At 40.9% G+C, this 57671-nt stretch carries 41 protein-coding genes, 1 rRNA gene and 8 pseudogenes (1 of these 50 running past the window's edge); 13 read left to right on the top strand and 37 right to left on the bottom strand.

Annotated elements, in window-relative coordinates; all coding sequences use genetic code 11:
* The 3 genes from CCS41_RS00245 to CCS41_RS00240 form a co-directional block, all read right to left on the bottom strand.
* Nucleotides 1-566 (bottom strand): 16S ribosomal RNA (locus CCS41_RS00245) (it extends 980 nt beyond the left edge of the window).
* A gap of 373 nt (nucleotides 567-939) precedes the next feature.
* A complete protein-coding gene (locus CCS41_RS16980) occupies nucleotides 940-1068 on the bottom strand; it encodes a hypothetical protein (protein ID WP_275887662.1) in 129 nt (42 codons plus the stop codon).
* A 21-nt stretch (nucleotides 1069-1089) separates the two neighbouring features.
* Nucleotides 1090-1914 carry an IS701 family transposase gene (locus CCS41_RS00240; protein ID WP_205411441.1) on the bottom strand — a complete coding sequence of 275 codons (825 nt, stop codon included), beginning with the start codon at nucleotides 1912-1914 and terminating at the stop codon, nucleotides 1090-1092.
* Between the two features lie 79 nt (nucleotides 1915-1993).
* Here CCS41_RS00240 and CCS41_RS15855 point away from each other — a divergent pair, with 79 nt between their 5' ends.
* The gene (locus tag CCS41_RS15855) at nucleotides 1994-2233 is read left to right on the top strand and encodes a hypothetical protein (RefSeq protein WP_119797000.1); all 240 of its coding nucleotides are present in this window, start codon (nucleotides 1994-1996) and stop codon (nucleotides 2231-2233) included.
* 14 nt (nucleotides 2234-2247) lie between these two features.
* Here the strand turns inward: CCS41_RS15855 and CCS41_RS17480 are convergent, their stop codons facing one another.
* Nucleotides 2248-2439 carry a transposase gene (locus tag CCS41_RS17480; protein ID WP_240313922.1) on the bottom strand — a complete coding sequence of 64 codons (192 nt, stop codon included), beginning with the start codon at nucleotides 2437-2439 and terminating at the stop codon, nucleotides 2248-2250.
* A 265-nt stretch (nucleotides 2440-2704) separates the two neighbouring features.
* On the bottom strand, nucleotides 2705-3073 hold the full coding sequence (locus CCS41_RS00225) for an IS630 transposase-related protein (protein ID WP_072549715.1): 369 nt from the start codon (nucleotides 3071-3073) through the stop codon (nucleotides 2705-2707).
* 51 nt (nucleotides 3074-3124) lie between these two features.
* Here CCS41_RS00225 and CCS41_RS17475 point away from each other — a divergent pair.
* The 4 genes and pseudogenes from CCS41_RS17475 to CCS41_RS17465 form a co-directional block, all read left to right on the top strand.
* Nucleotides 3125-3319, top strand: a pseudogene (locus tag CCS41_RS17475) (IS701 family transposase); the annotation flags it as partial.
* Between the two features lie 319 nt (nucleotides 3320-3638).
* Nucleotides 3639-4123: pseudogene (locus CCS41_RS17470) on the top strand (transposase); the annotation flags it as partial.
* Nucleotides 4124-4356: 233 nt separating this feature from the next.
* Nucleotides 4357-5319, top strand: a complete 963-nt coding sequence (locus CCS41_RS00210; RefSeq protein WP_072550650.1) for an IS110 family RNA-guided transposase — start codon at nucleotides 4357-4359, stop codon at nucleotides 5317-5319.
* Nucleotides 5320-5333: 14 nt separating this feature from the next.
* A pseudogene (locus CCS41_RS17465) lies at nucleotides 5334-5528 on the top strand (transposase); the annotation flags it as partial.
* A gap of 20 nt (nucleotides 5529-5548) precedes the next feature.
* On the opposite strand, the pseudogene CCS41_RS00205 reads toward CCS41_RS17465, so the two are convergent.
* The 4 genes and pseudogenes from CCS41_RS00205 to gloB all read right to left on the bottom strand — a co-directional run bounded on the left by CCS41_RS00205 (nucleotide 5549) and on the right by gloB (nucleotide 9627).
* Nucleotides 5549-6373, bottom strand: a pseudogene (locus CCS41_RS00205) (IS5 family transposase).
* Nucleotides 6374-6639: 266 nt separating this feature from the next.
* On the bottom strand, nucleotides 6640-7422 hold the full coding sequence (locus CCS41_RS00200; protein ID WP_072550780.1) for an endonuclease/exonuclease/phosphatase family protein: 783 nt from the start codon (nucleotides 7420-7422) through the stop codon (nucleotides 6640-6642).
* Nucleotides 7423-7537: 115 nt separating this feature from the next.
* Complete coding sequence (mltD, locus tag CCS41_RS00195) at nucleotides 7538-8791, bottom strand: murein transglycosylase D (protein ID WP_072550779.1); 1254 nt, start codon at nucleotides 8789-8791, stop codon at nucleotides 7538-7540.
* Between the two features lie 80 nt (nucleotides 8792-8871).
* The gene (gene gloB, locus CCS41_RS00190) at nucleotides 8872-9627 is read right to left on the bottom strand and encodes a hydroxyacylglutathione hydrolase (RefSeq protein ID WP_072550778.1); all 756 of its coding nucleotides are present in this window, start codon (nucleotides 9625-9627) and stop codon (nucleotides 8872-8874) included.
* Nucleotides 9628-9665: 38 nt separating this feature from the next.
* Here gloB and CCS41_RS00185 point away from each other — a divergent pair, with 38 nt between their 5' ends.
* Nucleotides 9666-10385, top strand: coding sequence for a class I SAM-dependent methyltransferase (locus CCS41_RS00185; protein WP_072550777.1), 720 nt, complete (start codon nucleotides 9666-9668; stop codon nucleotides 10383-10385).
* Between the two features lie 8 nt (nucleotides 10386-10393).
* Here the strand turns inward: CCS41_RS00185 and rnhA are convergent, their stop codons facing one another.
* Complete coding sequence (gene rnhA / locus CCS41_RS00180) at nucleotides 10394-10858, bottom strand: ribonuclease HI (protein ID WP_072550776.1); 465 nt, start codon at nucleotides 10856-10858, stop codon at nucleotides 10394-10396.
* 288 nt (nucleotides 10859-11146) lie between these two features.
* On the opposite strand from rnhA, the gene CCS41_RS00175 reads away from it, so the two are divergent.
* Both CCS41_RS00175 and dnaQ read left to right on the top strand, forming a co-directional pair.
* Nucleotides 11147-12073 (top strand): BAR domain-containing protein, encoded by a 927-nt coding sequence (locus tag CCS41_RS00175; RefSeq protein ID WP_072550775.1) that lies wholly within the window; start codon nucleotides 11147-11149, stop codon nucleotides 12071-12073.
* 213 nt (nucleotides 12074-12286) lie between these two features.
* Nucleotides 12287-13048 (top strand): DNA polymerase III subunit epsilon, encoded by a 762-nt coding sequence (dnaQ, locus tag CCS41_RS00170; RefSeq protein WP_072550774.1) that lies wholly within the window; start codon nucleotides 12287-12289, stop codon nucleotides 13046-13048.
* A gap of 94 nt (nucleotides 13049-13142) precedes the next feature.
* Here dnaQ and nuoN read toward each other — a convergent pair whose 3' ends face one another.
* The 22 genes and pseudogenes from nuoN to CCS41_RS00060 all read right to left on the bottom strand — a co-directional run.
* Entirely contained in the window at nucleotides 13143-14597 is a 1455-nt protein-coding gene (gene nuoN, locus CCS41_RS00165; RefSeq protein ID WP_072550773.1) for an NADH-quinone oxidoreductase subunit NuoN, read from the bottom strand.
* A 6-nt stretch (nucleotides 14598-14603) separates the two neighbouring features.
* Nucleotides 14604-16165 (bottom strand): annotated as a pseudogene (nuoM, locus tag CCS41_RS00160) (NADH-quinone oxidoreductase subunit M).
* A 62-nt stretch (nucleotides 16166-16227) separates the two neighbouring features.
* Nucleotides 16228-18084: an NADH-quinone oxidoreductase subunit L gene (gene nuoL, locus CCS41_RS00155; RefSeq protein ID WP_072550771.1), complete on the bottom strand. Its 1857-nt coding sequence runs from the start codon at nucleotides 18082-18084 to the stop codon at nucleotides 16228-16230.
* Nucleotides 18081-18383, bottom strand: coding sequence for an NADH-quinone oxidoreductase subunit NuoK (gene nuoK / locus CCS41_RS00150; RefSeq protein WP_072550770.1), 303 nt, complete (start codon nucleotides 18381-18383; stop codon nucleotides 18081-18083). Before nuoK ends, nuoL begins: the two co-directional genes overlap by 4 nt.
* Nucleotides 18380-18877 (bottom strand): NADH-quinone oxidoreductase subunit J, encoded by a 498-nt coding sequence (gene nuoJ, locus CCS41_RS00145; protein ID WP_072550769.1) that lies wholly within the window; start codon nucleotides 18875-18877, stop codon nucleotides 18380-18382. The genes nuoK and nuoJ overlap by 4 nt, the downstream gene beginning before the upstream one ends.
* Nucleotides 18878-18890: 13 nt before the next feature.
* The gene (gene nuoI, locus CCS41_RS00140; protein WP_072550768.1) at nucleotides 18891-19433 is read right to left on the bottom strand and encodes an NADH-quinone oxidoreductase subunit NuoI; all 543 of its coding nucleotides are present in this window, start codon (nucleotides 19431-19433) and stop codon (nucleotides 18891-18893) included.
* 14 nt (nucleotides 19434-19447) lie between these two features.
* Nucleotides 19448-20425, bottom strand: a complete 978-nt coding sequence (gene nuoH, locus CCS41_RS00135) for an NADH-quinone oxidoreductase subunit NuoH (RefSeq protein ID WP_072550781.1) — start codon at nucleotides 20423-20425, stop codon at nucleotides 19448-19450.
* Nucleotides 20425-23158: pseudogene (gene nuoG, locus CCS41_RS00130) on the bottom strand (NADH-quinone oxidoreductase subunit NuoG). The gene nuoH and the pseudogene nuoG overlap by 1 nt, the downstream one beginning before the upstream one ends.
* 174 nt (nucleotides 23159-23332) lie before the next feature.
* The gene (nuoF, locus tag CCS41_RS00125; protein ID WP_072550766.1) at nucleotides 23333-24718 is read right to left on the bottom strand and encodes an NADH-quinone oxidoreductase subunit NuoF; all 1386 of its coding nucleotides are present in this window, start codon (nucleotides 24716-24718) and stop codon (nucleotides 23333-23335) included.
* Nucleotides 24715-25254 (bottom strand): NADH-quinone oxidoreductase subunit NuoE, encoded by a 540-nt coding sequence (gene nuoE, locus CCS41_RS00120; protein WP_072550765.1) that lies wholly within the window; start codon nucleotides 25252-25254, stop codon nucleotides 24715-24717. Before nuoE ends, nuoF begins: the two co-directional genes overlap by 4 nt.
* A gap of 2 nt (nucleotides 25255-25256) precedes the next feature.
* Nucleotides 25257-27055: pseudogene (nuoC, locus tag CCS41_RS00115) on the bottom strand (NADH-quinone oxidoreductase subunit C/D).
* A gap of 12 nt (nucleotides 27056-27067) precedes the next feature.
* Entirely contained in the window at nucleotides 27068-27745 is a 678-nt protein-coding gene (locus tag CCS41_RS00110; protein WP_072550763.1) for a NuoB/complex I 20 kDa subunit family protein, read from the bottom strand.
* A 12-nt stretch (nucleotides 27746-27757) separates the two neighbouring features.
* Entirely contained in the window at nucleotides 27758-28204 is a 447-nt protein-coding gene (locus CCS41_RS00105) for an NADH-quinone oxidoreductase subunit A (protein ID WP_072550762.1), read from the bottom strand.
* A 631-nt stretch (nucleotides 28205-28835) separates the two neighbouring features.
* Nucleotides 28836-30401: a hypothetical protein gene (locus CCS41_RS00100; protein WP_119963733.1), complete on the bottom strand. Its 1566-nt coding sequence runs from the start codon at nucleotides 30399-30401 to the stop codon at nucleotides 28836-28838.
* Between the two features lie 383 nt (nucleotides 30402-30784).
* Nucleotides 30785-32599, bottom strand: coding sequence for a hypothetical protein (locus CCS41_RS00095; protein ID WP_072550760.1), 1815 nt, complete (start codon nucleotides 32597-32599; stop codon nucleotides 30785-30787).
* A 36-nt stretch (nucleotides 32600-32635) separates the two neighbouring features.
* Nucleotides 32636-35641, bottom strand: a complete 3006-nt coding sequence (locus tag CCS41_RS00090; protein ID WP_072550759.1) for a TcdA/TcdB pore-forming domain-containing protein — start codon at nucleotides 35639-35641, stop codon at nucleotides 32636-32638.
* 9 nt (nucleotides 35642-35650) lie between these two features.
* A complete protein-coding gene (locus CCS41_RS00085; RefSeq protein WP_072550758.1) occupies nucleotides 35651-38338 on the bottom strand; it encodes a TcdA/TcdB catalytic glycosyltransferase domain-containing protein in 2688 nt (895 codons plus the stop codon).
* Between the two features lie 255 nt (nucleotides 38339-38593).
* Nucleotides 38594-38998 (bottom strand): hypothetical protein, encoded by a 405-nt coding sequence (locus CCS41_RS00080; protein WP_072550757.1) that lies wholly within the window; start codon nucleotides 38996-38998, stop codon nucleotides 38594-38596.
* A 68-nt stretch (nucleotides 38999-39066) separates the two neighbouring features.
* Nucleotides 39067-39327, bottom strand: a complete 261-nt coding sequence (locus tag CCS41_RS00075; protein ID WP_072550756.1) for a hypothetical protein — start codon at nucleotides 39325-39327, stop codon at nucleotides 39067-39069.
* Between the two features lie 63 nt (nucleotides 39328-39390).
* Nucleotides 39391-40413 (bottom strand): IS630 family transposase, encoded by a 1023-nt coding sequence (locus CCS41_RS00070; RefSeq protein WP_119796998.1) that lies wholly within the window; start codon nucleotides 40411-40413, stop codon nucleotides 39391-39393.
* Nucleotides 40414-40462: 49 nt separating this feature from the next.
* Nucleotides 40463-40789: a hypothetical protein gene (locus tag CCS41_RS00065; RefSeq protein WP_072549785.1), complete on the bottom strand. Its 327-nt coding sequence runs from the start codon at nucleotides 40787-40789 to the stop codon at nucleotides 40463-40465.
* A 142-nt stretch (nucleotides 40790-40931) separates the two neighbouring features.
* Nucleotides 40932-41243, bottom strand: a pseudogene (locus CCS41_RS00060) (IS1 family transposase); the annotation flags it as partial.
* Between CCS41_RS00060 and CCS41_RS00055 the strand changes: the two are divergent.
* Nucleotides 41214-41897, top strand: a complete 684-nt coding sequence (locus CCS41_RS00055; protein WP_072549787.1) for an IS630 family transposase — start codon at nucleotides 41214-41216, stop codon at nucleotides 41895-41897. The pseudogene CCS41_RS00060 and the gene CCS41_RS00055 sit on opposite strands and share 30 nt — an antisense overlap.
* Here CCS41_RS00055 and CCS41_RS17460 read toward each other — a convergent pair.
* The 4 genes from CCS41_RS17460 to CCS41_RS00030 form a co-directional block, all read right to left on the bottom strand.
* Nucleotides 41866-42150 carry a TcdA/TcdB catalytic glycosyltransferase domain-containing protein gene (locus CCS41_RS17460; RefSeq protein WP_083429570.1) on the bottom strand — a complete coding sequence of 95 codons (285 nt, stop codon included), beginning with the start codon at nucleotides 42148-42150 and terminating at the stop codon, nucleotides 41866-41868. The two genes, CCS41_RS00055 and CCS41_RS17460, sit on opposite strands and share 32 nt — an antisense overlap.
* Nucleotides 42151-42892: 742 nt before the next feature.
* Nucleotides 42893-47038, bottom strand: a complete 4146-nt coding sequence (locus CCS41_RS00040; protein WP_119796997.1) for a hypothetical protein — start codon at nucleotides 47036-47038, stop codon at nucleotides 42893-42895.
* 92 nt (nucleotides 47039-47130) lie between these two features.
* Nucleotides 47131-51183: a TcdA/TcdB catalytic glycosyltransferase domain-containing protein gene (locus CCS41_RS00035; RefSeq protein WP_119796996.1), complete on the bottom strand. Its 4053-nt coding sequence runs from the start codon at nucleotides 51181-51183 to the stop codon at nucleotides 47131-47133.
* A 16-nt stretch (nucleotides 51184-51199) separates the two neighbouring features.
* Nucleotides 51200-51382, bottom strand: coding sequence for a hypothetical protein (locus CCS41_RS00030; RefSeq protein ID WP_072549791.1), 183 nt, complete (start codon nucleotides 51380-51382; stop codon nucleotides 51200-51202).
* 45 nt (nucleotides 51383-51427) lie between these two features.
* Between CCS41_RS00030 and CCS41_RS17455 the strand changes: the two genes are divergently transcribed.
* A complete protein-coding gene (locus CCS41_RS17455) occupies nucleotides 51428-51553 on the top strand; it encodes an IS1 family transposase (protein WP_083429572.1) in 126 nt (41 codons plus the stop codon).
* Between the two features lie 151 nt (nucleotides 51554-51704).
* Here the strand turns inward: CCS41_RS17455 and kup are convergent, their stop codons facing one another.
* The gene (gene kup, locus CCS41_RS00020; RefSeq protein WP_072549792.1) at nucleotides 51705-53573 is read right to left on the bottom strand and encodes a low affinity potassium transporter Kup; all 1869 of its coding nucleotides are present in this window, start codon (nucleotides 53571-53573) and stop codon (nucleotides 51705-51707) included.
* Between the two features lie 519 nt (nucleotides 53574-54092).
* Here kup and ravA point away from each other — a divergent pair.
* The 3 genes from ravA to mioC all read left to right on the top strand — a co-directional run bounded on the left by ravA (nucleotide 54093) and on the right by mioC (nucleotide 57643).
* Nucleotides 54093-55613 carry an ATPase RavA gene (gene ravA / locus CCS41_RS00015; RefSeq protein ID WP_072549793.1) on the top strand — a complete coding sequence of 507 codons (1521 nt, stop codon included), beginning with the start codon at nucleotides 54093-54095 and terminating at the stop codon, nucleotides 55611-55613.
* Entirely contained in the window at nucleotides 55607-57073 is a 1467-nt protein-coding gene (gene viaA, locus CCS41_RS00010) for an ATPase RavA stimulator ViaA (RefSeq protein WP_072549794.1), read from the top strand. The genes ravA and viaA overlap by 7 nt, the downstream gene beginning before the upstream one ends.
* Nucleotides 57074-57193: 120 nt before the next feature.
* Nucleotides 57194-57643, top strand: a complete 450-nt coding sequence (gene mioC, locus CCS41_RS00005) for an FMN-binding protein MioC (RefSeq protein WP_072549795.1) — start codon at nucleotides 57194-57196, stop codon at nucleotides 57641-57643.
* Nucleotides 57644-57671 lie beyond the last annotated feature (28 nt).

Below are 57671 nucleotides of genomic sequence, written 5' to 3'. Positions count from 1 at the left end.
GTAATTCCGATTAACGCTCGCACCCTCCGTATTACCGCGGCTGCTGGCACGGAGTTAGCCGGTGCTTCTTCTGCGAGTAACGTCCATTAGCAACACTCTTTGCATTGCTTCATTCCTCCTCGCTGAAAGTGCTTTACAACCCGAAGGCCTTCTTCACACACGCGGCATGGCTGCATCAGGCTTGCGCCCATTGTGCAATATTCCCCACTGCTGCCTCCCGTAGGAGTCTGGACCGTCTCTCAGTTCCAGTGTGGCTGGTTATCCTCTCAGACCAGCTAGGGATCGTCGCCTAGGGGAGCCATTACCTCTCCTACTAGCTAATCCCATCTGGGTTCATCTGATGGCGCGAGGCCCGGAGGTCCCCCGCTTTGGTCGCGTAACATCATGCGGTATTAGCTACCGTTTCCAGTAGTTATCCCCCTCCATCAGGCAGATCCCCAGACTTTACTCACCCGTCCGCCGCTCGCCGGCAAAGATAGCAAGCTACCTTCCCGATGCCGCTCGACTTGCATGTGTTAGGCCTGCCGCCAGCGTTCAATCTGAGCCATGATCAAACTCTTCAATTTTATTTACTGCTCTGCGCTTCAATATGAAATCAGCCTCAACCACTTTGCAGTAAAAAACAAAACGATCACGGATTCATACATTCTTCAGCACTTTATTCTTGCTTTTGCCCAGTCTTTTTCAAAACCAAGCGATAGCATATTGCCAGTGCCCACACAGATTGTCTGATTAATTGTTAAAGAGCTACTGCGAAGGTTCGTTAAATCACCTTACGTCAGTGGAGGCGCATTATAGGGAGTTTATCTCAACCTGCAACCCTTAATTTGAAAAAGAATTTTAATTGCTTGTTTACCCGCCAAAAATATCACATAAAGTGTTAGAGCCTAATTCGAAATCTACGAGAGTTTCGCACTTCAACACGAGTTACGCACGGATCTAACCTGGGGAAGCCAAGAGTAATCTGATGTGTTCGGTAATGGCGTTTTTAATGACAGCCCAATTTTGTTGGTAAAGAGTTATTTTTTCGGACAGACGGCGTTTATGTTGTTCAAACCAGGCAGCCATGGCCAGAAAAATATGATTTCTTTACGCCCGGCCTGTGCGGGCCTGACAGCGTTCTATGCCACAAGTTTGTGTGATTTCCCGATGATAAACTTCAACAGACCGACGGGCTTCGGTGACAGCACTAATTTGTCCCCGGGTGGGGGTCTCTTGGTTCGTAGCAACATAATCAATGCAACCGTGTTTGGCCACAAACTTGAAGACTGTCACCCAACCATCGCCCCGCAGGTGTACTGAAAGTCCTTCTTCTGGAATATCAAGTGAGGCTAATGTTACGTTACGATTAACTATCCGGTGCTTTCTCAACGTGGTGACCCCAATCCAGCCAGGAGAACGAATGGCGTTGAGATTATCTAAACTTGAATACCACGCATCCATCACCACCGCTTCAGGGCTTATGCCCCTCGCTTTTGCCAGTTTGAGCATGTCGCAAAAATGCGAACTTTTTGTTTTTCCGGCGGTCTCTTTGTCGTCAATTCGGTAGTCAATAGGCACTGACTCTCCCGTTTCAAGACCCTGCCACAGCAGATTAACCAAACCAATACCGGCTATAACACCCTGTTCATTACCAGAATATTGATAATGAAACAGCTCTATCTTCTTACTCCGTTTTTTTGCTAGCACAGTATCAGCCGCAATCACTAAACAAGGCGCTCCCCGCTCAATCGAGGGTGCGACAAGTTGACACAACTCTTTGGGACGAAAACAGCGGCTCTTTAACCTGCGAATTACGCTATCATGGGATACCCTCGACGGGCTCACTTCTGACAACGCCAGACCAGAATATCTCACACGACTCGCTTGTAAAAATGCTTTATAAAGGTCTTTCGTACAGGGATAACCTGACATCTCATTACCATTCTTATCTTTTTTTCTACTCTTCTTTTACCCTCATTTATTACAGTGCGAAACTCGTGTTCAATAAAAAATGGTAAAAGATAAAATTTTAAAAAAAGCTGATGAGGTAATGGTTGAATACCGAATCATCAATGACTGTATGAAAGCGCTTGACAGAGTATTTTTGCAGGCAAGTAGCGTAAGGTTCTCTGGTTTGGCACTACCAGAGGTAAGTGCATCATTTTTATCCCATGAAAGTATCAGATATTGGTTAAAAAATAGCCTATTCCGTCCCAAAGGGCTATGGCCACTTGCGGAGTTATGGCTGTAGCCGTATAAATTGATTCAAAATAAAGGGTCAGAAAAGAGAGTGTCGATATCGCATTGTCGTTTCCTACGAAGGGCTTTAGCCTGAGCCCATTTGTGCTCAGTCGGGTTGAGGTCAGGAGAATACGTCGGGAGATATTCCAGAATAAAACCAGATTTTTGTATAGTAGACTGGATATCCTGGCGTTTGTGAAAGCTCACATTATCCATCACGATAACAGCCCCTTGAGGGATTTTTGGCAGTCAGTCTTGGGTTACCCACGCATGAAAAATATCGCTATTGATATTGTATTCAAAGGCACAAACGGTGGTTAATTTTCCGTTAAGCTGAGCGCCAATGACATTGGTACGTGCTTTAGCGTGCCAATCATGTTGACCGTAACACCGCTTACCTTTAGCTCAATAGCCGTAGAGGCGGGGCATGTCATGAGCAAAACCGCTTTCATCAACGTAAATAATAGGGGTCTCGCTGGCTTCATAGGCCTGGATCTTGATCTGAAAATCTTCTCGGGATTGGGCGTTGGCTTTTGGATGATAAAATGTTTTTTTTATAGCTAAACCCTGCCCGTTTCAACGCATGGCAGATACCTCTAGCGCTCACTCCCATACGTTGGGCTCGCTCGTATTGAGACGCATCAGGGTAGGTTTCCACATCAAGAATCAACGCCGCTCGAGCTATTTTACTGGCGGGTTTATCACGTGTCAGACAAGGTTCTATTCGTTTAGCCCAGCGCATCAGACTTGCGGTCCCAATACAAAAACGTGTGGCCGTTTGGGCATATGTAAGCTTTTCTTGCTCTTTAATAGCCAATACATGTTGGCGAAATTTTAATGGATAAGTCATCTTGAAATTATACATCAATTTATACAGCCTACGCTATATCCATTGATAAGTGGTATTGAACGCTGTCAGGCTCGCACGGATCGGACGCAAAGAAATTATATTTTTTTCTCTATTGCTGCTTGGTTTGACCAGCATAAGTGTCGCCTATCGGAAAACATCACCCTTTACCAACAAAATTGGGATGTTATTAAAGGATCTATTGCTAGCCATATAAAATTGCTGTTGGTTTATCCTAGCGCTGGGTAATTTTCTACGAAACTCGTGGTCTATTGTATTCTTTGATACTCAGTCAAAAATGCGCTCAACATATACGTTCACTGCCTTTTGTTACATACAAAAAAAGTAACTACGCTTTCTCACCCATTTTTCCTTCACCTGAGCTTCACTCACGACGATTTCGAATAGGCTCTCAAAACTAAATTAGATTAGATTAGATTAACCTGAGTTCGGGATAAGGAATTGACGTTTATTTTCTCTAATTTTTTGCTCAAGAATAGATAAGTGCCTCGTACTTCAAGATAATGATGTTTGCGGACATTATTCATCACGAAATAGCGAGACATTCATGAACGATATTACCGAACTTTATTGCTTAATGGATGATTTTTGCAAAAAATTTGAGCCACTACTCAATGCAAAGCTCCTAACGGACGGGTCCAAGCGGCGTATCCGTGCCAGTTCTCTTTCTTTGGCAGAGCTGATGACGCTATAGCGGTACAGTGTAGTTTTGATTCCACGCCGCTTGCCGTCTGTGATAACCTGCGTATTAAGCGTCATCGTGTTTTTCAAGGCTTGGCAGAACGGGGGAAAAGTTCAACCGGCTGGTTTTTTGGCTTTAAATGACATGTGCTCATTAAGCATCGGGGAGAACTACTCAGTATTCGTCTAACCCGTGGGAATGGTGACGATAGAAAACCCCTTCCTGACTTGGTCACAGGGCTTTTTGGCCAGCTTTATGCAGATAAAGGAGATATTTCTAACACATTGTTACAACAGCTGAAAGAAAAGGGAGGCGCCTTGAACACTCGAGTTCGTCGCAACATGAAGCCTTATATCTTGATTATTAGCTTTGAAAGGATAATGATCCCCAACTGATCATTGGGATGTCAGCGGTGAGTTTGAATGAAGCCTTAAGCTTTAAAGCTTGTAAGACAGATAAAACCCCGGTGACATATTCATCATCGCCTTCAAGACCGAACGGTATCTTGTGCTTTGAGCACGTATTTATAAGGATGATCTTGGCGAATTCTCTGATTTTTACTGTCATGTCTGGAGTGTATCTGATGGACAAAACCCCCGTCGGTATTGATATAGCAAAATTAAAGTTCGATGTGGCTGTCTGGATTGAAAGAAAAAAATATAAAACAAAAGTGTTTAACAATACCCCATCCGGTTTTAGCGACTTGCTGAAGTGGCTACTTCCTTACGGTGACTGCCACATTTGCCTGGAAGCAACCAGCCATTACAGTGTGCCACTGGCCACTTTTTTAGTGGATAACGGGATTGAGGTCAGTGTGGAAACCCCCGCCCGCATTCATGCCTTTGCTCAAAGTGAGCTGAGTCGTAACAAAACGGACCAAGGGGATGCGAAGATGATTGCGCGTTATTGCGCGCTTTATTCGCCAGCACGCTGGTTTCCCGCCCCGTTAAATGAACGTCAGCTTATGGCACTGATACGTCGTCTTAATCATTTAGTCGAAATGAAACAGATGGAATGTAACCGAAAAGAGGGGGCAGATGAAATAGTCCAGCCTTTTTTGACAGACAGTATCTGTGCATTAGAAAAACAAATTGTCGAGATAAAACAGAAAATTAAAGAGCATATTAATAACTCCCCCGGGCTGAAAAAGAATAAGCATCTCTTGGAGAGTATTCCTGGTATAGGCGAAATATTGAGTGCCACTTTATTGGCGTTTGTCGGTGATGTATCAAAATTTACTAGCAGCAAGCAAGTGGTCGCCTACGCAGGGCTTAATCCGAAACTGTGCGAATCAGGTGCATTTAAAGGGCGTAGCCGCCTCTCAAAAGTCGGGTGTACAGAACTCAGAAAAGCGCTATATATGCCAGCCCTTAGCTCCATCACTTACAACCCAATAATAAAATCTCAATGGAAACGATGGGTAAAACGAAATAAAGGGGGAAAAGTCGGTGTCTGTGCTGCAATGCGTAAATTACTCCAACTGGCCTATGGCGTGCTGAAATCAGGTCTCCCTTTTGATACAAAAATAGCGCTTGCAAAGACGTAATCAAGACGGTATCTGTCGAGCACACGGTGTTTGATAACGCCCTTTTGCGTAAACGGTCATTGGTTGAAACCGTTTTTGAACAACTACAAAATATGTGACAAATAGGGCAGATTCGTCACCGCCCACCACAGCATTTTATCGTCAATTTACTCGGCGGCATCGACGCTTACTGCCTTACACCATCCAAACCAAAATTAGCTCTACATTAGACCTCTTCGGAAACTCTGATTTATCTAATTTCCATGTTATAAATTGCTGCAATCAGATTAAATCGTAATCCAAAACGTTTTCGCCTGTTTCGATAACGATCTGATACGATTTTAAATCGTTTAATCATACCAATGACATTTTCGTTTAATACACGCTGGCTTGATAACTCACGATTGTTGCGTTTATCTTCTTTTGTTAAGGGATTTTTCTTTGTCTTTTTCTTAGGCAACGCCGAGTTTGAATGGATCTTGCCAAGCCCTTGGTAACCTGTATCTGTCACTGTTTTGATTTCAGGATGTATTCGCACGCCAGACTCTTTGAACAACCTAAAATCATGACGCCTCCCATGAGTAAAGCTTGTACAGATGACTGCTTTGCTTTTTTTATCGACGATCACTTGGGTTTTTAAGGTGGGTCGTTTCTTTTTTCCTGAGTAAAACTGCTTTTGTTTTTTTGGGGACGTTCAATCGGCGTTTCTGTGGCATCAATAAGAACGAGCTCATACTCCCTATCACTTTTTAATAAAGCTTTGCGTCCAGGGAGTGCAAAATCAGGATGCTTTATTAGCGTATTTTCTATCCATTTAATCGTTTCATAGCAGGTGCTCTCACTCACCCCATCGCTTCGGCTAACATGAAAATAAGTGCGATATTCCCGTAGATACTCAAGGGCCATTAATAAGCGATCTTCTAAACCCAGCTTGGGTTTCCGACCTCCTTTCCCTTGCTTACATTTATCTGCTTCATTCAATATCTTTATCATCTTTTCAAATGTACTGCGTTTAACTCCGAGTTAAGCGCCGAAATTTTTCCTCTTCCAATACCTTTATTTGTTCATATTTCATGGGGGCTCCTTGTTCAGGAGATTTTTAACAACATTCCTACATGAATGCTATAGCAGGCGCCGTATCAGTTGATTATGAAAATTAGAAATAACATATTGATATTAATTAATATTTATTAACAAAAGTGATCACGTTACATGGCGCCTGCTATAGTTTCCGAAGAGGTCTATTGTGCAAATATCGTCACATTATAAAATAATCGGCTTATCCCGAACTCAGGTTAGATTAGATTTCATTTGTAAAACCGTATTTGATAACACTATATTTTATAGCAAAAAATCGACCCGCAGGGGATTGTGATCAGAAGCTCGAGTCGCTAACACCAATGCCTCAGCCACATATAGATCACGAAAAAAAACAAAGTCTAGTGGACGCCCAAATACTCGACTGCGGTTATCAATAAGAAACTCGACTTCCTGTAACTCCATCTTGTGTGCAAATAGACGTAGTGCATTTACCCGTTGACGGCTCCATGCGTTAAAATCTCCTGCTAATATTAATGGTCCTGGATGCAGCGCGATTTGTTCACCTATTGGCCCAAGCTGTTTACTGTAAACATCCACACCCAAGCTGAAATTTACTGCATGAATATTCACTACCATCAGTAGACGTTTGTCATGAATGGGATAAACAGTGATTAGTGCAGATTTAGATAAACGTAACAGCGGCTCTCGTTCGCGTAGCGGATAACAATAGACAGGATGAGCTGCAGCTAAAGTCATTACACCAGAGGGATGATGCGGAAACTTAAAAGCAGGAACCTGATCTGCAGCCAGATAGTTAGATGTAGCGAAGCGTACCATTTCAGGTGTAGTCCGTGCTTCTTGAAGCAATATAAGTTGAGAATCCTTGCCAAATTTTTTAAGTATAGAGAGCCAATTGGTACGCTGCTGCTTAAAAATGTTCCACACCATAACACGTAAAAATTTTGATGTCCGTAAAGGCTCACCCAATGGCAACTCCCGTCCCAGCGGACGAGCCGAACCCGGAAAAATTTGTTCAACGGGTCGACCTGCCACATACCTCATTGCATAAGTTCGTTTCGGCACGCTACTTGTCTGTTCCGTTACCAATAATCGTGATCATATACCACAATCAAGACATACACTCATATCAGAGGATTGTACGACGGTAGCATAGAGTAACGGACGGTGACTCATGATCTCAGCTATCCGGGTTTGCTTTGTCGTTTACAAACAACGTCAATTCTAAACCTGGCCGTAAACTGTTTGACTGACTGACTACCGAATTCCATCGCATTACATCTTTGGCGTTGATGCCATGACGTTTGGCAATACTAGCAACTGAATCACCTCTACGAACCTGATAGGTAACGCTATTGCCACCAGTACTGTTTGCAAGCTGTAGTCTTTTTCTTACCTTCAAAGAACTGGTACTGTTTTTCGCCAACTGAGTGGACTGAACTCCTGTAAATCTAGCCTCTGCCAGTGAATTTCTAAATTGTACAGCATGGGACTTAGGCAACATAATGTAATAGGGAGAGGCTGTCACATTGCGTTTATATCCCGCGTTATAGGATTTCAGACGAGCCAGCGATAAACCTGACATCTCAGCCGCTCGAGTGAGCTTCATCTGTTGTCCAACATCAACACGGGCTAACCCATTTTTTTCACTCGTTTCCGGCAAATTGAAACCGTACTCTTTATGGTTTTTGATGATGTCACTTAGAGCAAGCATTTTGGGCACATAAACAGAGGTTTGACGAGGAAGTGATAACGCCCAAAAATTAAGCCGTTTACCCTGTGCCTTATTGGCTTTTATTGCTTGTCGAACCCGACCTTCACCACTGTTATAAGCAGCCACAGTGAGCAACCAATCACCATTAAAGGTATCGTTCAAATTCTGCATCAAATCAAGCGCAGCGTTGGTCGAAGCCAATACATCACGGCGACCATCGTACCCCTGATTTTGTTTCAAACCATAATACAACCCAGTACTAGGTACTATTTGCCATAGCCCTGCAGCATTGGCAGATGAGGTAGCCCTTGGATCAAAAGCACTCTCCACTATGGGTATCAGCACCAATTCCATTGGAATATTACGTTTCTTAATCTGCGATACAATCAGGTGCAGATAAGGCTCTGCTCGTACCATTACATCGTGGAGATCGCTCTTACTTTTTAAATATTTTTGTCTTTGCTCAAGGATCAAAGCATTGTCCTGAACTTTTATCTTCAGCTCGTTACTAATAAAGCCCCACAGATTCTTTTGCGAAAAGCTATTGTTAGCCGATCGTACCGAGCTCTCTCGGCTGGTATCTGTATATTTTCCTGCTTCATTTTCTATATTTGCTGAAGACAAACTCTGTGCATGCTGTACGGGAACCTGTTTGCCAAGCTTGGACGTTTGGCACCCTACAAGCAAGACCGAGGCGAGAAATATCGCTTTAGTCTTCATCGACGTCTTAATACCTCTATCTAGTTGGTTAAAAGGTGAGCGATAGTACTTTACTCTGACAAATAACACAACAAAAAGCTTCAAAAACGATCTTTCATGACTCGTAAGGCAGAAAAAATTGAAGAAAAGGAAGTGGAATACGGTGTAATCCCCACTTTTTTTTGTAACTCAATGTCACTACAGCGTAAAAAAACATTTATTTCACGTTCTAGCTGTAAAGTTGTCGGCAAACTGGGTTGATTTTTCGCCCGTAATTGCTCAATGTGTTGTTGATATGTTTCAATTTTTCGATCTTGAGGTAAAATTGAACGAGCAAAAGCCAGGTTTGAGAGCGTATACTCATGTGCTGAGCAGATTAGAGTATCGTCAGGCAATTGCATGATTTTTTGAATCGACGCATACATTTGATCGCAAGTGCCTTCAAATAAGCGGCCGCAACCCGCAGAAAACAGCGTATCCCCACAAAAAAGATAAGGAGCGTTATAATATGCGATATGACCTAGAGTGTGCCCTGGAACGGCGATAATCGAGAAATTCTGACTGCCAATAGTCAGGTCATCCCCTTCCTTAACCAGAACAGTCGCACCTTTATCGGCGGTTTCTTGTGGTCCGTATACTGGTAAGCCCGGAAAACGTCTAAGCAACTCGACGACACCATCAAGATGATCATAATGATGATGTGTCAGTAAAATCGCATCAGCTGTTAGCTGTTGCTCAGTTAATGCCGTGAAAACAGGCGCCGCTTCTCCCGGGTCGATAATCACACAATGTGCTTGCGTATCTGCTAATAACCAAATGTAATTGTCTTGTAATGCCGGAACACTAATAAGATCCATACGATACTCACTAACCTTTTGATAGAAGATAATAAAACATGAAGCCTGCGCAATTATGCCTGAAGATTCATGCACCCGAATCCTGGAGCGAACTCCCGTGGGGAGAATATTACCGTTCTGCTATTGAACAGAAAATGCAGCCTTGGTGGCCAAAATTTTTTGGTTTTCATTTGCTAAAAATCGGCAATCTCAGTACTGAGATCACCAGTGACCAATGCACTATCACCCATCAAGTCAGTATCGCTGAACAAGGTCGGGCTGTACAAATACTTGCCAGTCCCTATCAATTACCTTTTGCTGAAAAGTCAGTGGATGCTATTCTGCTGGCACATACTTTAAACTATTGCATTGATCCTCATAGTATTTTACGCGAGCTTGATCGTGTACTAGTCGACGATGGCTGGTTGGTAATCAGTCATTTTAACCCGTTAAGTTTATTAGGAATGGGTAAATTACTGCCGATATTACGTCAGCGTCAACCTTATACCAGCAGAATGTTTACGCAAATGCGCGTGCTTGATTGGCTTGGTTTGCTTAACTATCAGGTGATGCATCAATCCCGTTTCCACGTGTTGCCATGGCATAAACAGGGCGGAGGTTTTGTCAATACTCATCTCCCCGCATTAGGTTGTGTTAGCCTGATTATTGCCCGTAAACGCAGGTTGCCACTCACATTTAATCCGATGAAATTCGCCACAGCTAAACCTTGGTTTAATCGGGCACTAGGCGCCACGAAAAGTTATCGTAATCCACCTTAATTTAGCGGCTATTCAGGTCGATAACCAATATCGTCTTCAGTTGGGGTATTGGCTACGATCCGGGCTAGCTCATCACAGCGTTCATTTTCTAGATGACCGGCATGACCTTTTACCCATATCCAAGTCACTTGATGATGTTGAATCGCACTATCTAGCCGTTGCCATAAATCGACATTTTTTACCGCGGTACGGTTAGTCGTTCTCCAACCACGTTTTTTCCAATTATGGATCCATTGGCTGATGCCTTGACGGACATATTGACTGTCGGTACTGAGCCTCACTTCACAGGATGATGTCAACGCTTCAAGAGCGATAATGGCTGCCATCAACTCCATACGGTTGTTCGTGGTCAAATGATAACCGCCACTGAAAGTTTTTTCATACTGTTTATAACGCAAAATTGCGCCATAACCACCACGACCTGGATTACCAAGACATGAACCATCGGTAAAAATTTCTACCTGTTTACGCATTTCTGATAGACCTTGACTCTCTATTTAAACCTTAAGTCTGACATAAGTACCTACCATGAGCACCTGCAATTACCCGAAAAATTGTTTTGGATACTGAAACCATGAGTCTGAATAATTAAGTTTTGTATAAATAAGTAAAGAAATTTAATTATTTAAAAAGTTAAGACTTGTTTTATTTAATGAGCGTTTTTTAATATTGTAAAAATAAAACAAAAGATAATATTTTCGCCGGTAAAAATAATCTATTTAACCCAATTAATTATTCTTAATAATCACAAGGTAATATTTATGAATACAGGCGTTCAGAATTTCGGCCAGGTATTGAACATTTGGAAGACCCGGATAGGGAAAGAGCTATCTCCTCAAGAAAAAAAAATAGCACAGGCACAAGCTACTAATACTTCATTCAGCCCTACACAAAACATTACTCGTGTAAATCCGAAGGCTCTAAAGAAATTTCAAGAAAAACTTGACGCTAGACTAGAATCCTTCACTTCGGAACCCACAAAGACAGATAAGTATGGAAGGCCCGTTCTGCCTAGGCACGAAATGGTAATCAAATCCTCAATTTCTACTGCAGCAGCCGCCAAAGGAAGAGGCCTTATTGCAAACGGAGTTGTCACACGTATTAAAGAATATCTTAATACTCTAACCGAACAAGGACGTACTCCTCATGCAAAATCAGTCGCCGAGGCAAAACAACTGGCTGAATTAGCCAATAAACATGCCAAATCAGCCGATGAACATGGTGTTCGTGCTCAAAATAGCTCCGCAAATATAGAAATAGAAAAGAAAAGATTGGTAAATGAAGAAGCGGCAGATAAAACAATGGTAGATAAATACTTAACTACTAAAGACAACATTCAAAAATATAAAAATATAATCACCAAGTCAGCTTCAAACAAAAAAGACGCAGAGAAACGCTTGAAGACAGATAGCTGCTTAAAAGCGCTTGAAGGTAATATGCAAGAACATAGAAGTAAAATCATCGAGTCAGCTTCAAACACAGGAAACGTAGAAAAAATATTGGGCAAGATAGGTGAACATTTAGAGGATCTTAAAAATAATATTCAAAAAGCAGAAAAAGAGAGAGAGAGTGCCACCATATTCTCTGAAAAAGTTGAAAGAATCGGGGAAGAAGTTGAAAAAATCAGGAAAGAAACTGTGTCTAAAAGAACGTTCAGGTCCTCTCCCCGATACAGCAGGGGCGAGTAACCAGAAGTGAAGGTTCATTCTCCTAGTAATAGAATCAGTATCACAAAAATGGATCATACTGGTACAAAACTGGCGCATGGCATTAAATCACTTTATGATTGACACCCTGAACGCTTGACTCAATCTACGACAAACGGGCAGTTACACAGAATCGGGTATAAGCTCGATTCTTACTGTCTATTTAGAACCTTAAGTCTGACATGAGTACCTACTATGAGCACTGCCATTACGCGACAAATTGTTTTGGATACTGAAACCACGGGTTTGAATAAACTGGGAGTTCACTACAAAGGGCATCGAATTATTGAAATTGGTGCCGTTGAAATGATCAACCGGCGTTTGACAGGTAACAACTTCCATGTTTATCTAAAACCAAATCGACAGGTAGATCCTGAAGCCTATGCCATTCATGGCATCAGTGATGAGTTTCTGGCGGATAAACCTACCTTTGCTGATACAGCCAAAGAGTTCCTCGATTTTATTCGTGGTGCCGATCTCGTCATCCATAATGCAACCTTTGATATCGGCTTTATGGATTACGAATTCAGTATGTTAAAGCAGAGTATTCCAAAGGTCGAAACCTTCTGTACCATCACCGACAGTCTAGTAATGGCACGTCGTTTATTTCCCGGTAAACGTAATAATTTGGATGCCTTATGCGATCGTTATCATATCGATAACACCAAACGTACATTGCACGGGGCGTTACTCGATGCCGAAATTTTAGCAGACGTTTATCTGGCGATGACCGGTGGGCAAACATCGCTCTCTTTTTCGCTGGAAAGTGATCAGCAACCGCAGTCGCAAAATACAACAGAAGATATCAAACCGGTTATTCGCCCAACCTCGGCACTAAAAATTATTCATGCAAGTGCTGATGAATTGGCTGAACATGAAACACAACTCGATGCAGTAGCGAAAAAAGGTAAATGTTTGTGGCGTGATCCTTCATTTGATAAAGATGCTGTCAAATAAGTGAGGAGGATCTGTTTCAGTAAATAATATTTACTTGCCTAAATACAGCCGATGATATTCGCGACGAGCTTATTTTCGCTACCGATCTGCTAATTTAAAACACCGGCTGAGCAAATTGCATCAATGAAATCAAAGGTTGCGGATAGACACCCAGTAAAAGCACCGCAATGGCACAGATCAGCACTACAATTCCCGCAGCAGTGAATGCCCAGTTGTGTACAGTATCACGTTGTAATTCCTGCGGCGGACTGAGAAATAGACTGACGGTGACACGCAAATAGTAATACAAACCAATAGCACTACCCAACACGACCGCGCCAGTCAGCCACCATAAATGAGCACTGACACCCAAGATAATAATAAAAAACTTACCGATAAAACCGAGCGTTAGCGGGATGCCTGCCAGTGATAACATCATCACCGTCATCACCGCCGCCAGAATCGGCTTATGCCAAAATAAACCACGGTAACAAAATAACGACTCTGCATCCGCCCCTTTATACGGGCTGGACATCAGACTAATTACACCAAACGCTCCCAGATTGCTGAATAAGTACCCTGTCATATAGATGCCGATAATACCCGATGAGGGTTGGGGCTGCACCACCATCAATGTAATCAGTAAATATCCCAAATGTGCGATCGATGAATAACCCAGCAACCGTTTGATATTGCTCTGCGTCATCGCCATCAGATTACCGAACAAAATAGAACCAATTGCCATTATCGTTAACAATACATCCATCGCCTCATCATCAGCAGCAGGGGCATAAAGAAGCAAACGCATGACTACCACAAAGATGGCGATTTTACTGGCCGTCGCCAAAAAGGCCAAGACCGGGGCTGGTGTGCCCTGATAAACATCCGGCGTCCACAATTGAAACGGTACCAGTGAAAGTTTAAAACATAAGCCAATCAACATCATGCTCAACCCCGCCATGACCAGCGGTCGATGTATGAGACTATCGTTTAGGCTACTGCCCAATTCACTAAAAGATAAACTACCCGATTCAGCGTATAACAGCGCCATACCAAATAATAAAAATGACGATGCTGCTGCCGAGAGCAACATATATTTGATACTCGCTTCCAATGAACGATTTTGGCGATAGGCATAACCGATCAACCCAAATAAAGGCAGTGAAATCAGCTCGATACCGAGGAATAGTGTAGCTAGATGATTAGCACTCACCAACAAAATACCGCCCAACGTAGCGATCAATAACAGCAGGTAAAATTCTTCGCGATTATCAGGATAACCCGCTAACCACGGGTAAGCAAAAGTGGCACTTGCCAGACCTGCTAGCAATACCAAACCTGTGTAGAACATTGAATAGCCATCAATACGCAATAACAAGGTCACATCCAGTGGTACGATCTGCCAAACAAAATAGAGAGAAAATAACGCCACATTCAGCCCGATAACCGTCAGGGTAGCGTTAACAAAGTGATCACGGCGCCACGCAATGGACAGCATCACCACCACCACCGTTAATCCGACGATCAACAGCGGTAGCATGGCAATCAATTGTTGTAAAGTTATTGTCATCGCGAATTACGACCCTGTAGTTGAAATTAATGACGTTGAGATTAAGGGCGCTGAAAACCATCGCTGTACATCATTCATAGTGGCATAAGAGGTATCAAGAATGGGTTGTGGATAAAATCCAAGCAGCACTAATAGCACCGCCAACAGAAGGATAATTGACCATTCTCTTATCGTCATATCCGGCAATGCTTGTTTTGATTTTACTGCTCCATAATAAGTACGTTGCATCATCACCAAAGAATAAACCGCAGCAAACACGAGGCCAAAAGCCGCCACTACAGTGATCAGCGGCACTACCTGGAAGCTGCCGAACAAAATCATAAATTCACCGATAAAATTACCGGTTCCTGGCATACCGAGGGTCGCCATCGCAAAAAACAGCGATAACGCCGGCAAATATTTTATACGCGCCCATAGGCCACCCATCTGGCGCATATCGCGCGTATGTAAACGCTCATACAATTGACCACAGATGATGAACATACCCGCAGCAGATAAACCGTGCGCAATCATTTGGATGACCGCCCCTTGATAAGCGAGTTGGCTGCCGCTATAAATCGCAATCAATACAAAACCCATATGTGACACACTGGTATAAGCGATCAAGCGCTTAATATCGGTTTGGCAAAACGCCATCCAGGCACCGTAAAAAATCCCTATCACACCAAGCCACATGGCAATAGGCGCAAAATCATGAGAAGCCTGTGGAAACAGTGGCAAACTGAAACGCAATAAACCATAGGCCGCCGTTTTTAACAGAATCCCAGCTAAATCGACAGAACCCGCAGTCGGAGCCTGACTGTGCGCATCCGGTAACCAGCCATGTAATGGCACCACCGGCATTTTTACCGCAAAAGCGATAAAAAAACCGAGCATTAACAGGTATTCTACGCTTTGCGACATCGGTGTTTGCAACAATAATGTGTAGTTGAACGTCCAGACCCCATCGTCTGATAATGCACTAACACCAAAGCGATGATCGCAATCAACATGATCAAGCCACTGGCCTGGGTATAAATAAAAAATTTAGTCGCCGCAGTGATCCGTGTTTGACCGTTTGATGCCTTATGTCCCCATAACGCGATCAGAAAGTACATTGGCACCAACATCATTTCCCAAAAGAAAAAAAACAGGAACATGTCAATAGCAAGAAATACCCCGATCACAGCACCGAGGATCCATAACAGATTCAGATGGAAAAAACCCAGGTTGCTCTGAATTTCACGCCACGAGCAGAGAATGGCTAACAGACCAAGCAAGCCGGTTAGCATCACCATCAACAACGACAGACCGTCAAGAGCCAAATGAAACTCAATGCAAAAACTTGGGATCCAGGGTAAGGTAAATTCTGATTGCCATTGAGGCAAACCTGTCGGCTGAATCAATGTATCACCGCTTGACAAGACTTCCGACAAAAAGCGCTGTAAAAACAAATGTACTGTCAATGCCAACGTCAGCCCCATGGCGACCAACGCTATCACACGCGGCGCTTTAGTCCCAAAGCGCTCACACTGCCAGCATAGTAGGCCACCGATAAAGGGAATAAGAATTAGCCAAGGTAACAACATGGCGTTTTGTGTCCCTCAATAAGACCTTTGTCAAAATCTGATACAGTTTTGCCAGAGGTCTGTTAAATAAATAGCAGTATCAGTAATACAGCCACTGCCCCTAAACCCATCGATGCCAGGTACCAACGCATTTTGCCATTTTCACTGACAGACAGAGCACGATTAGCCAAACGAGCAAACGATGCAGAAAGATTCATCAATGAATCAAGTGGATCACGTTGCAAAATTTTTGCAATCCACAGGTAAGGCCGTACAAACAACTTATCGTATAGCCAATCAAAACCCCAGGCATGGAACCAGCAAAGGGTCAGAAATTTTCCTGATGTACTTCGCGCGATGCTGCTCACTCTTTGCCGTTTGCCCAGATACAACAGTGATGCCAGGAGAATACCGCTAATGACCAGCACCCCAGAGAAAACTTCCAACGCCATTTTGCCGCTTTCAGCAACATGGTTTTCAGGTAACACACCCGCGAGCGGCGGTGTAATGAATGCGCCGATAAAAGTGGATAACACGAGCAAAACCAGTAGAGGCAAACTGTGGCTTATCCCTTGTACAGGCTGTACATGTTTTGATGCATCATGAGCGGCCTCACCATGAAAAACGATAAAAATCATCCTAAAGGTATAAAGTGCCGTGAGAAATGCGCCGATCAGACCTGCAATCAACAAATTGATATGACCACTGGCTAACGCACCCCAGAGAATTTCATCTTTGCTGTAAAACCCCGCAGTGACGATAGGTAATGCCGCTAAGGCCGCTCCTCCCACTAAAAAACAGATATACACCAGCGGAATAGTTTTACGTAATCCACCCATTTTGAAAATATTTTGCTGATGATGACAGGCGATGATAACCGAACCGGAAGCCAAGAACAGTAACGCTTTAAAAAATGCATGGATCATCAGATGAAAAATCGCCGCATGCCACGCTTGTACTCCCAATGCGAGGAACATATAACCAATTTGACTCATCGTGGAATAAGCCAGTACACGTTTAATATCGGTTTGCACCAACGCCGCAAAACCAGCCAGTAGCAAAGTAATAGCCCCGATGATCCCTACAAGGTGTAACACTTCCGGTGCCATCAAAAACAAACCGTGGGTACGAGCAATCAGATAAACCCCCGCAGTCACCATGGTCGCAGCATGAATAAGCGCGGAAACAGGCGTAGGACCAGCCATCGCATCTGCCAGCCAGGTTTGTAACGGCAATTGTGCCGATTTACCCACTGCGCCACCCAGTAGCATCAGCGTCACCCAAGTTATGGCGTTCGAACCTGTTGCCAGTTTTTGCGGCGCTAGCACCATTAATTCATGAATATTCAGCGTCCCTAATTCCTGGTATAGGATAAACAAAGCAAAAGCTAAAAACACATCACCGATACGAGTAACGATAAAAGCTTTCATTGCTGCGGCCCCGTTGGCCGGATTGCTGTAATAGAAACCGATTAGCAAATAGCTACACAGCCCGACCCCCTCCCAGCCTAGATACAGCAATAGCAGGTTATCGGCCAATACCAACACCACCATACTGGCAATAAATAAATTGGTGTAGGCGAAAAAACGTGAGTAGCCTTCCTCAGCACGCATATACCAAGAAGCATACAGATGAATAAAGAAACCAACACCGGTCACCACAGATAACAGGGTCAGAGATAAACCATCCAGCCTCAGAGTCAACGGGATGCTAAAACTATCTACTACCATCCAATGCCATAACGTTTGGCTAACTACCTGAACCCCGGTTACCTGTTGGCTGAGAAAATCGATCGCAACATAAAGCGTGACCAATGCGGTTAAGCCCATCGACCCCACGCCGATAACGGCTGATGTATTTTCCGGGTAACGTCCAGCAGAGAACGCCAGCAACAAGAAACCCAGCAACGGCAGAAGAATAGTTAGAAATAATAGGTTCATCCACGCATCTCACTGAGGGTATCGATATTCAAGGTATGACGACGACGGTAAAGCTGTAGCAATAATGCCAAGCCAATACTGGCCTCAGCCGCTGCCAAACTGATTGCAAGAATATACATGACCTGACCATCTGGCTGATGCCAACAGCTACCCGCCACCACAAAAGCCAGTGCCGCTGCATTGATCATCACTTCCAGACTAATCAACATAAACAACAAATTGCGACGTATTAGCAAACCGGTTAGTCCGAGTACAAAGAGTACTGCCGCTAAAATTAAACCATGTTGTAGCGGAATCATTGAGAGGCCTCTTCACGACCAAGATGAAAAGCCACCACCAGACCCGCCAGCAGCAGCATTGAAGCTAACTCCACCGCTAATACGTAAGGAGCAAATAAACTGATACCTACCTGTTTGGCATCGACCACAACACCACCTATCTCACAACCAGAGACACTACGAAAAGAGATAATCAGTATGATCAGTAAGGTGAGCGACAGTAAACCAGGGCCGATCCACAAACTGGGTTTCAACCAGGCACCTTCTTGCTGCTGTACGGTGTCGCCCAGATTCAGCATCATCACCACAAACACAAAGAGCACCATAATGGCACCGGCGTACACAATGATTTCCAACGCACCGGCAAAGTAAGCACCGAGTGAAAAAAATACCGCGGCAATTGCCAACAGAGAGACAATCAAATACAGCAAAGCATGTACTGGATTGCTATGAGAAATCACCCTTAGTGTTGCCAACACTGCGACCACTGCTGCACTATAAAAGACAAATTCCATCGAAAACGCTTCCTTAAGGCATCAGACTTTTAACATCGATCGGCTTAGCTTCATTTTCGGCTTCGCCTTTTTGTTTACCTTCAATCGACATGCCCGCCATGCGGTAGAAATTGTATTGTGGGTATTTACCTGGTCCCGAAATCAATAAATCTTCTTTTTCGTAGACTAAATCCTGTCGCTTAAACTCACTCATTTCAAAATCCGGTGTCAACTGAATGGCCGTAGTCGGACAAGCCTCTTCACACAAACCGCAAAAAATGCAACGAGAGAAATTAATACGGAAAAATTCAGGATACCAACGACCGTCCTGCTTTTCAGCTTTTTGCAGCGAGATACAGGCCACCGGACACACCACCGCACATAAATTACAGGCAACACAGCGCTCTTCTCCATCAGGATCACGCGTTAACACAATACGCCCTCGGTAACGCGGCGGTAAATAAACCGGTTCTTCAGGGTACATTTGCGTCTCACGCTTATGAAAAACATGCAGAGCCATCATCCACAGGCTACGCACTTGAGTGCCGAAACCCACCACTAACTCTTTTAATGTCATAGCTATTACCCCTTTTATTGAGGGCTATATAAAATGACTGCGGCGGTCGCCAGCAGATTCAGCAGAGTCAACGGCAAGCACACTTTCCAGCCGAACGACATCACCTGGTCATAACGTGGACGTGGTAGCGCAGCACGGATCAGAATAAACATCACCATAAAAAAAGCCGTTTTCAGTGCAAACCAGATAAACGGAGGCAAAAACGGCCCTTGCCAACCACCGAAGAACAAGGTCACGATCAACGCAGAGACAGTCACAATAGCAATATATTCACCAACAAAAAATAAACCAAATTTCATACCTGAGTATTCAATATGATAACCATCCGCTAACTCTTGTTCCGCTTCTGGCTGATCAAACGGATGGCGATGACAAACCGCTACTCCGGCGATGGCAAAAGTGATAAAACCAAAAAATTGTGGGATGATGTTCCAAACATGTTGCTGGTGATTGACAATATCCTGCATATTGAAGGAACCAGTTTGTGCAACCACGCCCATCAATGACAAACCAATAAACACTTCATAACTCAGGGTTTGTGCGCAAGCGCGCATCGCACCCAATAAGGAATATTTGTTATTACTCGCCCAGCCGGCAAAAAGGACGGCATAAACCGCTAGGCCTGCCATCATCAGGAAAAATAAAATACCGATATTGAGATCCGCCACCACCCAACTCGGGCTAATCGGTACGATAGCGAAAGCCAACAATAGCGAAGTAAAAGCGATCATCGGTGCCAGCGTAAAAATGATACGATCGGAGAAATGTGGCACCCAATCTTCTTTAAAAAACATTTTAATCATATCAGCAACGAGCTGTAACGATCCTCCCCAACCAACACGGTTAGGCCCATAACGGTTTTGAAACAAACCTAATAAGCGACGTTCACCAAAGCTCATAAAAGCGCCACAGATCACCACCACCAACAAGATGACCAGCGCTTTTAAGATCGAGATTAAAATGGTACTCAAATCAGGAGTAAACCAGTTCATCATATGATCGCCTCTCGTAGATCCTCAACGCGCTCACCGAGCAAAACAGGTGGAATACCCGTTAAACCTAACGGCAAACCAACCTGCCCCTGAGCCAAATTCTCACTGTAACGTAGCGGCAACCGTAATTGTTGACCGGCGCAACTAAACTCGATGAGAGTACCTACAGCCAGTCCAAGTTGCGCGGCATCCCCAGGGTGAATCATTAAATAGGGCGTAGGCATCCGCTGTTGAATAACATCGGCACGTTGTGACATCTCTTCACTGCCAAATAAATGATAATAAGGAGCGACCAGCCAGCTACTGGATGCAGGGTGAAAAGCAACCGGTACTTGATCAAAATAAGCCAAATTTCCTGCGCTAGCTTCAATTAAACGCACACCGGGATCACCAAAACGCAAAGTACCCCCACTTCCGCCTGAAATTTATTCCACGCTTGAGGAGAATTCCAACCCGGCGCCCAAGCGAAGGGAATTTGCTGGCAATCGGCCAACGGACCGCTATTCCCTTCCATAGAAAAGGCAAAAGACGTGTCGATATCCTGTGGCTGACGCGGCTCATGCACACTGATATCAGCACGCATCGCAGTACGACCACTGTAACGATGCGGAGAACGCGCTAATTTTTGACCATGGATACGGAAAGTGGCATCTGGTGCCGCATCAACAATACCTTGCAACTGTGGCAAAGCGGTGACACAAGCCTGAATGACATCATCAAGTTGTGTCCAATCAACCGGACGGTGGTGATAAACCGCCGTTAGGGCGTGCAGCCAACGCCAGCTTGCTTGCATTAGTGTTTTGTTATCCGGTGTATCATAGTAAGCCGGATCATAAACCTGGAAAAAACGTTGCGCACGGCCTTCTTGATTGACCACAGTACCATCACTTTCGGCAAAACTCGCCGCAGGCAGGATCAGATTGGCTTGGTCCATAATGGCAGTGTGTTGGTGATCTAACACCAACACATTTTTTACCGATGTTAATGCCGTATCCACCTTATCGGCAATAGCATGACGATACAGATCATTTTCTAGCACAATAACACTGTCTGCGATACCCTGGGTTAACTGCTCTAAAGCCTGATCCAACGAACCACTATCCATCATCGCTAAGCCAAAGCTATTCGCCTCAGTGGCAACAAAACTGATGCCAACGTCAACACCTCGACCTTGCAATGCCTTAGCAACATTAGCAGCTGCAGCAATGATCGCCTCACTACCTGCGCTACTACCGCTAATAATCAGTGGCTTTTTTGCACCCGCCAACGCTTGCACAATAATATCAACTTTGACTTGCAAGCCATCGGCTAAATCACTGACCGCAGGGGCGGAGGCATCTAATCCATGCGCGATGGCAAAACCTAAGCGTGCTTGTTCGTCCACAGGTGCATGATAATTCCAAGCAGCAATATCATCCAGGCGAGTATTATCAACATTAGTGATAAATAAAGGATGTTTAGCGTGCTGCCCGATATTCAACACTGCGGCGATCTGCCAATCGGCGACTTTTTGCGCCGCAGCCATCGCCCGCGCTTTGCCTTTCACCGCCTGACGAACTGCCAAAGCAATACGTGCCGCTGTTTGCGTCAGATCTTCTCCCAACACCAGTACCGCATCATAACTTTCCATTTCGCGTAATGCTGGTGTATGGATCCCTGCTTCACGCAACACTTTCAGCATCAATTGCAAACGGTTCTGCTCACCAGCAGCAATACCAGTATAGAAATTTTCCACACCGACCAATTCACGTAACGCAAAATTGCTTTCCAAACTCGCCCGTGCCGAACCTATGCCGATGGTTTTTTTCGTTTGGTGCAACATATCAGCCGCAGCCTGTATCGCACGATCGGCATCCAGAGTGATCCAAGCATGAGCACGCCGTTGTTGCGGCCGACGCGGCCGATTTTTTAAATTGACATAACCGTAGCCAAAACGGCCACGATCACACATAAAATAGTGGTTGACGCTGCCATTGTAGCGGTTTTCAATGCGACGCAATTCGCCATAACGTTCGCCCAGGCTGGTATTACAACCAACACTGCATTGCTGGCAGATGCTCGGTGCAAATTGCATATCCCATTTACGGTTATAACGTTCGGAATGGGTTTTATCGGTGAAAACACCTGTTGGGCAGACTTCCACTAAATTGCCGGAAAATTCGCTCTCCAGGGTGCCACTTTCTGGACGACCGAAATAAACATTATCATGCGCGCCATAAACGCCAAAATCAGTGCCATCCGCATAATCTTTGTAATAACGCACACAGCGATAGCAAGCAATACAGCGATTCATTTCGTGGGAGATAAAAGGACCAAGCTGCTGATTTTCATGTGTCCGTTTGGTAAAACGATACCGTCTGACATTATGCCCAGTCATTACCGTCATATCTTGCAAATGACAATTTCCCCCTCTTCGCATACCGGACAATCGTGCGGGTGATTAGTCATCAACCATTCCACCACACTGGCACGGAACTCCTTGGCTTCGTTGTCATCGATAGAAATAAAGCTGCCATCGCTAGCTGGTGTCATACAAGACATGACCAAACGGCCGCGGGTATCATCCGCATTTTGATATTGTTTCACCGCACATTGACGGCAAGCACCTACGCTCCCTAACGCCGGATGCCAGCAAAAGTAAGGAATATCCAGCCCAAGGGAAAGACAAGCCTGCAACAGGTTGTCAGCCCCGTTGACATCATATTCTTTGCCATCTACATGTATCGTCGCCATAAGCATGCTTCCAAGTCGGCTATTAGACTTCTTACAAAACCCACTGTGGTATGCATTCCGGTTACCTGGTGCTCGCAATCCTCATGTACTCGTGTGTACACTGTGGTTGCTGTGTTCCAGCCGCCTTGACTCCACACCACTCGCTATAGTTTTGCAAGAAATCTATTTTTTTATCTACCAGCGGACATTCAACAAATTGTTAGCTTGAATACCCTCGATAGCCGCTGTATTACCAAAATCAGTATCACCTCTGTTGATAACATCAGGACGGCTATAATCTTTTTTCGCTATGCCAGCGGCAAATTCGGCGCGAAAATATTTAATCGCACTTTGTAGCGGTTCAACCGCACCCGGTGCGTGAGCACAGAAAGTTTTTCCCGGTCCCAATAAACGACACAACTGTTCTAGCGTTTCAATATCGCCTGGTTGCCCCTCCCCACGTTCCAAGGCTTGCAGAATCTTCACACTCCACGGCAAACCATCACGGCAAGGGGTACACCAACCACAGGATTCACGGGCAAAAAATTCTTCCAGATTACGAGTCAGAGAAACCATACTAATTTGATGGTCAACCGCCATTGCCAACGCAGTGCCCAAACGGCTACCGGCTTTGCCAATATGTTCAAAATCCATCGGTAAATCAAGGTGTTCTGCCGTTAAAAAATCGGTGCCTGCTCCCCCTGGTTGCCACGCTTTGAATTTCAATCCATCACGCATTCCGCCCGCGTAATCTTCCAGAATTTCCCTCGCTGAAATACCAAAAGGAAGCTCCCATACCCCAGGGTTTTTTACCCGACCAGAGAATCCCATCAGCTTAGTACCTGCATCATTGCTTTTACCCGCGGTGATCCCTTGGTACCAGTCAACACCATGCTCAAGGATGGCCGGCACGTTGCACAGCGTTTCCACATTATTGACGCAAGTCGGTTTGCCCCACACACCCGATGATGCCGGAAACGGTGGTTTAGAACGTGGGTTAGCACGACGGCCTTCTAACGAGTTAATCAGTGCCGTTTCTTCACCGCAGATATAACGCCCCGCACCAGTATGAACAAACAGCTCAAAATCAAAACCACTACCCAGAATATTTTTACCCAACAGTCCCGCGTCCCTGGCTTCACTAATCGCCTGACGCAAACACACTGCCGCATCAATGTATTCGCCACGCAAGAAGATGTAACCACGGTAAGCTTTGAGTGCAAACGCGCTGATTAACATGCCTTCTATCAATAGATGAGGCAGTTGTTCCATCAACAGGCGGTCTTTGTAAGTACCCGGTTCCATTTCATCGGCGTTACACAACAGATAGCGGATGTTGATACTCTCATCTTTTGGCATCAAGCTCCACTTTAAACCGGTGGAAAATCCCGCGCCACCACGCCCTTTCAGACCCGCGTTTTTCACTAAATCGACCACATCTGACGGTGCCATGCCGGTTAACGCAATCTTTGCGCCCTGATAACCGTTTTTATTACGGTATTCATCTAACCATAGCGGTCGTTTATCATCACGCAAACGCCATGTCAGCGGGTGAGTTGCCGCAGTTACATGACGATTCATGGATATCGCTCCAATAACTGTTCGATGTCTTCAGGCTTCAGATAACTATGTGTATCTTCATCAATCATCATCGTCGGCCCTTTATCGCAATTACCTAAACAGCAAGTGGGCAACAGAGTAAAACGACCATCAGTCGTGGTTTGACCCGGTTTAATGCTAAGCTTTTTTTCAATCGCCGCCTGAAGCCCTTGATAACCGGTGATATAGCAAACCACACTGTCACAATAACGGATCACATGACGACCAACAGGTTGGCGAAAAATCTGGCTATAAAAAGTGGCGACACCTTCAACATCGCTGGCTGGAATAGCCAGCACGTCAGCGATAGCATAGATGGCACCATCCGGCACCCAACCCCGCTTCTTTTGCACAATTTTCAGTGCCTCGATTGAGGCCGCGCGCGCGTCTTCGTAATGATGTTTTTCTTGCTCAATAGCGGCATATTCTTCGGCACTCAGTACAAAAGCAGGTTTGGTAGCAAGGGAAACCACATCAAGCGGATTTTTATGATGCTGCCTCTCTTTTTGATCATTCATAATTAGCGATCCACATCAGACATAACAAAATCGATACTGCCCAAATAGACAATCAGATCAGAAACCAAACTGCCACGGATCACCGATGGGATCTGCTGCAAATGAGCGAAACTCGGAGTACGTATCCGCGTACGATAGCTCATGGTGCTGCCATCACTGATCAGATAGTAACTATTAATTCCCTTGGTCGCTTCAATCATTTGAAAAGATTCATTGTGAGGCATCACCGGCCCCAAGAAACTTGCAAAAAGTGAGTGATAAGCGTTTCAATATGTTGCAAAGTACGTTCTTTTGGCGGTGGCGTCGTCAACGGATGATCTGCTTTAAATGGACCTTCCGGCATATTTTTATAGCATTGTTGCAAAATACGCAGACTCTGGCGGATTTCTTCAACTTTGAGCATCACCCGAGTGTAGCAATCACTATTACCATCGCCCACGGGAACATCAAAATCAAAGTTCTCGTAGCCAGAATAGGGACGCCATTTACGCACATCAAACTCAATGCCGGTAGCACGCAGGCCGGCACCGGTCACTCCCCATGCCAAGGCTTCTTCAGCATTGTAGGCAGCCACACCGATAGAACGCCCCTTTAGAATACTGTTTTTCAGCGCGACCTTAACATAGGAATCAAGGCGTTTTGGCATCCAGTTAAGAAAGTCACGTAGCAAATGCTCCCAGCCTTGTGGCAAATCATGCGCCACACCACCAATACGAAACCAGGCCGGATGCATACGAAAACCGGTGATCGCCTCAACCAGATCGTAGATTTTTTGTCGATCAGTAAAAGCAAGAAATACCGGACTCATCGCCCCCACATCTTGAATAAAGGTGCTGATATACAACAGATGACTGTTAATGCGAAACAGTTCCGATAACATCACACGAATGGTATTCACCCGATCTGGCACCACAATACCGGCCAGTTTTTCTACCGCCAGAACATAAGGCATTTCGTTAACACAACCGCCTAAATATTCGATACGGTCAGTGTAAGGGATATAGCTATGCCAAGACTGGCGTTCAGCCATCTTTTCCGCGCCGCGGTGATGATAGCCGACATCCGGCACACAATCGACAATTTCTTCACCATCTAATTGTAAAATAATGCGAAAAGCACCATGCGAAGAAGGATGATTTGGCCCCAGATTAAGGAACATAAAATCTTCATTTTTGCGCCCAAGTTTCATGCCCCAGTCTTCCGGCTTGAAAGTCAGCGATTCCATCTCCAAATCTTCTTTTTGTTTGGTTAGAACAAAGGGATCGAATTCTGTGGCACGCGCTGGATAATCTTTACGTAACGGATGCCCTTGCCAACTCTGTGGCATCATAATACGCGTCAGGTGGGGATGACCATCAAAGGTAATACCGAACATTTCCCAGGTTTCACGTTCATACCAATTAGCATTAGGAAAAATGCCGCAAACACTAGGAAGCCACAAATCCTCCTCAGACAACGCCACTTTCAGGATGATATCGCGATTACGTTTAATGGAGAGTAAATGGTAGAAAACAGAAAAATCCGCAGCAGGCAATTTCTCGCGATGAGAACGTTGACGTTCATCAACACCATGTAGATCAAACAACATTACGTAAGGCTGTGGCTGTTTTTTTAACCACGACATCAAATCGAGTAATTGCTCTCGTTTTACCCATAATACCGGCATACCCATACGGGTTGCTTGCAAGACAAAAGCCCCGGAGCCCAAAAAGCACGACAAGGGTTCAATTATCGGATCATCCAAATGATCACAGGTATGATATGCTGGCTGGGTGCTGCCGAACGCCGTCAAATCTGTCATAATTTTTAAGCTCTAAATTTTATCAGGCGTACGTAGATTAGTCACCGCAATACGTTCACCCCGCTTGCGCTCTCTTTCTGACTGCATATTAGCACGATAAACCCCCTGATCACCCACCGCCCAGGAGAGGGGACGACGTTCTTTACCAATGGATTCTTGCAATAACAGTAAGGCCTGCATATAAGCTTCTGGGCGGGGTGGACAACCAGGAATATAAACATCAACTGGCAAAAATTTATCAACGCCCTGCACCACCGAGTAAATGTCGTACATGCCACCCGAATTGGCACAGGCTCCCATCGAAATCACCCATTTCGGCTCAAGCATCTGCTCATATAAACGCTGAATAACAGGTGCCATTTTGGTAAAACAAGTACCCGCCACCACCATAAAATCAGCCTGACGTGGTGAAGCGCGCAACACCTCAGCACCGAAACGCGCCACATCATGCACCGCAGTGAACGACGTCACCATTTCGACATAACAACAGGAAAGACCAAAATTGTACGGCCACAAAGAATTTTTACGCCCCCAATTCACCATGCCATGCAACGCATTTTCCAGCTTTCCCATGTAAACACTACGATGAACATGCTGCTCAAGAGGATCGCCGCTGATGGTTTCTTGAGATTGCAGGGGATAACGGTCGTTTTCACCGTTCGGCTCTACCCGTGTGAGAGTATAATCCATGTTAGTACCTCGCTACAGTTTCTGAAGAGATCTACTGCTAATAGTAGTGATGGTACCTGGTTTCACTCGACGATGAGATTGCCCCGGTGTCCAATCCAAAGCACCGATACGTACCAGATAAATCAATCCAGCCAATAGCACAAAAATAAAAATGCTGGCTTCGATAAAACCTATCCAGCCACTTTCACGAATAGAAATTGACCATGCATACAAATACAGTGCTTCAACATCGAAGATAACGAAAAACATGGCGACCAGATAGAATTTAGCAGACAGCCGCATGCGCGCCGAGCCAACAGAGTCGATACCAGATTCATAGGGAATATTTTTAGCACGGGCACGGGCTTTGCCACCGAGAAAAAACGCCGACAGCAGCATTAAACTACACAGCCCCATCGCTCCAATACAAAATACCGCGAACGCCCAATGATGAGCGATAACTCCAGTCGTTATTGGCATATTATTTACTTATCAAAAGTAGTTTCGAACAGTAGACTTCTAGCGAAACCGGCCAGGTAACACAAGCCTGTGTTGCCCACAAAATGTATTGATACCTATCGTTAATAACTTATACCGTACAATGTATAAACAAATATTATATCTTCCGCCCTACTATAGCATTCTCTTGGAAAAAATCGGGGACTTCTGCTTCCAGCCAAACGTATTTTTTGATCTAGGACACATTTTTACTACTCTTTGAGCAGGTTAGAGAGAGCAGAATCAGGTATACGGGAATTTTTTTATTTTTTTCACAGCAAGAGGCCAACCTTACCGGTCAGCACATGGACTTTATCACATTAAACTATGCCAGATAAGGCTATTATTGGTCATAAAGACTTCATGAATACGATCTTTTTCCCGGGGAGCACGGAGCACTGGGGTAAAAAACAATCGCAGATATCATCTCCTATCAATACCTGCGATTGTCCAACATCAGAAGCTTGTCCAGTAGTGATAACAAACCCCAACGGCATTCCGAAAACATCAACACTTCCATGAATTTTTGAAGAGAACCCACCACAACATCTACCTAATCCTTCTTTTTACCTCCTCTTACTCCTGCTATATGCCGATAACCTGGAAATACAGCCTAACAAGCGACAAGTAAAGTATTTAATACTCTATTCGCGCTAAGCTTTGGATCGAAAGGAGCGATTTTTTCATCGCTCGTCCAATTGTGGACCCTTGTAATTAATGAATCAATCACGCTAGCTTCTTGCTGCTTGAAATCATCGCTAATAAGCGATTTCTCTTGATTAAGATTGTATTTACGGCGGCAACAACTCACCCACTTGCCATTCACGTCGTATGTTTCTTCAACACTCTGCTGCGGTACGCAGTTAGAAGTATAATCAGTACGGTAGAACATTTTGCCAGCAACGCTGCGAACCATTTTTATACTGTACAGCAGAGTGCCTTGTGTGCCGCCATTAGCAACAGTTTGATAGCCAAATTCATTAACTTTACGAATAATAAATTCGCCATCAGCGGTGTATCGAGAATAAACCTGGCTATTACTTGTTACCTGCCCTTTAGTGTCATATTCGTATTTATTATGAATGCCCTTAAACACCTTGCCATTCATATCGAAGAAAAACTTACTGCTACTAACAGTTTGATTCTCAGCGTTAGATTCAACAACGACCACGGTCTTATCATGCAAATCTGATGAGTTGTTTTCCGCTTTAGATCCATTAGCATCATTTACGAAGATCCTTATACCCTTTTTATCGTGGCTTAATGGATCAGCTGTATATTGGTAATGCCTAGCTATTGTAGATTCGTGTGAACTGACCGACAGATCGTACATCTGTGCTACTGAAGCTTCATTAGATGCGGCATCAAGGGTACTACCTGTATGAGTTAACGATTCACTTACTAACTCACCATTGGCATTATAATTGGAGACGCTTTCTTGACACAATTTGCCATCAGCATCATAGCTAAAAAAAGTGGAGCTTTTACCCAGGAGTTCTCCTTGCGGATCATATTCTGAGGTATTTTTATTGCGTAAAAGATTATCGGTGTCATAGTGGCTACTGATTTTAATATAGCGATCTGGCTTGCCATGAGCATCGTAATTTATCACGCTTTCCATGAGCAAACGGCCGTCTACATCGTAATCAAACTCGCTATTGCTTTGACTAACCTCTTTTCCATCAGAATTACATTCTGACTCAACACGGTAAATCAATCGTCCCATAGCATTATAATATTTTTTACTACTGCTTATCAGCAATCCCTTTGTATCGAAGGTAGATTCTTCACGGCGATGTACCTGACCATTTTCATGATATTTATTTTTTATTTCATTGTGGATAATGAAATTACCGTCGATATAATTAAATGTGATCGTGCTGATTACTTTATCACCGTTATATTCCTTTACCTGAATGTTTTTATTACCTTGTTTATCAACAAGATAATGCACTCTTATTTCACCAAATTCGCCAAAAATAAATGAACCATCGTTAGCACGCTTAGGGACCTCTTCTTGTAAACAAGAAAACGGGAAAATTATTGAAGATTTATTTGTACTATTTAACAGACCAGTTAGAAAATCATTTACTTTCATACCTGAACTTTGATCCCTAACATAGTGAGTTGACACATATTTTTCGTTTTGGAATGAATTTGGAAATGAAGATGTATTCATATTAAATATCTCACCTTTTAATTAATAAATAAAACCGTATACTACCAAACGCCAATAATAAATTATTATGGATATAGTTTATTAATAACAAAGTAATACAGAAAATTATTTTTGCGTCACTAACGTGTATTCATTACTACAACTATGAAATATAGATAACTTTAATTTTAATGCAAGAAAATTGTTAGAATTTTTGCGAGTGGTTTTAGTTCAATCCCTCCGTTACCGATTTTTTAAAGAGTATCCTGATACAATACGCTCTTATCGGCTTGCTAATTAACCAACTCAAATTTACGGTAGATATCCATCAATATTTCATCAAAATTATAGGTCTATCCACTACCATGATTAGCGTTAATAGTTAGAAAAAGAAAAGTCCTGAATTACACTTTATAATTAGGCAGTGGAATAATGACATGACCATCAGTCGTTTCATTACCCACAGTATGAATATAATAATCTTTCATTTCTTGGATTGAAATAATCTGTTTAATAGCATGATCATGTAATAAAATATGGCTTTTATAGTTGAATATTAATTTTAATTCATGATGGAGAATATCGCCTTTAATTTTAGATTGCGAACGTTCGAAAACGTCATCAATGACCAGCAATTTATTTTCAATAAAGACAAAAAGTGCATCATAATTTCGCGAAATATTAATATTTTCTGGCATTACGTCAATTGGAAGAGAACAATGTAATGAGCCATTACCAACATGAGAAAGGTAAATCACTGGGTAGTTAAATAACTCTATCTCAAAAGTAAAGGCCATATCTTCTATCTGATCAAGCGATGTTGTTATCAATAAGGCAGATACATCAGCATCGATATGTTCATCAGGAGCTAATGTTGTCAACCGCCCGCTGTTTAGGATCAGTACTTCATTCCGGCGTTGATAAAGAGCACCCAAATTGTTTATACGTCCCACCTCACCTCCGCGGTTAACCTTGATTAAATCTTGCTTGTTACTGATAAAATAAGCTTCTTCTTTATTACTATTAAAACCAAGATAGTTTTCCAAACTATTTAAGGTACTAGACATAAACAATATTTTTTTCATCGGCTGATACCAAGCCTGTAGATTATTCTTTAAGCCAATCTGAATTATTTCAGCACAAATACATTGATGACACAAATGCTCAATAGCATTTGTTAAGCTGTTAACATTTAAATAAGTGGTATCACTATAGTGATCCTGAGAAAAGGCCGTGGTGACACCTATTAGTGTTACTGTAAATATATCATCATCTGTCCTGCCAATATTTAGATGAATACCATTATTTGTTAAACCTTCTATATTCCCTTGAATTAACATAACGTTCACAAAATCTGTGCCTAATGCTTCATTTAATACCAGCGTACTTATTTTTGGTATTTTATTTTCATCGTGTAGAACACCACCAGTAAAAATATTTCCGAGAAGAAAGGTATTGATTTTTGCTACGTAGCCCAATTTGCTATTATTTAAGATCCAGGCACCTTGATTATCGCTAGACATCCCTAAATTAATCATATTTTGACCAAGATCCATTTTACAAATAATAAATTGTTCACTGTTAATATCATACCAAGCAGACAAAGGAAGAGGCGGATTTTCATCGCCATATAATAAGCCCCATATGCTAACATGAATAGCTATTTCAATGGCTTTGGTTTGTCCAGGCTCCAATAAGGAAGCATCGGCTAACTTGTTACGTAGTTGACCAATATACGTTGTTAAAGAAAGAGCCCAATCAGGATTGCCTATAATAAACGCATTTTCTACCGCGAATAATGTTAGTTTTTTATCATCAGAAAGGCGATAAATAAACCCTTTTTCGGTGGTAATCAAAGCATTCCTTATGTTTACCACATCATGGTTATTTAACCCGAACTCACGTAAATTCATTACTTTAGCATCATCCCCCTCTTCTTGAACGTAAAGTCTATAAAGCCAATTATTACCATTTTGTTTATATTGCCGTGGAGTCACACTCCAAAAAAAATAGTTATCATCTCCAGCTTTCATTCCCTTAACTATTCCAGCTGGACTAATCAAAAAATCAGAATCTTTAAGGATATTGGTATACATTCTGGCCGAAATATGTCCCTTAACATCAATACTATTTTTCAGGGGCCATATCAGTCTGTCTCCTATTAGTATCGTCGTATCAGTTTTAAAGTTGATCAATCCTTTGATGTTTTTACCCGACATTTCCCACGGATTAATACCACTTGGCGTAAGTACCTGCTAGCTCCTGTTTTTTATAAAAGCGGCCAGGCCAGTTAAGTGACGTTTTTCAATTAATTGACTCTTTACCTCGGCCGGTAAACCATAGAGTTCTGTGAGCGCTAATGCCTGGTACGGATCCAAAGTATCAATCATATATTTTAGCCTTATCTTTTCGCTGCCATAGTGGTATTCCTGCTCAAAAGTGATAGCTTGAGCAAGCACATTGACATTGTTAAGTGTTGATAGCGATGTATAACTTTGACGGCCATTTTCCATCATACTTGGTAAATGTGCGAGGGGGAGATAAACCTGTAAAAGGTTGCTCGTTCTGATCTCTGATACCCAAATTATTTTTTCGTATTTAAACAGAATACGTGCATACTTTGGCATGGGTACCATAGGTATAATAAGATCTCCCTGATACCAAGCATATTCTTTCGAGAGAAAGAGTAGCTGGACATTTTCAGGCCGAGTTTTTCTAAACAGTGTGTCTTGATGATTAGCCGTATAGAGAAAGGTCTCGTGACTACAAAGATAAAAACAGAATTCACTCTGTTCGTTAGGATCGGGGCTAAATTTATTAATGCGGAGATATTTAATCGTTTGTCCTACATTTTTAAGATGCTGAGTGATATAGCGCTTCACGGCATTAACTTCATCACCTCGCTGGTTAATATTGGGTATGCTGCTAGCATCAATAAACAACGGAATCAAACGAGGTGACTCCCAATTTAATTGGGCCGTAAAAACACCCTCTGGTAATTGAACCGTCAATGTAGTAGTAGAAAAATGAGGGATAGTGAGAGTTATTCTATCTTCAATCGATTGAGTCACTTTTATTCCATTTGAAATATATTCTGAATTGGCGCTTTTGACAAAACGATGAAAATGGAGCCGAATAAATATATTATAATCAAGCCGCATAAATCTATTATCCTGCGGTTCGTCATGAATAACATCGAAAGAGGTCGTGATCCCAGACAAATGACGAGCATCAATAATCCACTGTACTGCTGAGTTTTTGCAATTAATGGTCATATCTGCTTGTGCTTTATTCAATATTAATACCACATCTGCCTTTCCGGTTATCGGGGCATAAAATGTATAATTAAGATATTTTTTATAAGTATAGTTGGTAAGTAACTGAGTTTCACTCACCCCTGGTGCAATTAGATTATATTTGGCATTCCCTAAAAAAATTTCCACACTAGTATATTTATAATCAAATTTTAAACCCGTCATTGCTCTATAATAAGCATCGTGCTGAATCGGTATCTGCTGTCCATAAATATTTTCATATTTCCCTATACCAGAAAATACAAACCCAGCATCAAGTTGTTTTTCAAACCAGCGCACAGTATCAAATTCAGCATCGCCTCTCAGACGAATGAAGGGAACAAAATCATATATTGGCTCTATTTGGGCTCTCGGTGTAATAGGTAAAATCAAGGTGGTTGATTGAGTACCGTTTTGCAACGCGATACTATGTTTCCTAACGCTGTCACCATTCATTTCACGTAGATTAATATAGGCTTCAGGTTCCATCTGAGTGTAAGTATCGTGCATTTTACGCATTTGTTGCCCATATCGATCGAAGGTAACAACGGTTTGCTGAGGATCTGTAAAATTTATTTCGCTAATAACTGTTCCCTGACAAGGGATCAAGGTATCTTTAATAATCAGGATCCCACCTTGATCCCAACCTTTTTTCATGCTATTAAAATAACGTCCAATAGCTTTAGCTTTTTCTATATTTTCAAGCATGTTCATCACTTCATCTGAAACACAATTACTTGCAACAGCCAGTGCAATACCGACGACAAACATCGCCACCACAGTAAAGGGTGAAGAGAATATTAAACCCACTATTCCTAAAGAAATGCTCACCAGATCTAAAGCGATTTTTACTACGATAATACTACGTTGCATTTCATTTCTTTCTTGAATCAATTGCAACGTATTCAACCCAAGACTAATGAATCCCAGTAAAACTCCTCCCTTTGCTAAACGAGTATTAAATTTTCCTACAGCATTCAGTGCCTGTCTAATACTGCCAGTTTTTAGATGTTTACACACTCTATGTAAATAAAATTCGGTAATTGTACCTTTTGTATTTATTACATTATGAAAATCTGCTAACAGGGATAAATAAATATGTGCCTGTATCGTTTTAGCGAGTATAGAATTACCTTTTACCTGATTAACACCATATTGTAGAAAATCATATAAAGATAAAACTGAATCAAAAACGCTTCCCATGCCTCCTGCTTTACCAACTAATTTAATCTGACTCTGTCCAGAGAAAAATTTAGGATAATGACTATCTATTTGCAATTGTCTCCATAAATATTGACGTAATTCTTCAAAAATTTTATCAGTACTCTCTAGTTCTTTGACAAGGGTAAAGTCGTTCATATTAAGAAGCCGGATTTTATATTTGCCACTGTTCGAATCGTATTTTAAGCTGGTCAATAGAGGTAACCATTCATCCACATTAATTGAGTGATCGGCTGCTGCCATTACACGTCGATATTCCTGTTCATTATTATAACTACTCACAACCATAAAAGTGGAATGTGGCATCGACCCAGAAAAATTTAATTGTTCAATGCGCTGCATGTAATTAATATCTAAATGATTTTCTATTATCAGTTCAGTACCTTGACTGCTACTAGATTGCTGTAAATGGTTTGATCCATGTGTAAAACTTAACAAAGAATAATAGTAAATGGGGATTGTTCTATAGTATCCGCTTAAAATATTAAAGGTAGTATTAAGCTGTTCAATAGTAATCGTAGACGGCTTAACCTTGATTTTATTTTCTGCATCAGCAAGTAAAAAACGATCTATATTACCCAAATAAATAGCCTTAATCTTTTCTTTACTGTACTTACCGAGAAAAATAGTCTGCGCACTATTATATTCACTCAAACTAAGGCGATAAAAACTAAATAAATTGCGTATGATTCGTTTCTTCAAGCGCTGAAAACCTGCTTCAACATCACCAACAATTTGCGGGATCAACGCCTGTAGCTACAGCTTTCCACAAGTACAATCTAGCCCATCAAACCAGCTCTGATATGAATTTTTCTCTAGCACCTGTTGCAATACTTTTATCAGCATAGTAACGCCAACATCGTTCGCATCGACTATCAAAATTTCATTTGTACTATTATACATACCTACTATTAATGCCATGCTATCAGCATTAATCAATACGGCTCCCCGCAAAATAGCCTCTTTGAGGCCGGTAGCCATATTTGCATCTATCCATCCGTCTAATTTTTCAGGATTAGGAAGACGTTCAGGAAGTATTTCGTTATTAACCAGACGGGACTGCAATATATCACCCAGGCTAAACTGGTTTTTATCAAACTCAGTGACCACACGGATACGTACAGCGAGATCTTGCTCAATCGGCTGATATTCACGTTTTACTACCGTATTACGGAGGGTAAATTTGATCTTTTTATCACAGTTACTCGCTACGACCCAGTTTATTTTTTGTCTAAATCCCTGACGCACAGCCTTCGGCTTACCAAGCCATCGCTGTCCCATGGCATCAATAGTGAACAGGTTTTCCTGAACAAGAATATGATTAATGAAAATATGATTGCTCTCTAAAAAGAGATATAAGCGTTCAATAAAATCGATGGCAAATACGTTACGCGAATCAAGTGTCTCACTAAGTTCGTAATTCCTATCTGCTGTAGAACATTCTGCTTTAATTCTACCCCACTCATCACGGTTTCTTAACAAGTCTATTGCTGATTGCATTAAACCACAGCCAATAAATATGAGCTGTTCCCTTTCTACATTCTCATTTCCCCATTTTATAGAATGTTGTACCAATAATTGAGTGACATCCTGCACTGAAAAGTTTATTGGGCTACCGTCACCCACCAACAGAATACGGGTTTCTTTTTTAAGGTGAAGATCAGGTGCTTCCTTTACTTTTATAAGCTCTTGAGTTCTCTTATTATACTTATACCAAGCATTCAATTCCGTGTTTGTGTGATAGAGAAATTTAGCGGTTTCCTCACAAAGCAGATCATTATGAGAAAGTTGTATAATGCACTGAGCATAATATTGCGGGCAACAAGTAAAAACCTCGTGATAGCGCATTTTCCCTAGGAGGCGAGACTGTTCGGATTGCTCAGTGATCCAGGAAACACTAATAAAAGAAGAAAAAGTAAATTGTTGAAATTTATATTTATTTTCTACTACCGGTATCGCATTAATCTGCAACAATTGATAAAAATAAAGATTATCATAAGCACGAATGCCCGCCAGTCCAGGGGTCACGCGATCATACCGTGCCATAGCCGTATGCCGATAACCAATAAGCGCTTCAATATCAACAATAACATTTTGATTGGCAAGCTGTTGTTCGAGCGCTGGATTGACCTTCTCCGGTAAAAGTAGGATCTCGGAAAGGCCGTTAATGTTGTGTTCCGGATTATCAATAATTTTATGAATGCATTGCAAATTTTCTAATATCTGATCGATAAAATGGCTTTTTTCCTCTGCTTTTGCTTTTGCTAGAACCACACCATCACCGTAGAGGGTATAGCTAAACTGAAAATAAGGGTCTACCTTCAGCTCTTCAAGTGGCATGAACAACGGTGTGCCACTTTTTTGTGCTAATGCGACCAGTTGCTTAATGACCCGCTCAATTTTGGGATCGATGCTCGCCAACTGGTAGCTTTCCAGCAAGGTTTCTCGCGTTGGCATCATATCCTGCTCCATCAATTCATCAAGAATGACTCTAAGAATAATAGCTTGGCTTTTTATACCTTCTGGATCGCTAAGCGTTCTTTCAATTATATCGGCAAATAATTCCTTATTAACAGCAGGCAATAGATCGGGATTAATGCATACGCCACCGTATTGTCTTAATACTAAAAGACGAAAAATATCGGTAGCCGCATCAAAATTTCCACGTAGTGCCAATTCTTTAATATACAGTTTTCGTTCTTCCTGTATATTATCCAGTTCGTCTATATTTTTTATAGCGATAACAATATCAGGGTTATCTTTTTTTAATTTAGCCAAGGCATCCGTAAAACTTTTGTGATTATCGTTCCAAATAGTTAGCAATTCTTCTGGATCACCCAATGTATGTCTAATCAAAAAATTTTTAGCTGCCATATCGAAAGAAATGTGAGTATTTTCTTGCATATATTGATAGATTTCGTTTTGCAATCCAATAACATTGCTCTTAAAGAATGTATAAAAATCATTGTTATCTGTATTGGTATCATCAAACGTCTCTTGGCTCGCTTTTTTTTGTATACGTACAAATATCTCACGTGATAAATAAGTATTGTTGTCCGTCCAAGTTTTTATTTTATAATGAGAGTGTTGTTGTATCCACAGATTAATATATTCCCTTTGAATATTTTCTATCTTACCCAGGATAATAAAGTGTAGGGTCTCACTAACCGTTTCCATCATGGTTTTTTTACGTGATAAAAGTAAATTTAAGGTTAATTCTATATTGAGGAGTTGTTCATCTTTATCAACAACAATCACGCCATCTTTAATACATCTCATCATTCTCAATAAAAGTTCCATTTCCTTTTTTGGATCCGTCGAAGGAATCATCTTAACGTATTCTTCTTTACTATCAAAAAAAGTTTTATATAGAAAATTTTTCTTGTAATAGTTTTCGTTTTTATTGATGTTTTTTAATTTCTCAACAATATCTAAACGTTCCATAGGATTTACCACCTGATAAAAAATTTATTAAAATATTTTAAGCGTTGCCAAATAGCAATCTTGAATTTATGCCAATCTCCGAGCAAGCGTAGCTTTCACCAATAATATATTTCCTTTGTCTAATATAGTTTTTTTAATTTGCTTAAATTATTCTATAACCTGATCGTGCTCCGCTCCTGGAATAGCCATCCGATCCGCCCACATTTTCTTAAATAAGAAGATCCTTTTTTTGTAAGATAAACAATAGTCCCCCGATTAGATACTACCAGCACCAAGTGTAGGATCCCTTAAATTCAACAAAATATGCAGCATTTCATGCAGGTAAATTCGGATCGCAGAAAAATTTTCAGGTTGCCCGGGTAGACTAAGATACTGAGGTATTAATAGCATGGTACATACATCAGGAAATTTTATAACCTTTCCAACAAAATCAGAATAAGGTTGAATTGTCGATGCAATTTTAATTTTATGTTTTTCAGTTAGAGAAGGGACAGCATAATTAAACAAACGCCTAAAAGTAGGACTTCGACGATATATATTATGATAACTGTGTATTAGAATAACAGTTTTTTTCCCTGTTTCTAGTATTAAAGTAAATAAAAAATTAAACAGCTCATCAAACTGAGGAGAAAGCGTGGTATCTGTTACCTTACGTAACAAATCAGATACTTCTCTGACAGTGATCCTATAGCGGTACGGTGTAATTTTGATTACATAATGAATACTATTCAGTATAAATATACGACACGATTCATCTTTATGCTGTAATTATAATAGAATCGTTCTGCTATATGCTCTAAATTCGGGAAGTAGCTGTCTAAATAGAAAGATTGCATACCGTCTTCAATACTCAATTCCCCTTTGCCTCCCTTTAAATTCACTTTAGTGTAATATTTTTCTCCTGCTTTATGGGTAATCATTCTGGCATAATTTGGTTCTGTTGTGTGCCAATCAATTTCATAGCCCCCTCCACTGTTTTTAACCGGCATTACACGATCCTCATTGATGACATAAACGACAGAATAACCTTTCCATTTTATACCCAAGTGAAATCAAGATGCAGGATTTAGCGCCTGGAAATTATCGTTTAAGCGAGATACCAGAGAACTTGCCATTTGTGGTAGCTTCACCTCAAAGAAGTTTAAGATATCGTTCTTAAAACTCTGTTTAGATGGGTAATATCTATTGTTTCGTGTTTGCTCATTCATCACCTTCCACAATCGCTCTATCGGGTTTAGATTCGGGCTATACGGCGGAAGGTAATGAAGCTGGATATTCAACGTAAGCGCGGCGTCTTGCACAAGCTGTGAACGGTGATAGCCTGCACCCTCGAGGATCACATGTGCCGTTGTCGTGATGGGATAATGCGCGCGAATGGCAGACAGGAAGTGAACCACATTTTCGCTGTTAATCGTCTCATCATCACGGATTATGGGGTTAGCCACATTCTGGATGTTCAAGGCTCCCATGATATTCAACCGCGTTCTGCTCCCGGTGGTCTCTATCGTTTTATCCTGGCCTTTTCGTATCCAGCCGTAGCTTATTTTGGCGGCTTGTGTCGGATGAACGGCATCAATAAACAGTATGGGGTCATTACCCGCGGCGTCTTTCAATTCGCTGTAGGTCTTTATAAATTGCTGCTGTTTCTCAACGGCAAATTTATGCGGAACACCTTTCGGCTTTTTATAGCTAAAGCCATGCTGCTTCAACCCTTTATACGGACCTGATACGGTAAAGGTGATGTTCCAGCGTCCAGCGATATAGGCCACAATTTGGTGATTGTGGTGGTAGAGCGGCTGGGTGAGATGTTCAACCAGCGACGTGGTCTGTTCCGCATTGAGATAGCCATCGGAGCCGCCATTTTCAGGCTTGAGCTTGTTGAGTTTATGATAGTCTGTAAGGTGGCGCCGCACCGTGGTTTCATTAATGAGCTGTGAGTGAGCAATCATAGGGGGAGTCCAGCCGTCTGCGGACAACAAAACACACCGGATCCTGTCACAGACACGGCGGTCATGGCTTTGACGATGTTGGGCTTCGAGGGTAATTTTCTGGTCAGCAGTCAGCTCTATTTTCATGGCTATGAGCATGATCCTTATCGACTTCAAAATCAAGCATCTTCATTGATCACGGGTATATATTTTTCGCTCCCTGGCACCCTTGCACGCGGCAATGCCAGATTATGAGGATTAGACTTAACGGTAAATGCATCATATTATCTATCCAAGATGTAATCGGTAAATCCGTCGTTTTGCCAGCCACCTGCATCACTGCTGTAATAATTTTTTTGTCACGTTTTTGTGAGGTAGCAAAATGTGGTCCAGCTTCGTTCATACCATTTTTTAATCCATTAAAAAATAAGCTCGCTGCATCAAAACCAAGCGCAATCGTGCCAAACAGTGTTTGTATCCATTCATGGTGGCGGATACCTTCCTCTATGTTTATAATCTGCACCAACCACAGTTATTAGGGTTAATCAACTCTTCAAATACGCTGACAACATCAAATTGTGTGACCGTACTAAATTTCAAACGACACTGTTCTTGCATACAATCTGCGCGCAGTTTGGTTATGTATTCAATAGATTATTCAAGTATCAAAAGTAATATTCCCTCTCAATGAATGTCTCAATAATCTTATCGTGCATTTTTTCAGATTTTGAGTAGCCTATCGTTTTACGATTCAATCGGTTAAGTCTCGTTCTCAGTGTTAAATTTTCTCTTTCTATCCTTTGTGTATAAAGCTTGCCAACGATGTGATTTGCGGAAGGTAAGATCGAATAAGCCGTAAAATTATCTGTACAGAAGAAGGCAACGTGAAAAGGGGCTAACAGCTCAAGGAGGCTCTGAAGCGTTGGGATACCTCTCCTCCCAAAAACATGGGCTATGATCCGCTTAAATCGAAGTTCCCTGAAGCCTTGGTCAAAGATGTTGAGCTTTATCCAGATGCTTACCAACGGGAACACGCGGCCCCTTTTAAGGTGTGCACGAAATCCATTTGGCAAGCCTTGAAAAAATGGGGCATCACCTATAAAAAAAACCTGCGTCATCCCAGGGCAGACGAAGACGTACGGTGTACCTTCCAGGAAAAGAGAGACGGCTATAAAGAGCAGGGAAAATCGTTGGGTTATCTTGACGAAAGCGGTTGCGCAAAAGATATGCCACGAACCCATGGATATTCTCCGCGAGGTCAACGCTGTTCTGGCCTCCAAAATGGGCAGGCCAAGAGGCGAACGAATGTTATCGGTGCGTTATTGGGCACGGTGTTGATGGCGATTGTCCTGTTTTCCAGCCCGGTTAACAGTGATGTCTTTTACGCCTGGGTCACACAGCTTCTCCAGCCTTCTCTCCCTCCTCATTGTGTCATCGTCATGGACAACGCCAGTTTTCACAAGCGTCAGGACATTCAACTCGCGATTATCAACGCCGGGCATCTGATTCAATACCTGCCTCCTTACCCTCCTGACCTCAATCCCATTGAACATAAATGGGCACAGGCTAAAAGTAAGAGAAGAGACCTCAATTGTGACATCAATACCTTATTTTCAGAATATATGATGTGATTATTATGTCGTTCATATATAGTACATCGGTATCTAAACACACTACACCCTGTTTTTTTAATATTAGCAAGCGCAGAATATCATTTGCAGCGATGATATTCCCACGCAGAGCAAGTTCTTTAATATACAACTGAGGTTCTTTTTGCCTATTATGGATCTGATCTATATTCCCAACATAAATAAAAGTATGAGGATTATCTTTTTTTAATTGAGTTAAAGCAGCTTGAAAGCTGTAATAATTATTATCCCAGATCTCTGATAATTATTTTGACTGGCCTAAATGATGCTCGATTAAAAAATTTCTGACTGCCATATCAAAAACCATTCGATTATTTGATTGTATGTACCGGTAGATTTTATTTTGCCATTTCATTATTTGGCTTTCAAAAAGTGCATAAAAATTATCCTGGACAATAGAAGTACTCTCAAGCACTTCCTTGGTGGCTTTTTTTGTATACGTATAAACAGCTCTCGTGCCAGATAAGCATTGTTGTCTATCAAAGTTTTATTTGATAATGAGGATTTTGTTGTATTCATAAATTAATGTTTTCTCGTTGAATATCTTCTATTTTATTTAAACAGATAAAATGTAATATTTCATCGACTGATTCCATAATAGTTTTCTTACGGAATAACAGTAAATTTTGTAGCACATAATTATTCTGTCGCTGCCCATTTTTATTGGTCAAAACATCGGATAAAAAGTACTGTTAATCATCCCTAATAATAACGCCATTTTTTGTTGTGCACTCATTTTTTGGGACATGAGCTGGTATTTTTTCTTGGTATCGATAAATTTTCTATAAATAAAATTTACATTATAATAATTATTATTCTTGATAACACTGACTAATTTTTTAATAATTATTGAGCGTTCCATAGTATTTATTTATCTGTTATTTTTTTGCTATTGCTATCGGAGTCTTATCAGAATAATAGTTTAAATTCAGGTTACATTTTAATTAACAAAGGATATTTTTTAAAAACATCTAATTTTATGAAGATAATTTGGGGAGAGGAATAATGACATGTCCATCTTTTGTGTTCTCATCTGCTTGCTCAATATAATATTTTGTTAATTTTTCAACGGTAATAAAAACATCAAAAAGAAGCGTATCTCTATCCGTTATAACATCACCTGGAATCACAGAATAATGATTAGAAAAATTTGATGCCGGTTTTATAATACCTTTGAATAATAATTGTAGACGTGAGCTAGAGTGATTACCGGTAGCTCTAAAAGAATGATTAATGATAAATAAATTATTTCTTACAAATAGGCAGAGAAAATTAAATTTTCTCGAGATCAATACAGTCTCAGGTATGGCATCAGGCATTATACATCGCATACTCCCTTCGTTTGCATGCTCAAGATATATCACTGGATAATTGAATTTATCTACTTTAAAGGTAAAAGTAGCACTTTTATCTTGCGTAACTGGCGTAGTTATCAGTAAAGCAGGCACGTGAATATTAACATATTCATTATTAGCAAGGGTGGAAACACGCCCACTATTTAAAATAAGCAGAGCATCCGTACGTTCGTAAAGCAGCTCTTGGTTAGAAATAATTTCAGGTTCTTTTATTGCACCATTCTGCTGATCATTTTGATACATTTTAATTAAAACAGATTGATGATTACTATTACTAATAAAGTATGCGCAGTGGGTTTGCTGATTAAAACCAAGATACTGATTTAAATTATAGATATTCTTGATAGTCGCTTCATTTTTTTTAATCGGCATAAACAGTATATTTATTTTTGGATAATACCAACCTTGCTGATCATTAGATAACATAATTTTTATTATTTCGGGGTAAGTATAAACTTTAGTTAGTTCGGAAAGTTCATTTTTCATACCTGATAAATTATTAACATAATGATCAGTAAACGCCGGTGTAACTGCTAATAATATGATTTTAAAGGTTCTGTTTTCTCTACTAATTTGCAATAACAGACCATCGGTGGTAGTCCCTTTTATATATCCATTATTTTCTGCATTGACCTGTGTAAAGTAGAGAACAGTACCTCGCTCCCTTTTTGAAATGACTTTGATCAAATCCGGTATTACCGCCATTTTTCTTAAGACTGTTTTATGAAAAGAGTGCATCACTTCATCGCTTGTCATAGTATTGATATAACCAATTTCTTTACTTTTATCTTCCCTAATATTCATTAGCCAGGCACCTTTTTGGCTGTTTCTATCTATTCCTAGGTAGCTTAACTGTTGGTTGTTATCACGTTGACAAATAATAAAGCTCTTACTGTCTCTGTCATACCAAACGGCCAATAATCCTGCCTCATCATTCTGTTGTAAACCAGAGAGAGTAAGATAAGAGGAAATTTTAATCGTCTTTGTTTGTCCGATTGATAATGGAACCAAACCTTCCATTTTATTTGTCAGCTCATCGATGTATTCTCTAAAATAAACCCACCAATCAGCGTGTTCTCTTAACCAATTTTTACCCATGCCAACAAATGAGAGACTCTGATCATCATATAAAGCATATAACAGACCATCAGTCGTGGTAATAATCGTTTCTTTTATGCTTAACACCTGATCATTCTGAATATTAAAATCAATCAATAACATTTCTGTCGCAGTATCATCATCCTGTTGAACATACAATTTTTCAAATTTTTGTTCCCTATAAGTAGTACTCCAAAAATGGTAGTAACGGCGATTAGTAGGTTGATTAACAAAATTATTTTCATGTATTTCTACCATCGTTGTGCCAGCATAGTGAATGTTATCAGTGTGGCCACTCAGAATAAGAGGAATACGCTCAATAATATACCCCTTCTTATGAATACTGTTCTTTAATGGCCATATAAATCGCCTTTTTATCGAAATAATTGTATCTGTTATCCCATTGAATAACGGCTTTATATTCTTTCCAGCACGCGTCCAAGGATCAATTTTTCTGAGAAACTCAGGTATTTTATAAAAATCAGAATGCGATTGTGCTTGCATAAAACGACTGAAAGCCTCTACGCTAATTGTCTCAATTATTTCATTTTTTATCTTTGCCGGTAAGCTACGCGCCTCAATCAGTGTCAATCCTTTTTCAGGATATTGGCTATCAATACAATATTGCAGAAAAAAACATTCATCAATATCACGTCGCTTATAAGTATAGCTTTGTTCTAAAAAAATAAATCTATTTTCGTCTTTCAGTTTAGTGATTATTTTTAACTTTGCTGGAGAAGAAAATTTTATCGTCCCATCAGGATTAAGAATATCAGGCAGATAACCGATTGGAAAATAAATCTGTACTAATTCTTTATTTTCCGCTTCTGACATCCAAATAATATTTCGATAAGCATAAATATATTTTATGCCATTTACATCAATAGGTATCAGCAAATCCCCCTTAAACCAGGCATAACGTTCACTGAAGAGAAGTAACTGGACATTCTGACGTTTGGTATTATAAAAAAATGTACCTATTTTATTTTCTGTCCGAACAAAATCATTTGTATAAGAATAATAATAAACATGGCAACTCTCTTCGTCACCTTTTAAAGTAAAATTTTGTATGCGAGTATATTGTGCTACTTGCCGACTCTTTGCTTTCGGGATCATAGCGGCAAGATCGGCTTTTATTATTCCTTCCGTGTTCATATAATTTATCGATCGTGAAGCCGGTCTTAGTTCTTCCAATACCTTTTGTGCATTAAGCTCCCTAACAATTAATCGGCCATGGAGATCCGTGGTCGCAACCCCCATATACAAATGGAAAGTAGCCTGTGTCCTGGCTAAATTGGTAATATTTAATACAATACTGTCTTTTTCACCCTGCTTAGCAGGCACATTTTCAATAAATTTATAACCCGCTAGGGTTTTTTGCAATCTCATATCACGTAGATATTTATGATTGGCACTGATGATCCAGGTAACATCCATATTATTACATTCAAGGGTGATATCGGCCTGCCCCCGGCTTAATACTAAAAAAATTATCGCTTTTCCTTCTTTAGGTGCATGTAAAATATAGTGTAGGTATTTTCTGTATACAGAATCCTCTATTTTTTGATCTTCCTTAATTCCTGGTGCAATCAAATTGTATTCTTCTCTACCGAGATAAATATTCACATCCGTTTTTTCATAGCGACACTTTAGTTCGGTGAGTGCCATCCAATCTAGACCGATAAATTTTTCAATAGAGTCCGTCAGAAATCCCGTTTTTTTATAAAAATTAAAAATAAAATGAGGATCTTTTTTAGCAAAATAGCGCATCGCATCAAATTCAGCATCATCTCTCCATTTTATAAAATCGGTTTTAGCATAAACGGGATCAATTTTTGTCCTAGGGGATCTGGGTAGAATCAGTGTATTCACCGCAGGCTGATCGGCAGCAGGCAAATCTGTTATAGCGATGACTTGATCTTTTTTCATGCCACTTAGATGATAGAGATTGATGTAGGCTTTTGAATTTTCAGTATTATTAATGAGATTTTTTCCTTGGGTCGTTTTTTTGCGTATTTGTACACCTGTCTCATCAAATATCACAGTAGGTGCTCTGCTGTCCTCCAGATTAATAGTTTTTATAACCGCACCTTCTAAAGGCTGTAGCGCTTTATTTATTATCGTAAATCCACCCTGCTCAAGACTTTTTTTGAGATGATTAAAACACATGCCGCACAATCGTGCTTTAGTTGTATTGTTAATCGTACCTTCTATCTTGGCACTAATTTTTTCACTCACTTTAGATAAACCATAGCCTACCAAAATGACTGCCAGCATCGGAGGAAGTGTCCATGTCGATTCCATAACTGACAAGCTCCCTATACTAAAAGTCAGTCCTACACCATCAAAAACCATTCTGGTTAATGCTAGGTTACGTTGACGATCATTTTCAGCTTCATAATATTCATAAGCATTGAGCAAAAAACCAGTGAAACCCAAGGTTAACCCCAGCTCTGTTGTAGATTTTCCTATCCTTTTCATAATTGGAGATTCATTGATATGATGACTATAATTCCACAAATAATTAATTGGCTCTCTTAATCGTTTAAAAAGCCAACCGATATTAATGATAGATTCCGCGAATCGATAGCTGCCTTCTGTTAGAGTCGATGCGGCACTGACTACATTATTAAAATCTGAAACCAGGGAAACCCAGACATGAAATTTCATGGTAGCAGAAAGAGGATCATCTTCCCCTTCGGAAGAGGTAATCAGTTGTTTAAAAGAATGGTATAAAGAAACTATTGAATCATCAAAACTACCTATGCCCCCCGCTCCCCCATATGACCAATAGATCGCGCGAGCACTTGCTTTTTTCTGGTTAACGAATAATTTTTTCTAATCAGTTGAGCACGCTTATCAAGATACAATGTCATGTCAGCAAACATAGAATTTTTGCTACTGACCTCAGTAATACTACGACTGCGGAGATTAAGATAACTGACAGTGTAAGTAGCATCTATCGGATCATATTTTAGCTGCGATAATAACTCTAACCATTCCCCCTGAGCCAGCACGCGATTTTTTTGCCTTAATGCTTGATGTTCACGTATCCATGCTTGTGCATGGCTATATTGATCCGCGTTAATCAAGCTGGGATGAAATCCTTTGCTCCAGGTTAATTGCCCCACTCTCTGTATATATTGACTATTAACATAATTTTTTTGCAAAAAAATTATGTTTTGCTGTTCCAAACTCACATTAGCGTTAGGATCCCATAAAGAATAACTGTAAAGTGTGAGTGGAGGAGGGTTACTTTGATCTGCATTTTTTTCGATTAAAATTTTAAAATTGCTTTCAAGTATTTTAATCGTGCGGGCAACTTCCGTAATCTGAAACTGTTCATCGTCATTTATTGCAATGTTACGTAATAGCTGCCTTTCAATATCTCCCAAGAAAATGGCTTTAATGACAGAGTCGCTTTTCATTCCTTGCAATATATGCCTGGCCGCACCTTCTTTATCCAGATTAAGATTAAAAAACGTAAAGCGATTAGCACGTACCCTCGATTGAAGACGTTTAAAAGCTTGCTCAAGCGTATTGGGTGTTTTGAAAAGCGTGTTGACAAGACGTTCAAACTGTTTTTTTCCACAACTTAAATTGAGGCTTTCAAGCCAATCTACGTAACTTTCAGCCTCTAAACTTCGTTTTAGTGCCTTCATAAGGGCAATGATTCTGTCAAGATTAGGATCATTGATAATCAGTTCATGTGTGAGTTTCCCCATCGCCACGGCCAGTGCCATGCTTTCGGCAGGTATAATAACAACGCCTTCTCTCAGATTTTTCAGTAGCCCTTCAGCTACCGTTAAATCTATCCATCCATCGAGATTTTCCAGATTATTCATCCATGCTACACGTTTCTCAGGGTGAAAGTTTAACGTTTCCATTACAGAACCCAATCCAAACGCTGTGTTATTAAATTCAGTAATAACGTTATTGTGCATCAACATGCTGCTGCCAAGAGACTGAGTTGTATAGGAAAGCGCTAGCCCAGTGGAACATCTGCTAGCCATGATTTCAGTGTCATTATCTGTTACGTCGCACCAGTGGATACCCGCAGCTAGCGGTACATCGGCATTAAACTCAGGCAGATTGCCTTTCCATCGACGCCCCATTACATCGACAGTGAATAAGCTTTTCTGGCTGATGATATATGCAACTTTGATTTTGGGAATACTCTGTTCAAAAGCGTTGTAAAGCGTGCTAATAAATAGGTTTTTATCACCAGATATCACAGTAGCAGACTGACAAGCTAATAGGCTCACTCGTGTTCTATAATGAGGACTGGCGGGCTGGAGAATTTTCTTTAGTTGCTCTACTATCCGTAGAGCATAAAGAAAAGTCATCGCACTGCTATTGCCAACTAAAATGATGTTCTTTCCCTGCTGTATTTTAGCTTCTGTATTCTCATCCTCTGTAGCCATCCGATAGATCAAGCGATCATTTTTTCCATCATAAAGATACCAATCACTCATATCTCTGTGTTGATTGTACAAAAATAATGCGATCTTAGTGCTCTGCGCATCATCATTGGCTTGTATGATGTATTGACCACCGTATTGTGGACGGTTGGTCAGTGGTTCAAGATAACGGTTGGATCCCCTCAGACTGGATTGCGTGGCTTCTTCGGTTAGGAAGGTTGCAGCTTTGAAAGAAAAAGTAATTTTTTGTTGAAAAAAGTAGGGATCGGTTGGTGACACTTCATTGCCATTTTCATCCAGTATTTTATTAAATATTTTATTTAGTAACTGAGAATAAGCAAAATCATAGGCAGGCATACCCAAAATCTCAGGAGTAGCCTGTTCATATTGATTCAATATATCCAATCGATAATGAAAGATCGCTTTAATATTTATTTTCAACCCTGCATTTTTAATAGCCGTTTGGATTTTAGGGATCATTTCTTTCTGTAAGAATATGAGAGTTGGATCCTGATTCGACGCTAATATCAATAATTTCCTGACTTCTTTAGACGTATGGATATCGTATTTGAATATAATATCGTATGTCTGTTTTAGGTTTGCCTGCATTTGAATAATAAATGGATTGCCTTTTACAACATCACCCTTTTTCGCTACCATCGCTTTGACATCATCAGCACTATACAAAAACTGAAAATAAGGATCGACTTTAATGTTTCCCAATCCGACAAACAGCGGGATATTTTTTTGTTTTGCCTCTTCTAGCCTTTCCTGTATAGCGGCTTTCTTTTTCGAATCCATACCATCAATCGGTTTTTTTGTTCTCCCTAGCATTTTTCCATCTTGCACCAATTCGTTTAAAATAAACTTTATAATAATTGCTTGATTTTGTATTCCTTCTGGATCTTCCGACGTTTTATCAATTAAATATCTGAATAAATTTTCATTAATAGCAGGCAGTAAATCAGTACTTAAATAAACACCACCATATTCATTTAATATTTCTAAGCATATAATATTACTCGCAGAAATCAGATTACCTCGTAAAATCAATTCTACTAGGTAATATCGATAAAAGTCATAGTCAGGATTTTTATTTATGATATGGATATTGCTCTTTGGATTGGCTGAATTCAGTTCTGTCCTAGTCGTTAACAAATTATTTTCATTATTTATAATAATTTTTTCCAGTTCTTCTTCTTCTCCTAATTGATATTTTTTACAAAAATCAATAATACCGTCATCAATGCTATTGCCACCTTTTATCATTTTTATATGCTTATAACTTTTATCTTGCCAATGTAGCAAAACACGAGCAAAAACATTTTTTTTCCAAGTATAAAAAGTATTCTTAATGATGTGCACTTCATCTGGCTTGAATAATTCCATATTGTCAAAATTAAGTATAAATTCATCAATAATGCTTTTAGCTCTTGTATTAAAACTGAATTCTATTTCTAGTTCATACTTCTCGAAAATCACTGTTTCTTTTTTTTCTTCGGTAAACTGGTTAGAATGATTGATATAACCGGTAAAAGCAACCTGCATAAAATCCATCAATCTGGTTATTGTATCTTGAAAAATTTTTTCTTTTTTAATAAGGGTAATACCATTAGGAGTAATAAAATTTTCATGCCATTGCCATTTTGCCTTTCTCTCAGGGTCCCAGGTGGTTAGATCTTGTTGTATTCCACTAGCGATTGCTTCTTCTATCATTTTCCTATCAATAATGAATTTTCTAATAATCTGAAGATAATTTTTTATAATCCTGTCGAAAGCAATATTTAAATTTTTCTCGTAGAAGTATGTTTTGAAAAAATCAACCGCTATTTTTTCCTGCGTAGCCAATTCCTGATGTGATGAATAATCTTTGAAATAAACTTTTAAGAAAGATGTTAGCATTTTTTTAAAATCATCAAAATTGATATTTGCATAAATGAGTGCCTGCTTACTTGCTTTTTTTTGTATACGTATAGCGAGTTCTTGCGCAAGTAACGCATTTTCGTCCATCCAGATATTGATTTCATAATCTGGATTGTTTTGTATCCAAAGATCGATGTAGTCTCTCTGTATGTCGGTTATCTTACAAAGACAGACAAAATGTAGAATTTTAGGCACGTTTTCCATTAAAGAATCTTTACGTGCAGAGAGTCTTTGGGATAAAAAAGGATTATAACGTCTTTCTCCCCTTCTATTATTGATAACAATCCATTTAGTAAGACAGTTTATCATTTTTAATAACAGTCTGGTTTCTCTTGATGGTAATAGAGGCTCGGTGGGATATAAATACTCATTACGGGCTGTGATAAATTCATAATAATGGCCTTTTTTGTTATATTCTGTTTGATCTATTGTAATGTTTTTAAGTTGTTTAATAATCTCTTCGTGTTGCATTATCGGTGATCCTTTTTCATTGACCTTCGGTACCGGTCATAAAATAATAGGATTCGGATTGGTAACTAAACTTTTGAAAAATACTTAATATTTTTGGTGGCTCGACAGTCAAAATACCATATTTTAACGTAGGTGGAAACAGAGAAAATTTTAAAGTATGTGCTATAAAAATATTGATTTTAATACTACGTGCAGCCATATATTATCTCCTAATAGATAATTTAAATGATGGGGGAAGTTATCAATAAGAAACAGAGCCGACAAAATATTTACCCTACGAATTGAAAGGCATAATTTAAATTTAATAACGCAGATTAAAAGGCCAGTAAGAAAAACTGGCTTTATACTGAATGTAAAATCCAATTATTGAGAACAAAATCTGAATAATTTCATTAACTCTTTCGTATACAAGAAAAACCAATAGAACGGAAAATACTTTTTTCACTATCCATTCACTGTACTCCTGTTTTATGCAAAAAAAATGTCAACGAAAAAATCACACTTTGAATTTTCTATATATTTTAAATTTCTATCTGTGTGCCTAACTCAATCACCCGATTCGGTGGTATTTCAAATTGATCGGATACACGTAACGAATTACGTCTAAGTACAATAAATAATTTGCCACGAAAAAAAAGATACCACGGCCGTTTAGTTAAAATGAGAGATTCATACGACATAAAAAATGAGGTTTCTATCATCTGGAATGGCAGTCCTTCCAAACCACAGAGATGGAAAATTTTTTCAACATTGGGCGTCTCTTTAAAACCATAACTGGCCCTAACCTGCCAAAAAGTTGACGAAAGTTGTTTGATTGTTACTCGCTGAACATTATGTATGTAAGGGACATCTTCTGTGCGCAAAGTCAGCAATAGTACCCTTTCATGCAATACCTTGTTATGTTTAAGATTACGTAGCAGTGCGAAAGGGATAACATTAACGGCTCGTGACATATAAACCGCTGTACCTGGCACTTTGATCGGGGGTGAATTTTCCAACGAAGTTATCATTGCTTTTAGCGAATTGCCGTGTTCATGCATACGGCGCAATAAACGAAAATGTTCGCTCTTCCAGGTGGTCATAATAATAAACATCAGCAAACCGAGGGTCAGTGGCAACCAACCACCGGAAAACAGTTTTAATGCATTGGCCAAGAATAGTGGAATATCAATGAATAATAAAGCTAGCAATACGGTGGCAACAAAAAAGCGATTCCAGTGCCAATTTTTCAGTGTTACCGTGCAAAATAGCACGCTAGTTATCACCATGGTACCCGTTACCGCGATACCGTAGGCACTGGCCAGATTACTCGAGTGTTTAAAACCGATAATCACCAAAACAACAGAGATATACAAAATCCAGTTAATAACTGGAATATAAATTTGCCCTGATTCCATTTCGGAAGTATTAACAATGCGCATGGGCGGTAAATAACCTAAACGCACCGCCTGACGAGTCAACGAAAAAACCCCGGAAATAACCGCCTGTGAGGCGATAACCGTTGCCAAGGTTGCCAGTATCAGCAAAGGTGTCATTGCCCAATCAGGAGCAAGTAAAAAAAAGGGGTTTTTAATAGCGTCAGGATTTTTCAATAACAATGCCCCCTGACCAAAATAATTAAGTACCAAAGAAGGCAACACCAAAATAAACCAGGCCAGGCGAATAGAAAATTTACCAAAATGTCCCATATCGGCATACAAGGCTTCTACACCAGTCACCGCCAATACCAAGGAACCCAAGGCAAAAAAGGAAACCATTCTATGCTCAGTAAAGAAGGCGATCGCCCATTTGGGATGAAACGCAGCTAACACCTCAGGATTAGCGATAATGCTACGTAACCCCAACAGTCCCAGCGTCAAAAACCAAATCAACATCACAGGCGCAAAAAGCTTGGCTACACTGCCTGTGCCATGTTTTTGAATCGAAAAGAGTAAAGTTAACACCACAATCGAGCAAGGTACGATGTAATGATCCAATGACGGTGAGCTAATTCTTAACCCTTCAATCGCTGACATCACGGAAATAGCAGGCGTGATCACCACTTCACCATAGAAAAAACTAGCACCAATCAAACCCATCATGACCAGTGTTGAAGTAGTACGAGCCGAAGTGTTACGTCCGGCCAATAACATCAGCGTTAAAATGCCTCCTTCGCCGGCATTATCTGCTCGCATAACAAAGGTGAGGTATTTCAGTGAAACGACCAGAATCAACAGCCAAAAAATCAGTGATAAAAACCCAAACACCACACCAGGACGAACATCAAAACCATAATTCCCCGAAAAACACTCTCGCAATGTATAGAGAGGACTCGTACCAATATCACCATAAGCCACACCTATTGCTGCCAAGGTTACTGCCGATAAAGATTGTTTATGTTCTGTACTCATAATTTATTTCTTTTTGCCTGAACATCCACAAACTAGTATTTATTGTTTAAAAACGGGTTAAAAATTTGCGGCACCATGAGACCTCTTACATAACCTGCTTAACATAATGGTAAACTTAACAACATGCTGAACATTGTATCACCGATACCTTGTTGCATTATCGAACATTACTGTATTATCGAACATGAGTACCATCGTTCGCCAGAAATCATCGGTACCAACCGTAGCTTGTCCAGTATGCATTAATTAGAATGATTGCCTAGCCTAAATCTAGCAGCAAAAACGACAGTAAATGGCAGTAGAACTATCCTTAAGGTTAGAAAAATTCTATTAATCAGCAAACTATGTACTTAGAAAGAGGGTTTGTTTTTTATTCTCAAGTAAAAATTGTTTACACAATAGACTTATTACAAAATCAGAGAGTGGTGTGAAGTCAAGGCGCACGGCGTGCAGCAACCGCAGTGTACAAACGAGCACAAGAGATTTCGAACAGGTTCTAATGAAATAGACAGAATAATTATGCAAAAATCATCTCAATTAGTGGAAAGAATATCACGTCTAAGCAATGCGCTTGAAAGGGGACTCTACGAAAGACAAGAGGCCATCCGTTTATGTCTATTAGCAGCATTAAGTGGAGAAAGTGTATTTTTGCTCGGGCCACCAGGGATAGCAAAAAGTTTGATCGCCCGCCGTCTGAAATTTGCCTTCCGCGATGCGCGTGCTTTCGAATACCTGATGACCCGCTTTTCAACCCCAGAGGAAGTATTTGGTCCATTATCCATCCAAGCCCTGAAAGAAGAAGGACGCTACCAACGCCTAACCAAGGGCTATTTACCTGAGGCTGAAATCGTCTTTCTTGATGAAATATGGAAAGCAGGACCTGCTATTCTCAATACCTTGTTGACCGCGATTAACGAACGTCGTTTTAGGAATGGCGACCATGAAGACGAAATTCCGATGCGTTTACTGATCACGGCTTCCAATGAATTACCGGATGCCGATAGCAGCCTGGAAGCACTCTATGATCGCATGTTAGTCCGCTTGTGGTTAGATAAAGTTCAAGATAAACAAAATTTCCATGCACTACTGCTTAATCGTCAGGATGATCATCACAATCCGGTAGCCGAAAATCTCAGTATCAACGATGAAGAATTTCGTCAATGGCAACCATTAATCGATAAAATCGACTTGCCGGATCACTGTTTTGAGCTTATTTTTCTGCTACGTCAACGGCTAAATACCCTGGATCAAGCCCCTTATATTTCTGATCGACGCTGGAAAAAATCACTCAGGTTACTTCAAGCCAGTGCCTTTTTTAGTGGTCGTGAAACCATTGCTCCCATTGATCTTATTTTGCTGAAAAATTGCCTGTGGCATGATCTTGACTCGCAAAAATTGTTGCAACAACAACTCGAGCAACTGTTATGTGAGCAAGCGTATCAACAACAGCGATTGTTAATGCAACTCCAACATATTCATCGCCGATGGCTGCAATTTCAACAACAACAACACGATCAACAGGCATTAACTTTGGTGAAAAAAAGTAGCGGTTTTAGTCGCAAGATCCACTACTTTTTGCCAGAAACACTGCTTGAAACAACACTCACGTTGTTACTGCAAAAACCACTCTATTTGCATGATATCCAGGTTAATTACCTACAAATCGATAAAGAAACTTTATCTCTCTGGATCAACAAAGGAGGAAAGTTACACACTAAATTAAATGGCATCGGTTTTACTCAACCCATTGATGCGGAGATTAACCAGCAAGGTCAAATCGTCGTACTGGACATCAGCCGTCAAACCTCCGCATTATCATTGCCCAAAGCATTGATAGAAAATCCACCACCAGAATTACTGACAGAAAAAGCTGATGTAGCCACTCACCTATCAGAACAACGAAAATTTTTCAACCAACAGCAAGCTTGCCTTTTTATTCCCTCTTCCTGGCGAGTAAAAATCGAAGCCAGTCTGCTTCACGTCGCTGAAGAATTAAAACTCACCTGCAACAAAGACGGTACGGATCATCATCGATGTTAAGCCTAGCGACACTGGATATGCTGCTTTCTATCAGCGAAGGAACCTTGGTAGAAGAAATAGTGATTGGCGTACTGGCAACACCGCAACTGGCGACATTGTTTGCAAAATTTCCGCGTATTAAACGCGCATTGACTAAAGATATCCCCAGATGGAAACAGAATTTTCAACAACGCATCCAGGAAGCCAGGGTACCATCAAATTTAGCAGAAGAATTTTTTTTATATCAGCATAGTCAACAGGAAAACAGTACTCTTTTTTATCAACATTTGACAGCGATTGTCGATGAGCTAACGACGCTCAATTCACCTTTTTTAACTCAGGCAAAAAATATAATCGATGCGTCTGATTTCGAACAAAATCCACCATCAGGAGAAAGTTTACAATGCTTATTTCTCCAACGCTGGCGTCTTAGCTTAACCCTGCAAACCTTGAACATTCACCACACATTATTAGAACAGGAAAAAGAGAAATTACTGGCAGAATTACAACAGCGGCTAGCATTAAGCGGTGCTCTCGAACCTTTACTAGCGGATAACGACACCGCAGCGGGTCGACTTTGGGATATGAGCCACGGCCAACTACAACAAAACGACTACCAACTACTCCAGCAATACACTGATTTTCTACAGCAACAAACAGAATTGCAACAAATAGCCGAGCAATTAGGTCGTAGTAAAACAGCGAAAACACAACCGAACGCAGAGACCCATGTTGGATCCTATACCCTAATGGTACGGCAACCCGATACCTTTCCCGAAGAAGTCAGTGGGATCCAGCAAAGCAATGATATTTTACGTTTACTGCCAACTGAATTAATGCTATTGGGGATCAATGAACTAGAATTTGAATTTTATCGCCGTTTACTCGAACGACGCTTATTAACGTACCGTTTACAAGGAGATCACTGGCAAAAACAACAATGGCAACGAACGGTCAACCAACAAGGCGGTGAACAGCAGCCACGCGGCCCCTTTATCGTATGTGTCGATACATCAGGGTCGATGGGACAATTCAGTGAACAATGTGCCAAAGCATTCTGTTTGGCGTTATTACGTATTGCGCTAGCAGATAGCCGACGCTGTTACGTTATGCTATTTGCCACTGAAGTCGTCCATTATGAACTCTCAGCAGACAACGGTATCGAACAGGCAATACGTTTCCTCGGCCAACGCTTTCGCGGTGGAACAGATCTGGCAGCCTGTCTGGCGAATACTTTAGCAAAAATGGAAGAACAGCAGTGGATTGATACCGATGCCATCATCATTTCAGATTTTATTGCCCAGCGCTTACCACAAGATCTGATCAAAAAAATAAAAACACAACAGCAAATTCATCAACATCGATTTCATGCTATAGCAATGTCATCCTATGGTAAGCCTGGGATCATGCAGATCTTCGATCATATCTGGCGTTTTGATAACGGATTAAAAAGTCGCTTACTCCGTCGTTGGCGACACTAAAATAATAAACACCACACTTTATCCCGAACAATTGCCATTATCCCCATATTATCCACAGGTAGATCCCAGTCAATTCACAGCGTACAATGGCAACTTTTCTTCTCTTTAACTGGGTCTTTTATGTCTCACATTACCTTGATCAGTGGCAGTACACTTGGCAATGCCGAAGATGTCGCTGAATGTTTATCTGAACAATTAAACGCTTCTGGTTTTACCACCGAAGTGATGCATGGCCCTAAACTAAATGAACTAGTACTCAACGGCGAATGGCTAGTTATCACGTCTACCCACGGTGCAGGTGAGTTACCGGACAATCTTCAGCCCTTATTAGAGCAAATTGAACAACAGAAACCCGATCTATCACAGATCCGTTTCGGCGCAATAGGTCTCGGCGATTCGAGTTACGATCATTTTTGTGGTGCCATCAAAAAACTGGATCAAGAGTTACTCAGGCGAGGAGCCAAAAGGATCGGCCAAATACTTGAAATCAATGTCCTCAAGTGTAGCGTACCAGAAGATCCCGCAGAAGAATGGTTAGTTGATTGGATCAAATTACACACAACAGAGTAAACATTACGCGATCAAAAATGTATAAACC

Source organism: Candidatus Fukatsuia symbiotica (assembly GCF_003122425.1).
GTDB lineage: Bacteria > Pseudomonadota > Gammaproteobacteria > Enterobacterales > Enterobacteriaceae > Fukatsuia > Fukatsuia symbiotica.
Note: the sequence above shows the minus strand (reverse complement) of the source record. Positions and strands in the feature narration are given on the sequence as shown.

What these genes read in the sequence shown, in the direction of transcription:
- CCS41_RS16980 (WP_275887662.1), bottom strand. Translation starts at nt 1,068, where the DNA reads ATGGCTGCCTGGTTTGAACAACATAAACGCCGTCTGTCCGAAAAAATA.
- CCS41_RS00240 (WP_205411441.1), bottom strand. Translation starts at nt 1,914, where the DNA reads ATGTCAGGTTATCCCTGTACGAAAGACCTTTATAAAGCATTTTTACAA.
- CCS41_RS15855 (WP_119797000.1), top strand. Translation starts at nt 1,994, where the DNA reads ATGGTAAAAGATAAAATTTTAAAAAAAGCTGATGAGGTAATGGTTGAA.
- CCS41_RS17480 (WP_240313922.1), bottom strand. Translation starts at nt 2,439, where the DNA reads ATGGATAATGTGAGCTTTCACAAACGCCAGGATATCCAGTCTACTATA.
- CCS41_RS00225 (WP_072549715.1), bottom strand. Translation starts at nt 3,073, where the DNA reads ATGACTTATCCATTAAAATTTCGCCAACATGTATTGGCTATTAAAGAG.
- CCS41_RS00210 (WP_072550650.1), top strand. Translation starts at nt 4,357, where the DNA reads ATGGACAAAACCCCCGTCGGTATTGATATAGCAAAATTAAAGTTCGAT.
- mltD (WP_072550779.1), bottom strand. Translation starts at nt 8,791, where the DNA reads ATGAAGACTAAAGCGATATTTCTCGCCTCGGTCTTGCTTGTAGGGTGC.
- gloB (WP_072550778.1), bottom strand. Translation starts at nt 9,627, where the DNA reads ATGGATCTTATTAGTGTTCCGGCATTACAAGACAATTACATTTGGTTA.
- CCS41_RS00185 (WP_072550777.1), top strand. Translation starts at nt 9,666, where the DNA reads ATGAAGCCTGCGCAATTATGCCTGAAGATTCATGCACCCGAATCCTGG.
- rnhA (WP_072550776.1), bottom strand. Translation starts at nt 10,858, where the DNA reads ATGCGTAAACAGGTAGAAATTTTTACCGATGGTTCATGTCTTGGTAAT.
- CCS41_RS00175 (WP_072550775.1), top strand. Translation starts at nt 11,147, where the DNA reads ATGAATACAGGCGTTCAGAATTTCGGCCAGGTATTGAACATTTGGAAG.
- dnaQ (WP_072550774.1), top strand. Translation starts at nt 12,287, where the DNA reads ATGAGCACTGCCATTACGCGACAAATTGTTTTGGATACTGAAACCACG.
- nuoN (WP_072550773.1), bottom strand. Translation starts at nt 14,597, where the DNA reads ATGACAATAACTTTACAACAATTGATTGCCATGCTACCGCTGTTGATC.
- nuoL (WP_072550771.1), bottom strand. Translation starts at nt 18,084, where the DNA reads ATGAACCTATTATTTCTAACTATTCTTCTGCCGTTGCTGGGTTTCTTG.
- nuoK (WP_072550770.1), bottom strand. Translation starts at nt 18,383, where the DNA reads ATGATTCCGCTACAACATGGTTTAATTTTAGCGGCAGTACTCTTTGTA.
- nuoJ (WP_072550769.1), bottom strand. Translation starts at nt 18,877, where the DNA reads ATGGAATTTGTCTTTTATAGTGCAGCAGTGGTCGCAGTGTTGGCAACA.
- nuoI (WP_072550768.1), bottom strand. Translation starts at nt 19,433, where the DNA reads ATGACATTAAAAGAGTTAGTGGTGGGTTTCGGCACTCAAGTGCGTAGC.
- nuoH (WP_072550781.1), bottom strand. Translation starts at nt 20,425, where the DNA reads ATGAACTGGTTTACTCCTGATTTGAGTACCATTTTAATCTCGATCTTA.
- nuoF (WP_072550766.1), bottom strand. Translation starts at nt 24,718, where the DNA reads ATGAATCGTCATGTAACTGCGGCAACTCACCCGCTGACATGGCGTTTG.
- nuoE (WP_072550765.1), bottom strand. Translation starts at nt 25,254, where the DNA reads ATGAATGATCAAAAAGAGAGGCAGCATCATAAAAATCCGCTTGATGTG.
- CCS41_RS00110 (WP_072550763.1), bottom strand. Translation starts at nt 27,745, where the DNA reads ATGGATTATACTCTCACACGGGTAGAGCCGAACGGTGAAAACGACCGT.
- CCS41_RS00105 (WP_072550762.1), bottom strand. Translation starts at nt 28,204, where the DNA reads ATGCCAATAACGACTGGAGTTATCGCTCATCATTGGGCGTTCGCGGTA.
- CCS41_RS00100 (WP_119963733.1), bottom strand. Translation starts at nt 30,401, where the DNA reads ATGAATACATCTTCATTTCCAAATTCATTCCAAAACGAAAAATATGTG.
- CCS41_RS00095 (WP_072550760.1), bottom strand. Translation starts at nt 32,599, where the DNA reads ATGTCGGGTAAAAACATCAAAGGATTGATCAACTTTAAAACTGATACG.
- CCS41_RS00085 (WP_072550758.1), bottom strand. Translation starts at nt 38,338, where the DNA reads ATGGAACGTTTAGATATTGTTGAGAAATTAAAAAACATCAATAAAAAC.
- CCS41_RS00075 (WP_072550756.1), bottom strand. Translation starts at nt 39,327, where the DNA reads ATGCCGGTTAAAAACAGTGGAGGGGGCTATGAAATTGATTGGCACACA.
- CCS41_RS00070 (WP_119796998.1), bottom strand. Translation starts at nt 40,413, where the DNA reads ATGAAAATAGAGCTGACTGCTGACCAGAAAATTACCCTCGAAGCCCAA.
- CCS41_RS00055 (WP_072549787.1), top strand. Translation starts at nt 41,214, where the DNA reads ATGGGCTATGATCCGCTTAAATCGAAGTTCCCTGAAGCCTTGGTCAAA.
- CCS41_RS00040 (WP_119796997.1), bottom strand. Translation starts at nt 47,038, where the DNA reads ATGAAATTTCATGTCTGGGTTTCCCTGGTTTCAGATTTTAATAATGTA.
- CCS41_RS00035 (WP_119796996.1), bottom strand. Translation starts at nt 51,183, where the DNA reads ATGCAACACGAAGAGATTATTAAACAACTTAAAAACATTACAATAGAT.
- CCS41_RS00030 (WP_072549791.1), bottom strand. Translation starts at nt 51,382, where the DNA reads ATGGCTGCACGTAGTATTAAAATCAATATTTTTATAGCACATACTTTA.
- kup (WP_072549792.1), bottom strand. Translation starts at nt 53,573, where the DNA reads ATGAGTACAGAACATAAACAATCTTTATCGGCAGTAACCTTGGCAGCA.
- ravA (WP_072549793.1), top strand. Translation starts at nt 54,093, where the DNA reads ATGCAAAAATCATCTCAATTAGTGGAAAGAATATCACGTCTAAGCAAT.
- viaA (WP_072549794.1), top strand. Translation starts at nt 55,607, where the DNA reads ATGTTAAGCCTAGCGACACTGGATATGCTGCTTTCTATCAGCGAAGGA.
- mioC (WP_072549795.1), top strand. Translation starts at nt 57,194, where the DNA reads ATGTCTCACATTACCTTGATCAGTGGCAGTACACTTGGCAATGCCGAA.